The organism is Sphingobium chungbukense (genome assembly GCF_001005725.1).
Classification (GTDB): Bacteria; Pseudomonadota; Alphaproteobacteria; order Sphingomonadales; family Sphingomonadaceae; genus Sphingobium; species Sphingobium chungbukense.
On record NZ_LBIC01000001.1, the window covers coordinates 450,393 to 505,884 of the forward strand.

A 55,492-nucleotide genomic window follows, 5' to 3' on the forward strand; every position below is an offset into this window, starting at 1 on the left:
TACCGCTTCCTGCTGGGCGGCGTGGCGATGGCGGCCTTTGCCAGGGCGCGCGGCGTATCGCTCCGCATCGGCGGCAGGGGGATGGTCTTTGCTGCCTTGCTGGGCGTGGCGCAGTTCGTGATGAACTTCAACTTCGTCTATCGCGCGGAGCATTATCTGACATCGGGCGTGGTCGCGGTGGTCTATGCGATGCTGCTGATCCCCAACAGCATCCTGGCCTTCCTCTTCCACCGCCAACCGGTGAGCCGGGCCTTCGTGCTGGGATCGGTGGTCGCGGTGACGGGCATAGCCCTGATGCTCGCCCATGAATATCGTGCCGCGAGCGTGCGGCCCGACATGGTGTTGCTGGGCGCAGCGCTCTCGGTTGGCGGGTTGCTGAGCGCATCGGCGGCCAATGTCATGCAGGGCATGGAGATTGCGCGGCGGCTGCCGATGGTGGCGGTGCTGGCCTGGGCGATGCTGATCGGATCGGGCCTGGATGCACTGTTTGCGTGGGTAACGACCGGACCGCCGGCCTTCGAGGCGCGGCTGGGCTATATATTGGGGATAGGCTGGCTGGGGCTGGCGGGATCGGTCATCACCTTCCCGCTGTACTTCCGGCTGATCCAGCGCATGGGCGCGGGACGCGCGGCCTATACCAGCGTGCTGATCCCGGTGATCGCGATGCTGATCTCCACGTTGGTGGAGGGCTATCGCTGGACGACATTGGCCGGTGTCGGCGCGCTGCTGGCGATTGCCGGAATGGTGGTCGCGTTACGGACGAAAGCGGCTTAACGGCGGACGCCCGGCTGGTAGAGGCGCTTGGCCGCATTCACCCTGTCGATCAGGCTGGTCAGCGGGACCGGAGCCGGGGCCGTGCGTTCCGGCATGGACAGGCCGTTGATGCGCTGGCCGAGGGCGGTGAAGGCGTTGTCGAAACGGTCCATGATCCTGTCCTTGCGTGGTGACAGCTCTTCCATCGGGCCGGGATGGTTAAGAAGGCGTTAGGGATGCGGACGCTTTGCGACGGGGCGATTCACAGACAGGCGGCAAGGCCTTCGCGATAGGTCGGATAGCGTGGCGACCAGCCCAGCAGGCGCTTGGCCCGGCCGTTCGCGACGCGGCGGTTTTCCGCGTAGAAGGATTGCGCCGTCGGAGACAGTTGCGCCTCTTCCAGCGTCAGCAGGGGCGGGACGGGTTGGCCAAGCAGTTCGCAGGCTGCTTCGATCAACCAGTTCTGGGCACAGGGCAGGTCATCGGACAGATTGTAGATGCCCGGCGGCCCGGCATGGATCGAGGCGATCACCCCCGCGACGATGTCGTCGACATGGGCGCGGCTGAACACCTGGTCAGGCAGGTCGATGCGATGCGCGCGCCCTTCCCTGACGCGATCGAATGCCGAGCGGCCGGGGCCGTAGATACCGGGCAGGCGGAAGCGGCGCATGTCGGGACGGAGGGCACCCCAATCCGCGTCGGCCCGTGTGCGGGCGGCGCGGCGGCCGAAGCCGACCGGGCTGGATTCGTCGACCCATGCCCCTGCCGCGTCGCCATAGACGCCGGTGGAAGAGAGATAGCCTGTCCAGATGGCGGGAGCTAAGGCGATGTCGGGGCCATAGCGGGCCAGGACGGGATCGGCGTCGCCCTGGGGCGGGACGGAGGACAGAATGTGGCTGGCCCGTGCCATGGCGGCGCGAACGGCGCCTTCGTCATCGAAGGCGAGTGCTTCGGCATCGGCGGTCCGGCGGACCCCGGTGATATGCCAGCCGTCTGCGCGCAGGCGGGTGGCGAGGCGCGATGTGGTATAGCCCAGCCCCAGTATCAGCATATGGGGCATGGCAGCGTCGCTCAGACCGTGAAGCTCTCGCCGCAGCCGCAGCTACCCTTGGCATTGGGGTTGTTGAAGACGAAGCCGGCGGTGAAATCGTCCTCCACCCAGTCCATGGTCGAGCCGACAAGATAGAGTACCGAGGCGCCGTCGATGTAGAAGGTGCCGCCAGGAGTCTCGATCTTCTCGTCGAACTTGGCTTCCTCGCTCACATAGTCGACCGAATAGGCAAGGCCCGAACAGCCCCGGCGCGGGGTCGACAGCTTGACGCCGACCGTGCCTTCGGGGGCATCGGCCAGCAGGTCCGCGATGCGCTGCTCCGCGGCGGGCGTCAGGATGATGGCGGCGGGGCGGGCGCGGATTTTCGTCTCGCCGTTGGGAGGTGGGGTCATCATAGCATTCCCAGTTCGAGCTTGGCCTCGTCCGACATCTTCTGCGGGTCCCATGGGGGGTCCCAGACGAGGTTCACCTGCGCATCGCCAACGCCCGGCACGGCGCCGACGCGCAGTTCGACTTCGCCCGGCATGGATTCGGCCACCGGGCAGTGCGGCGTGGTCAGCGTCATGGTGACGACGGCATGGCCGTCCTGCGTCACGTCGACGCCGTAGACGAGGCCGAGATCATAGATATTGACCGGGATTTCGGGATCGTAGATTTCCTTGAGCGCATCGATGATCGCGTCATAGAGGCTGCCGCCCGGTTCGCCCTTGGGCGCTTCCGCCGGCTTCTGGGCAAGGAAACCGTCGAGATAATCCCGCTGACGCGTTTCATCCTCGACCCGCGCCTTGGGCGGGGTTTCCACCGTCTCGACCTCTTCCACCAATATCTTCCGTTCCTCGGTCATCCGAAGATTTTCCTCACTCTTTCAAGCCCCAAGACCAGCGCATCGACATCGCTGTCGTCGCTGTAGATGCCGAAGCTGGCCCGCGCCGTCGCCTCTACGCCCAGATGGCGCATCAGCGGCTGCGCGCAATGATGCCCCGCCCTTATGGCGACACCCGTTTCGTCCAATATGGTGCCGACATCATGCGGATGAACCCCCTCGACCTCGAAGGAGAGGATTCCCGCGCTGTCCTCCGGTCCGAAGACACGCGCGCTATTGAGGCTTTGCAACGCGGCGCGGGCCTTGCCGACCAGCGCGCATTCATGGGCATGGATCGCGTCGAGGCCGATCGCCTGCACATAGTCGATCGCCGCCGACAGGCCGACGACGCCGGTGATATGCGGCGTCCCCGCCTCGAACCGGGTCGGTGCGGGGGCGTAAGTGGTCTTTTCGAACGTCACCTTGTCGATCATCGACCCGCCGCCCTGATAGGGCGGCATGGCGTCGAGCAGTTCCTTGCGGCCCCACAGCGCGCCGATGCCGGTCGGGCCGTAGAGCTTGTGCGCGGAAAAGACGTAGAAATCGCAGTCCAGCGCCTGCACATCGACAGCCAGGCGAGGCACCGCCTGGCAACCGTCGATCAATATCCTCGCGCCGACGCCATGCGCAATGTCGGCGGCGCGGCGGACGTCGAGCACGCTGCCGAGCACGTTCGACACATGGGCCAGCGCGACCATCTTGTGCGCGGGCGTGATCATCGCCTGCATGGCGTCGAGATCGATCTTGCCGTCCGCCGTCAGCGGCACGACGTCGATCTGCGCCCCGACTTTTTCGGCCACGATCTGCCAGGGAACGATATTGCTGTGATGCTCCAGCATCGAGAGCAGGATGCGGTCGCCTGCCTTCAACTGCGAGCCTGCCCAGCTTTGCGCGACGAGGTTGATGCCTTCGGTCGCGCCGCGGACATAGACGATCTCGCCGTCCGACGCCGCGCCGATGAAGCTCGCTACCTTGCGGCGGGCAGCCTCATAGGCGAGCGTCATGTTGGCCGAGCGCTCATAGACGCCGCGATGGACCGTCGCATAATCCGGGCCGTAAGCGCGGGCGATGGCGTCGATCACGGCGTTCGGCTTCTGCGCGGTGGCGGCGCTGTCGAGATAGTGCCAGTCACCCACACCCGGAAAGTCATGGCGCAGGTCGAGCCGGTCGAAGGCGTTGACGGTCATACCAGCGTCTCCAGCTTGGCAAGCGCTGCGGCTTCGAGTCGGTCCTTGACCGCTTCGTCCGCCACATCATCGAACACACCTGCCACGAAGGCCTTGAGCAGCAATGTCTTGGCCATTGCCGGGTCCATGCCGCGGCTGGCCATGTAGAACAGCGCCTGCTTGTCGAGTTCGCCCACGGTCGCGCCATGGGCGCATTTCACGTCGTCGGCGTAGATTTCCAGCTCAGGCTTCGCATTGGCCGTGGCGGTGCGGTCGAGCAGCATCGCCTTGACCGACTGGAAGGCGTCGGTGCGCTGCGCGTCGCGCGCCACGTTGATCGAGCCAAGATAGCTGCCGGTGGCATGCTGACCCAGGATCGAGCGGATCGTCTGGCCGCTGGTGGCATCCGGCTGCGCATGGGTGACGGCGGTGATGATCTCCAGCACCTGATCGCCGCCGCCGATGATCGCGCCGTTCAATTCGAAATGTGCGCCCTTGCCCAGCGTGACGTCGAAGGTCACACGGCCGAATTTGCCGCCGATGTTGAGGAGGTGGAAATCGCAGCGTGCGCCATCCGCGATGCTGATCGCATAATCATGCACCGCCGCAGCGCCGTCGGCCGCGTCCTGCAACAGATGATGGCGCGCGCTTTCCCCGGCGGCGACATCGATGCGCGTCGGCGCGGGCGTCGGCCAGATGGTCGCCAGCGCGTCGAGATCGCTGTAGCGCCATTCTTCAGCCCTTCGTGTGGGCAAGGGGCGCGTGGGAAGGGTGAGCGTGGTCACGCCGCAACCACCTCCGCCCCGACCACATCGGCATAGCCCTCGCGCTCCAGCTCCAGCGCCAGTTCGGGACCGCCCGATTTCACGATCCGGCCAGCGGCGAGAACATGCACGAAGTCCGGCTTCACATAGTCGAGCAGGCGCTGATAGTGGGTGATGAGCAGCACCGCCTTGTCGGGCTTGCGCATGATGGCGTTGATGCCCGCGCCCACGATCTTGAGCGCGTCGATGTCGAGGCCGGAATCGGTCTCGTCCAGGATCGCCAGCCTGGGGTCGAGGATGCCCATCTGCACCATTTCGGCGCGCTTCTTCTCGCCGCCGGAAAAGCCGACGTTCACCGGGCGCTTCAGCATCTCCATGTCGAGACCCAGCAAACCCGCTTTCTCCTTGGCGAGCTTGATGAACTCGCCGCCCGACAGCGGTTCTTCTCCGCGCGCCTTGCGCTGGCTGTTCAGGCTCTCGCGCAGGAATTGCAGGTTGGAGACCCCGGGGATTTCGACCGGATATTGGAAGCCGAGGAACAGGCCTGCGGCGGCGCGCTCATGCGGCTCCAAGCTGAACAAGTTCACACCGTTGAAAGAGGCTTCGCCTCCGGTGACTTCATAGCCGGGGCGGCCGCCCAGCGTATAGGCCAGCGTCGACTTGCCCGCGCCGTTGGGACCCATGATCGCGTGGATCTCGCCCGCCTTGATGGAGAGCGACAGGCCCTTCAGGATCGCCTTGCCGTCGATTGCGTTGGTGAGATTGTCGATGGTCAGCATGCTTCAACCCTTATGCGCGCGCTGGAGCGTCCGCGCGGTCCAGAAGGCCATGTCCCGCACATCGCCCGGCGCAGGGAACAGCGTGTCGATATGGCGCTTGATCGGCATATAGGGCCACCAGTCGGCGCAGGGTTCGGGTGCACCCTTTTCCAATATGCCGGTCACGAATTCGGTCACAGGCCCCATCCGGGCGAGATTGGGCGCCTTGGCCTTGTGGAAGGCCTTGTCGGATTTCAGCTTCTCGGTGAAGGCGGCGTCGCCCTTGTCCAACGCCTCGCGGCATTCGGCCTGATAGGCGTCGAGGTCACCGAAATCCTTGGCGGCGCGGGCTGCAAGTTCGCCCTCTTCCAGCTCATAATCTTCCGTCAGAATGCGAATCGCGGCGGTCCATGCCTGGCCATTGCCGACATCCTCCGCGAAATCGGCAAGGGCATCTTGAATATCGTCTTCGTCGCTCAAGTCACTTCATCCTCATTAAGCCCCTCCCCTTCAGGGGAGGGGTTGGGGTGGGGGCTGTGCCAGCGATCCGGCGCGGCGTTCAAGACCGCCAGCAACCGTTCGCACACGCCTTCCAAATTCGTCATCACATCATGATTGGTAAAACGGACGACCTGATAGCCAAGGTCCACCAGCCTCCGAGCACGCATAGCATCCGATCCATCGGCATGGGTATCGCCGTCAATCTCCACGACCAGCGCCTTTTGCGGGCAGAGGAAATCCGCAATGTTCGCGCCAATAACGGCCTGCCGCCGGAACTTGTGACCGCCTAGCTTTGCACCCGACAGCACCCGCCACAGCCGTTTTTCCGGTTCGGTTGGTTCAAGGCGCATGGCGCTGGCGCGCTGCCGCATCGTCGCAAGCTGCCGCACGGACAGCCCCCACCCCCGGCCCCTCCCCTGAAGGGGAGGGGAGTTCAAGGGTTGGCCCCTGTCGATCAACCGACGCTTCCTTCCAGTGAAATGCCGAGCAGCTTCTGCGCCTCGACGGCGAACTCCATCGGGAGCTGTTGCAGCACTTCGCGGGCAAAGCCGTTGACGATCAGGCTGACCGCCGCCTCCTGATCCAGTCCGCGCTGCGTCGCGTAGAAAAGCTGGTCGTCGCTGATCTTGCTGGTGGTCGCTTCATGCTCGATCTGCGCGCTTGGGTTGCGCACCTCGATATAGGGGACGGTGTGCGCGCCGCACTGGTCGCCCAGCAACAGGCTGTCGCACTGGGTGAAGTTGCGCACGCCCTCCGCGCCGGGCGCCACGCGCACCAGCCCGCGATAGGTGTTGTTGCTGCGCCCCGCCGAGATCCCCTTGGACACGATGGTCGAGCGCGACCCCTTGCCATTATGGATCATCTTGGTGCCGGTGTCGGCCTGTTGCAGATTGTTGGTCAGCGCCACCGAATAGAACTCGCCCACGCTGTTCTCGCCGTTCAGCACGCAGCTGGGATATTTCCAGGTGATGGCGGAGCCGGTTTCGACCTGGGTCCAACTGACCTTGCTGTTGCGGCCTTGGCAGAGCGCGCGCTTGGTCACGAAATTATAGATGCCGCCCTTGCCGTTCTCATCGCCCGGATACCAGTTCTGGACGGTGCTGTACTTGATCTCCGCATCGTCCAGCGCGACCAGCTCGACCACTGCGGCGTGAAGCTGGTTCTCGTCGCGCATCGGCGCGGTGCAGCCTTCGAGATAGGAGACGTAAGACCCCTCGTCCGCGACGATCAGCGTGCGTTCGAACTGCCCAGTATTCTCCGCATTGATGCGGAAATAGGTGCTGAGTTCCATCGGGCAGCGCACGCCCTTGGGGATGTAGACGAAGGTGCCGTCGGAAAAGACCGCGCAGTTCAAGGTGGCGAAATAATTGTCGTGCATCGGCACGACCTTGCCCAGCCACTTCTTCACCAGATCGGGATATTCGCGCACCGCCTCGCTGATGGAGCGGAAGATGACGCCCGCTTCCTCCAGCTCCTTGCGGAAGGTGGTGGCGACCGAGACGCTGTCGAACACCGCATCGACCGCGACCTTGCGGCTGCCCTTCACCCCGGCCAGCACTTCCTGCTCGGCAATGGGAATGCCCAGCTTCTGATAGGTCGCCAATATCTCCGGATCGACCTCATCCAGCGAATTCAGCTCCGCCTTCTTCTTCGGCTCGGCATAATAATAGGCGTCCTGATAGTCGATCGGCGGGATGTTGAGCTTGGCCCACTCCGGCGCTTCCATCTTCTGCCACATGGCGAAGGCCTTCAGCCGCCATTCGAGCAGCCATTCCGGCTCCTTCTTCTTGGCCGAAATGAAGCGGACCGTGTCCTCGTTCAGGCCCTTGGGCGCGAAGTCCTGCTCGATGGCGGAGGACCAGCCATGCTCGTAGGTGGAGGCACGCTCGGCGGCCTCATGCGCTTCGAGATTACGGACAGTCGTAGCTTCTTCGGTCATGCCATTTCTCGGGTAAGACTAGCGATGGTGACGCCCGCGAGCGCCTGCCGGATCGCGTTGTTCGCGACATTCATATGCGGGCGCACGCGGCATTCCTGCTCCAGCGAGCAGTCATGCGCGCCCATTTCGGTGCAGGCCGTCATGGCGATGGGGCCTTCCACCGCCTCCACCACATCGGCCAGCGTAATCGTTGCGGGCGGACGGCTGAGGCGGACGCCACCCCCGGTTCCCCGGCTCGATTCGAGCAGGCCGGCGGCGGACAGGCGGCTCACCAGCTTCTGTGCGGTGGGCAGGGGGATGCCGGTTTCCGCCGACAGGGTGGTCGCATTCATCTTCGCCGCACCGCAATGGCGGGCGGCGGCGGACATCAGCACCACGGCATAATCTGCGAAACTCGAAAGCCTCATGCGCTACGTCTTTGCGAACCATTCTCAAATCGGATCGAATCAATCCGATTGCGCATGTGGTCCCGCACGGCTGCTGAATCAAGGCATTTTTATTCGGTGACGTGGCCGGGTTGCCGGCGCTCAACTGAAACGGTTGATGACCGCCACATCCCCGCCCAGTGAGCGGCGCAGCAAGGTAAGCTGGGCCACGGCGGTCGGTTCGGTCTGCAACTGGTGCGGAGTCAGCCCGATGAAATGCTTGATCTCCCGGATGAAATGCGACTGGTCGTAAAAACGCCCATCCTCGCACAGGGCCTGCCAGCTTTCATGGTCGAGGGCGATCCGCGCGCTGCACCGGAGCGCCCGATATTTGCGCGCCAGCAGCTTGGGCGGGCAGCCATAATATTTGTTGGTCAGGCGCGCGAGTTGACGCGGCGAGAGGTCCGTGAGGTCGGCCAGGGTTTCGATTCGGGGAGACCCCTCCCCCATCAGCCAGCCGTCGACCGCCTCCAGCAACCGCCACGTCGATTCGGGCAGCGCAACCAGCCGTTCCGCGAGAAAATCCCAGCACAGGGCGGCCATGGCCTCCGCATCTTCGGCCGCGCGCAGCCTTTCAAGCAGTTCGCGATAGCCCGGCTGATGGCCCATATCCTGCACGCGATCGGTGAGGCCGCTGGCATCGCCCCCATGCAGAGCGATCCATCCCGCGGGCAGCAGGGAAATGCCGACCACGCGGCCCGGACTGTTCAGTTCGAACCGGGTTGCGCCCAGCGTCGGCCCCAGCAGGCATATCTCGGGAGTGGGCGCCGTCGTTCCGTCATGGAAATGATAATGGCCGCTGCCGTCCAGCATGAAGCGAAGTTGCGGAACATCCGCCCGTGTCACATCCGAATAATGATCGGCCGTTTCGCTAAACACATAGAAGGAGCCAAAATAGGCGTTCAATTGTTCAGGCAGCGCAAAATATCGCAACCGGACCGGTCCCTGCGCCGCATCGACGGTATAAGACAACGGCAGTTGATCGTCTCTTGCCCTGATATTCGGCGTCCCCCCGGACGCTGCGCCATCATGCGACCGCATATTTCACCCCGAGCCGCACTATGCGCCATTATAGCCACGGCGCAAGCGCTATACTTAACGGAATATCGCTTTCCGGGCGGTTCGGGAGGACGAACCAAAAAAATGACCCGGCGATTTTCACCACCGGGTCAGTAAAAGGTCTCGTCGGCCATGGGCCTAGAGCCTTCGGGTCGCAGGACTCTCTTACGTCCGAATCGGGGAAATTTTATTGGATGGATCGGACATTAGCCGGACCAAAACGGGACGAATCCCAATGAATCTTGTTAAGAAATGTCGATCCTTATCTACTGTTGCCGCGGCGCAACAGTGACTCGACGCCGGCCGCCGGCACTGGCATAGCGCCGCCATGCCATACCGCCTTATCCGACCACTTTTCTTCGCGCTGGAAGCCGAACGGGCCCATCATCTGTCGATCAGGCTGCTCCGGCTGATGCCGACTCCCGCGCCGCTCGCACCCGATTCGGCGCTGGCGCAGACGGTGGCGGGAATCGCCTTTCCCAATCCGGTGGGGCTGGCGGCGGGCTATGACAAGGAAGGGCTGGTCGCGCACAAGATGCACGGGCTGGGCTTCGGCTTTTCCGAGTTGGGGACGCTGACCCCCTTGCCGCAGCCGGGAAATGCCCTGCCCCGTCTGTTCCGGCTGGTGGAAGATCGCGCGGTCATCAACCGCATGGGCTTCAACAATGGCGGCCAGGCCGCCGCGGCGGAACGGATCGCCAAGCGGAAGCGCCCCGGCGGCCCGATCATCGGCATCAATATCGGCGCGAACAAGGACGCGGCGGACCGAATCGCGGATTACGCCACGGGCGTCACCTGCATGGCACCGCTGGCCGATTATCTGACGGTCAACATCTCCTCCCCCAATACGCCGGGCCTGCGCGCCTTGCAGGACCGGGCTGCGCTCGACCAGTTGCTGGGCGCGGTGATGGCGGCGCGGGGGAGCGGCAAGACGCCGATTTTCCTGAAGGTGGCGCCGGACCTGGAACCGGCCGATGTCGAGGATATCGCGGCGGCCTGCATCGACCATCGGATCGACGCGCTGATCGTCTCCAACACCACCATTTCCCGGCCCTCGCTGCATTCGCCCCACGCCGGCGAGGCGGGCGGCCTGTCGGGCGCGCCGCTGCACGACATGGCACTGCAACGGCTGCGCGACTTCCGCCGGGCGCTGGGCACGCGCCTGCCGTTGATCGGGGTGGGCGGGATCGCCAATGCGGAACAGGCCTATGCCCGCATCCGCGCGGGAGCGAGCCTGATCCAGCTCTACAGCGCGCTGGTCTATGAGGGGCCTTATCTTGCCAAGCGAATCAATGCGGGGCTGAAGATGCTGATGGCGCGCGACGGGGTGAAGAATATCGGCGAGATAGTGGGTATCGACGCCTGATCCGTCCTATGGGTTGCAGGACGCAACGCAGCGATTAGGGTGCCGGACATGATTTCTCGCCTTTCCGGCCTGCTGGCTGCCTTCGCCCTTTGCCCTCTCCTCCCCACCCCGCTCGCCGCGCGGGAACCGGTGTCGGTCAACGCCACGGTTTCGGCCGCCGATCCCCGCGCCGCCGAAGCGGGGCAGGAAATCTTGCGCAAGGGCGGCAGCGCCACCGACGCCGCCATCGCCATGATGCTGACGCTCAACGTCGTCGAGCCGCATAATAGCGGCATAGGCGGCGGTGGCTTCCTGATGCACCATGACGGGCAGACCGGCGTGCTGGAGTCGATCGATGGACGCGAAACCGCTCCCGCAGCGGCACGGCCGGATCGCTTCATGGGGGCGGACGGCCAGCCCCTCCCCTTCCTCAAGGCTTGGCCGGGCGGCTATTCGGTCGGCGTGCCCGGCAATCTGCGGCTGGCCTGGGAGGCCCATCGCAAATGGGGCAAGCTGCCCTGGGCCGAGTTGTTCCAGCCCGCCATCCGCTTTGCCGAACAGGGGTTCGAGGTGCGCCAGCGGCTCGACACGGCGATGAAGGCGCTGGAGCCGATCTGGGCCGATTTTCCCGAAATCCGGCAATATTTCTGGATCGACGGCAAGCCCGCGCCGATGGGAACGATCCTCAAGAATCCGCCGCTGGCCGCATTGTTCAAGCGAATCGCGGCGGAGGGGCCGGACGCCTTCTATCGGGGCGAAAACGCCAGGATCATCGCCGAAACCGTCACCCAAGCCCCGAAGAACCCGGTGCCGATGACGGAGGCCGATCTTGCCGGCTACCAGGCCAAGGCGCGCAAGCCGGTCTGCGGCCCTTATCGCATCTATACGGTCTGCGGCATGGGACCGGCTTCGGCAGGCGGGATCACCGTTTTGCAAGTGCTGGGCATGGTCGAACGCTTCCCGCTGGCGCAATGGGGCAAGGATGATCCCCGGTCCTGGCACGTCATCGGGGAGGCGATGCGCCTCGCCTATGCGGATCGCGAAACCTATCTGGGCGACCCCGAGTTCGTCGCCGTGCCGATCGCCGGGATGATCGATCCCGCTTATCTGAAGCGGCGGTCGGCACTGATCAGCATGGGCAAGGCACTCAACGACTACCGGCCCGGCACACCCCCGGCGCGGCAAAGCGGACCGCCGCCCTGCCCCAGCCGGAATCGGGCACCAGCCATTTCGTCGCGGTGGACCGCCATGGCGACATCGCCGCCTGGACATCCACCATCGAAAGCTTCTTCGGCAGCCAGCTTATCGCCAACGGCGTGATCCTGAACAATGAACTGACCGATTTCAGCTTCACCCCCGAAAAGGACGGCGCGCCGGTCGCCAACCGGGTCGAGCCCGGCAAGCGGCCGCTGTCGTCCATGTCGCCCACCATCGTCTATGACGCGGCGGGGACTCCGATCTTCACCGTCGGCGCGGCGGGGGGGAAGACCATCATCATGCAGGTCGCCAAGGCACTGATCGCGCATTTCGACTGGGGTCTGTCGGCGCAGGATTCGATCGCGCTGGGGTTCGAATTCTTCGACAAGGACGGGCTGGTGCTGGAACAGGGCACGTCATTGGAGGCGATGAAGGCGCCGCTGGAAAAACTCGGCCATAAGGTGTCGATCAGCCGTTTCGGGCTGAAGGCCAATGCGGCCGAACGGCAGGCGGACGGCCATTGGGTCGGCGGCGCCGATCCGCGCAGCCCGGGCGTGTCCTTGCAGGAATGAAGGATATGACCGTCATGCCAGCTTACGCCGGGATGACGGTTCAGCTCTTCAGATCCAGTCCCGCGACGTTGAACTGGAACGGAAAGCTCTTGTCCTTCGGTCCCACCACCAGATTCACCTTGATGGTCTTATTGTCCTTGATCGCATCATAGGCCTTGGCCGCGGGCAGCAGTTCGATGCCGTCCTTATTGTCGGTCATCCGCCCTTTCCATTCATGGGTCTTGCCGTCCTGCGTCGTTGCGGTGACGCGGCAGTCGGACAGGTCGCAGGTGAAGGGGGCACCCACCAGCTTCACCGTGACGTCGGCCTGGCCCTTTTCCATAGGCTGGACCAGCAGCACGGCGAAAGTGTCGCCCGCCGTCATGGTCTGGACCGTGTTGGCGCTGCCGATATAGGCGACCTTCGCCTTTGCGCCCGTTCCGCCTTCATATTTCCAGACCTGCCCGATCTGGTCGCGCTGGGTCGGCGCCTTGTCCTCCGGCGAGGAGCAGGCAACGATCAGCCCTACGGCAGCCAGTGCCCAAAGGGTTCGCATCTCTTCTCTCCTGTCCCGTCATCATTACGGGAAGAGAACGCGCCAGCGCGGGCCTGTTTCCCTTGGCTCAGCGGTAACGTGCGGCGGTTTCCCGGATCAGCGCGATCATGTTGGGAATGCCCTGCGTCCGGTTGGAGCTGAGCTGGTTGCGCAGATCGAAGGGCGCAAGCGCGGCTTCAATGTCGGTCGCGGCGATCGCGGCGGGCGCCCGGTCTTGCACCGTCAGCAGAACCAGCGCGATGATTCCCTTGGTGATCGCCGCATTGCTGTCCGCCAGGAAATGGAGCTTCGGCCCAGCGTGAGACTGAGCTTCCAGCACCATGGGATAGACCCACACCGCCGCGGAACAGCCCCGCACCAGCGTCGCATCGGTCTTGAGCGCGTCGGGCATCGGTTCCAGCGCCCGGCCCAGATCGATCAGCAACCGATAGCGGTCGTCGGCATCGAGAAATTCATATTCCTCGTAAAGATCGGCAAGGGCGGCATGATCGGTCATAGCCGCCATATAGGAGGAAAAGCGGCAGACGAAAGCCGCTTTTCCTCCTGAAAAGCATTACAGATCGACGCCCGCGGCGATCGCCTCCAGCTTGCGGATGCGTTCCTTGAGGTCCGCGACCTCGATCCGCGTCGCGGCCGATGGCGGCGCGGCTTCGTCCGTCCGCCGCGCCAGTTCCGCGCGCTTCAGGTCCAGCCAGCCGTTCCAGCCACGCAGGGCGGTCATGGCGACGATGACGAGTCCCGACAAACCCACCACCGCCAATGTCAGAGTGATAAGGGGGTCCTGCATATTGTCCTCCCTAAGGCATGTTTCCTTCAGGCCGCGTCAGTCGCGGTCCCTGAGCTTGTCGAATTCCCGTTCCAGCGCGGTGGAACTGTCGGTCGCCAGCCGTTCCAGCACGGCGACGCGATCCTTGAGCGCCTTCACCTCCGCCCGCAGCCGTTCCGCTTCCGGATCGGGACCGCGCTGGATGAAGTCCTCGCCCTTGTGCCGGCGTACGACGCCATATTTGGCACGCACGACGCTGGCGATGGCGGTGATCGCGACGATGGCGACGACCATTTCGAACGGATTCATCTGTCTGTCTCCCTTGCTCCGTCTCGGCACGCCCAGGGTGGCAACCCTGGGGCGACAACCGATCCGGCGCCTTTCAGCTTTTCGTTTTCATGAAAGCGCGCAGCCTGGTTTCGACCGGCGCCGCTATCGGTTCGATGAACGGCGTTCCCCTTGCCGCTCAGCGCAGGCTGTCGATCTCGTCGGCCAGGCGGGTGTTGCGGCTGGTATAATAGGTTTCGATGTCGGCCAGGCGGCGGTCGATGTCACGGAACTTCGACCGGACATCGCGGGTGGAGCGCGCCGGATTGGTGCGCACGCCCTGCCAGAATTTCTCGTCATCGCGGTCGGCATAGAGGCCCACCGGCTTGTTCTCGGCAAAATAGGCAACCACGAAATAGGCGATCAGCGTCCAGGGGAAGGCCCCCATCAGCGTCACCAGCACGGCACCGACCCGGACCCACAGCACGTCGATCCCCGTATAGTCGGCAATACCGGCGCATACGCCCATCCATTTGCCGTTCTGCTTGTCGAGATAGAATTTGGTGCGACGGGCAGCCATCTCAGTTTCTCCGGTCAAAATCATAACCATCGTCCTGCGACGGACGGGCGGGGCGGAAATCGGGATTGTCGGCGGCGACGATCCGTTCGACCGTCTGAAGCCGCTCCTCCAGCCGCCGGGCGAGCAAATGCAGTTCGTCCAGCAGCCGCTCATCCTCATCGGTGATCTTGGGGGCCTGTTTCCACTTGGTGACATAGTGGAAGATCAGCCAGGGCATGCCGATGAACAGCATGCCGCAGATCATGATGGGCAGGAACACGTCCTCCATGCGTCATTCTCCCTTCTGCATGCTGGCCCCGCCCATTTGGGCCTTGAGGGCGGCGAGTTCGGCATCGACCTTGTCGCTGCTCCGCAGCTCGGCAATCTCTTCCTCCAGCGTCTTGGGCTGCTGGCCAAGGCCGGCGGCATCGGCGCGGCCTTCGGCCATGTCGACGCGGCGCTCCAGCATCTCGAAGCGGGCGAAGGCGTCGTTCACCTTCTCGCCGGCATAGGCTTCACGGACGCGGAGGCGATTCTGGGCGCTTTCCATCCGGGTCACAAGGCTGTTCTGGCGGGCACGGGCCTCGCGCAGCTTGGCCTGGAGCTTGGCGATATCCTCTTCCGAGGCGCGCAGCGATTCATCCAGCACTTCGATCTCATGGGAAAGCTGCTCCGCCATGTCGGCCGCCTTCTGCTTTTCGAGCAAAGCGGCCTTGGCCAGATCCTCACGCTCCTTGCTGAGTGCGAGCTGGGCCTTTTCGGTCCAGCTATCCTGCAAGCCCTGAAGCTTGGCGATGTGACGCCGCATTTCCTTCTGGTCGGCGATGGTGCGGGCGGCGGACGCGCGCACCTCTACCAGAGTCTCCTCCATTTCGAGGATGATCATGCGGATCATCTTCGCCGGGTCTTCCGCCCGATCGAGCAGGTCGGTGACATTGGCGGCGATGATGTCGCGGGTGCGGGAGAAAATACCCATTTGAACTTCACTCCTGGTACGAACTGTGAGGCGGCCTTACGCCAGATAATGCTGGACCGCGGGGCAATCATGGTTCGCGAGCATGGGCCCTTCGCTGGCACGGGCCGGGCCGACCGCCGAAAGGATCAAGGTCGATCCGAACAGGACGGAGACGATGGCGACGGACAGGAACTGGCCGATTTCGCGAACGCTGCTGCTTTGCTTTTCCATGTTATACTCCTGAACCCTGGCCTTCAAATATGTGCCGCTTGATCTGTCAGCGGCTTCGCCATCCGACCTTGCAGAAGCCGTGCCAATTTCAGGAAATGGCGGAATTTCGAGGTTTTTTACACGCGTCCAAGAATAACGCTTGCCGAAAGGTGGGAAATTTCACCATAAGTTGGCGAATGGAGAAAAATACCCAGTTCGTCGGTCAATCGCTGGCCTTTCTGGACGCGGTCGAACAGGCGGGGCGGGCCGCCGAGCTGAACCGACCGGTCCTGGTGATCGGGGAACGCGGGACGGGCAAGGAACTGATCGCCGAACGCCTCCACCGCCTGTCGCCGCGCTGGGACGGTCCGCTGATCATCATGAATTGCGCGGCGCTGCCGGAAACGCTGATCGAGGCGGAATTGTTCGGCCATGAGCAGGGTGCCTTCACCGGGGCGGCACGGGCGAGGGCCGGGCGGTTCGAGGAGGCGGATGGCGGCACGCTGTTCCTGGACGAGCTGGGCACATTATCCATGGCCGCGCAGGAACGGCTGCTCCGCGTGATCGAATATGGCGAGGTGACGCGGATCGGCGCGTCGAAGCCGATCATGGTGGACGTCCGGATCGTCGCGGCCACCAATGAGGATCTGCCTGCCGCCGCCGATGCCGGACGGTTCCGGCCCGACCTGCTCGACCGGCTGAGTTTCGAGGTCATCACCCTGCCGCCGCTGCGAGCGCGGGAAGGGGATGTCCCGGTGCTTGCCGACCATTTCGGGCGGCGTATGGGAGCGGAGATCGGCTGGCCGCAATGGCCGGGCTTTTCGGCCGCCTGCATGGCCGAACTGGAAGCGCATGACTGGCCCGGCAATGTGCGCGAACTGCGCAATGTGGTGGAGCGGGCCGTCTATCGCTGGAACGAACCGGCGCGGCCGATCGCCGCGATCATGTTCGATCCCTTCGCCTCGCCTTGGAAACCCAGGCCGTTGATGGCGACCGCGCCTGTCGCAGGAATGGCAAGCGCGCCACCCGCCGCTGCGCCCGCCATCAGTTTCGAGATCATCAGCGACCTCAAATCCGCCGTCGACGCGCATGAGGCGGCGATCGTGCGGGCCGCGCTGGAGCGCTATCGCTACAACCAGCGCGCAACCGCCAAGGGATTGGGGCTAAGCTATGACCAGCTTCGCCACTGCATGAAGAAGCATGGATTGAGTGCGGGGTAAGGCCCCGATCCCATCCCACCTCCGCCACCCCGGACTTGATCCGGGGCGCAGAGGGAGAGCGTCTCCCCTCCTATCGCGTCGGAACCGGCTCCGCGCCCGAATAGTCGTAGAAGCCCTTGCCGGTCTTGCGGCCCAGCCAGCCCGCCTCGACATATTTGACCAGCAGCGGCGCGGGGCGATATTTCGGATCGCCGGTCGTCCCCTGAAGCACCTTGCAGATTTCCAGGCAGGTATCGAGACCCACGAAATCCGCCAGGGTCAGCGGGCCCATGGGATGGTTGAGGCCCAGCATCACGCCCTTGTCGATGTCGACGACGCTGCCCACGCCCTCACCCAGGGCGAAGATCGCCTCGTTGAGCATCGGCAGCAGGATACGGTTCACCACGAAGCCCGGCGCGTCGAAGGCATGCACCACCTGCTTGCCGAGGCTGGCGGCGAAGGCTTCGACCGCGCTCACCGTTTCCGCGCTGGTGGCGAGGCCGCGAATGACCTCGACCAGCGCCATCACCGGCACCGGATTGAAGAAATGCACGCCCACGAAGCGGCTGGCATCGGGCGCCGCCTGCGCCAGCCGAGTGATCGGGATGGAGGAGGTGTTCGACGCCAGGATCGCGTCCTGCCCCAGCAAGGCGCCGACATTGGCGAAAATGGCGCGCTTGATCTCTTCCCGCTCGGTCGCGGCTTCGATCACCAACTGGCAGGCGGCCAGCGGCGCGACTTCGCCCACCGGCGTGATCCGGGCGATGGCGGCGTCGGCGTCGGCCTGTGCCAGCTTGCCCTTTTCCACCGCCTTGGCCAGCAGGCGGATGATGCCGTCGCGGCCCTTTTGCGCGCGCGGCAGGTCGACGTCGGACAGGATCACCTCATAGCCTGCCTGCGCCGCCACCTGCGCGATGCCCGCGCCCATCTGGCCTGCGCCGATCACTCCCACCGTTCGGATATCTGTCATTCCTCGAACCTTTCTGCACTGAATCGGCCTTTGTCGGTCTTGCCAGTCCCCGTAACGCCATGACAGGCAGGCCGCCAGAGCTTCCAGACGGATGAAAGCGGACGGAAAGCCCCGGACGGTCGGCGGAGTGCTGATCTTTCCGTAATTTCCGGCTTTGCGCCGTGCCTGCTTGATGGTTAAAAGCCCCGGCATGTCCGTTTCAGACCTGCTGCCCGCGCCGGCGACCGGAAGGTTCATCGCCGCCGTGCATCATTTCCCGCTGCGCGTCTATTTCGAGGATACCGATCTGTCCGGCCTCGTCTACCACGCCAATTATCTGCGCTATATGGAGCGGGCGCGGTCGGACATGCTGCGCGTCGCGGGGATCGACCAGCGCGGCAATCTGGAGGACGGCGAGGGCGTCTATGCCGTCACCGACCTCCAGCTCCATTATAGCCGCCCCGCTCGGCTGGATGATGACCTGATGGTGGTGAGCCGCGTCACGAAAGTCGGCGCCGCTTCATGTTCCATTCATCAGACGGTCATGCGCGATGGGGAAATACTGACGCAGGGCGATGTTTCCGTCGCCTTTCTGACACCCCAGGGCCGCCCGCGCCGGCAACCAAAGCCCTGGATCGACATTTTCAGCCGCTTGATGAGAGGGGAAGACATCAACCCATGAGCCTTTCGATGCCCGACGTTGGCCTTGCAGTCGGCAATGCCGCGCAAGCCGCCACCATTTCGCCGCTGGCCCTGTTTCTTCAGGCCGACATCGTCGTGAAGGTGGTGATGCTGGGCCTGCTGCTGGCCAGCATCTGGACCTGGGCGATGATCATCGGTTTCAGCTTCACGCTGCGCAAGGCGAGCCGGCAGAGCCGCGCCTTCGAACAGGATTTCTGGAAGGCGGAGGATATCGACCGCTTCTACGAAGCGCGCGGCAAGGCGGAATTCCCCGCCGCCAAGGTGATGGCCGCAGGCGTCACCGAATGGCGCCGCTCGACCGCGCAGAAGGTGATCGACCGCGACGGAACGCGCGACCGCCTGTCCACCGCCATGACCAGCACCATCGGCGCGGAGGTCGACCGGCTGTCGGACCGGCTGAACATCCTGGCCACCATCGGATCGGTCGCGCCGTTCGTCGGGCTGTTCGGCACGGTTTGGGGGATCATGCGGGCCTTCACCAGCATCGCAGCGGAGCAGAACAGCTCGCTCGCGGTCGTGGCGCCGGGCATTGCCGAGGCATTGTTCGCCACCGCCATCGGCCTGTTCGCGGCGATCCCGGCGGTGATTGCCTATAACCGCTTCAGCCATGGCATCAATCGCATGGAATCCGGGCTGACGCGCTTTGCCGACGGTTTCTATTCGACGCTGAGCCGGGAGTTGGAGGCGCAGCGGTGACGATGTTGTCCCACAACATCGTCATCCCAGCGGAAGCTGGGATCTCGTGCCTCAAGCGCAGCCCTATCCGGCCTGAGATCCCAGCTTCCGCTGGGATGACGGAGGGGCGGTTATAATGGCCATGTCCGGACCGCCCTCCAGCCGCCGGGGCCGTCATCGCGCGCCCATGGCGGACATCAATGTCACGCCGCTGGTCGACGTCATGCTGGTGCTGCTGATCATCTTCATGGTGACGGCGCCGCTGCTGGTGACGGGTGTGCCGGTGAACCTGCCCGAAACCCGCGCCAAGGGGCTGGACCAGGACCAGAAGCCGACGGTGGTTTCGATCGACCGTGATGGCGGCGTCTTCATCGACGATGCGCAGATCAGCGATGCCGAGCTGCCCGGCCGCCTGGCAGAGATCATGTCCGCCCATGCCGGCAAGGAAGAACCGCCGCAGATCTTCCTGCGCGCCGACAAGGGGCTCGACTATGGGCGGGTGATGCTGGTCATGGGTGAGCTGAACCGGGCGGGCCTGAACAAGGTCGCGCTGGTCAGCACCGGCACCGAAGACGGCGGCGCAAGCCGCGGTTCAGAATAGGGACCATAGGTCTTGGCTATGGATCGTGCGGAGAAAATCGGCCTGGGGGTGGCAACGGCGGGACATGTCCTGCTGTTCGGCCTGCTGTCGTCCGGTTTCCTCGCCACCCCCAATCCGTTGAAACTCAACTCCCCGCCGATGGACGTCAGCCTGGTGGACGAGGTGGCGTTGAAATCCATGGCGCCGCAGGTTTCGAACCAACCTCCGCCGCCCAGCGTCGCGCCGGACCAAGGCCCGACCGAGGATGCGGCGCCCGCGCCTGAGCCCGAACCGGCGCCCCGGCCCGAGCCCACCCCGGCACCGCCCGCGCCCAAAGCCGCGCCGCCCAAGCCGGTGGCAAAGCCTGCGCCGCCCAAAGCGGCCCCCGCACCGCCGAAGAAGGACGTGCCGGCCGCCAAACCGAAGCCGCAACCGGCGGCTGAAAAGCCGGCCCCCGCCAAGCCCAAAGCGGCCCCGGAAAAACCCCGCCCCGACGCCGCCGCTCCGGCCAAGGCATCGCAAAAGCCCGCGACCAGGCCGCAGCCCGCCGCCCCGCCCGCGCGTCGGGCCAGGGCAAGGCCGAAAAGCCGAAAGGCTCGCTGCTCGGCAGGGATTTCCTCAAGGGCATCAACACGGAGGACGACGCGCCGCGCAAGCCCGCGCCGCCGCCCGCCGCCGCCATGGGTCCGGCGCAGAAGGCCGCGCTGGACGCGGAAATCCGCCGTCAGCTCAAACCCTATTGGAAATCGCCCAGCGGGGCGGACATCGAGCAGCTCCGCACCTTCGTCGACGTGCAGCTTTCCCGCGACGGCTCGCTCGCGGGGCAACCGCAGGTCGTCAACACCACCGGCATCACCGCCAGCAACCGGACGCAGGTGACGCTGCACCAGGAACTCGCGGTCAAGGCGATCCGCCTGGCCGCGCCCTTCAAGCTTCCACCCGATCTCTATGACGGCTGGAAATCCCTCCGCATCTCCTTCGACAAGAGGCTATCGCAATGACCCGACCCTTCAGGACAGGAAAACTGGGGGCTGCGCTGGGGGCGCTGCTGCTGCTGGCGTTCGCGCCCACCTCACTGGCGCAGCTCAGCGTCGATGTGACGGACGAATCCTCCTCCAACCTCAAGATCGTCGTTCCGGCGCTTCCGGCACAGGCCGAGGTATCCACTCCGGCCGGTTCCTCGAGCGAACTGGGGCGCAAGATCGCCGAGGTGATCGCCGCCGACCTCAAGGGGTCGGGCCTGTTCGATCCCTCCGGCCCCAGCGGCATCCCGACCATCGCCTTTCCCGAAGTCACCAGCCCGGCCTATGACAAATGGGGCGCCTATCAGGCGCTGGTGCAGGGCTTCGTGCGCACGACCGGGGGCGAAGCGGATATCACCGTCGGCTGCTATCTCTACGACGTGGCGCTGAAGCAGGAATTGACGCGGCAGGGCTATGTCGTCGCCCCGCGCGACTGGCGCCGGGCCGCGCATAAATGCGCCGACGCCATCTATGCGCGCCTGTCGGGCGAAAGCCCCTTCTTCGACAGCCGCATCGCCTATATCGCGGAAAGCGGCCCCAAGGGGAACCGTACGAAGCGCCTGGCCATCATGGATTCGGATGGCGCCAACCACCGCTTCATCACCAACGGCCAGTCGATCGCGCTGACCCCGCGTTTCTCGCCGGATTACAAGTCGATCGTCTATGTGAGCTACCTGAACAACCGGGTGCGCATCTATATCTACGACATCGGCACCGGACGGCAGCGGCTGGTGACGGAAAGCAGCAACCCGACCTTCGCACCGCGCTGGTCGCCCGATGGCCGCAACATCCTCTTCTCCATGGCGATCGCGGGCAATACCGATATCTATCGCGTAGCGGCCGACGGCGGCGCGCCGGTCCGCCTGACCACCGCGCCGGGCATCGACGTGGGCGGCAGCTATTCGCCCGACGGCCGCCAGATCGTGTTCGAAAGCGACCGGTCGGGCAGCCAGCAAATCTATGTGATGAACGCCGATGGATCGGGCCAGCGCCGGATCAGCCATGGTGGCGGCCGCTATGCGACGCCCGAATGGAGCCCGCGCGGCGACCTGATCGCCTTCACCAAGATTTCGGGCGATTTCAAGATCGCGGTGATGACGCCCACGGGCGACAATGAGCGCATCCTGACCAATGGCTGGCAGGACGAGCAGCCGAGTTGGTCGCCCAATGGCCGCGTGCTGCAATATTTCCGCACCACGCCGGGCCGCGACGGCAACAGCCAGGTGTGGCAGGTCGACCTGACCGGCGTGAACGAGCGGCGGATCCCGACGCCGCTCAGCGGTTCCGATCCGGCCTGGGGTCCATTATTGCCCTGATCTACATTGTATCGGAACCGAATCGTCCCGATTACGTAACGACTTTAGAACATGTGTTGAGGAGCAACCCGATGAAACTTTCCCGTACCCTGCTGGTGGCTACCGCCATTGTGGCGCTTGCCGCCTGCTCCAAGAAGGCGCCGAAGGAATTGCCGCCGCCGCCCGCCGACACCTCCACGCAGACCACGGGTCCGGCCACGCCTTCCGGCCCGGTCAAGGGCAGCCAGGAAGATTTCGTCGCTTCGGTCTCGTCTGACCGCATCCTGTTCGGCACCGACCAATATGATGTCGACGCGCAGGACCAGCAGATCCTGCAAAGCCAGGCCGCCTGGTTGCAGCAGAACCCCAATGTCCGCGTGACCATCGAAGGCCATTGCGACGAGCGCGGCACCCGCGACTACAACATCGCGCTGGGTGAGCGTCGCGCCAATGCCGCGAAAAACTATCTCGCCTCGCTGGGCATAGACGCCGCCCGCATCACCACCGTCAGCTATGGCAAGGAACGCCCGGCTGCCCTGGGGTCCGACGAATCGGCCTGGGCGCAGAACCGCCGCGCGGTGACGGTCACGGTCCAATATTGATCATGTGAAGCTTTTGGGTCGCACCAACTTCACGCCCGCCGGTCTCCAGGGACCGGCGGGCTTTTCTTTTCAGGACCAGCCGCCCCCAAGCGCGAGGAAGATGGCGATCTGATCCTGCACCAGTTGCACCCGCGCCGCCGCCGCCGAGGCCTCCGCGCCGGCGAGCGACCGCTGCGCATCCAGCAAGGACAGGAAATCGCCGCGCCCGAAGCGGAACAGCTTGCCCGCCTGCCCCGCCGACACGCCCGCGCTGTCCCGCGCCCGGTCGAGTGCAGCCGCCTGTTCGGCATGGCGGCGATAGATCTCCAGCGCCGTCTCCGTTTGCCGCAACGCCTCCAGCACGGTTCCGTCGAAATGCGCCAGATCGGCCTGCACCTGCGCATCGGCCTGGGCGATCCGCGCCTTCACGACCGGCCGGTTCGGGAAGCTCCAGCTCAGAAGCGGCCCCAGGCTCATGCCGAAGCTGGTTCCGGACCCGAAGCTCTTGAGCGGCCCGCCAAGCCCCAGCGATCCACCGATGCTGATCTGCGGATAGAGATCCGCCGTCGCCACGCCGACGCGGGCCGTATCGGCCGCGATGCTGCGTTCCGCCTGCCTGATGTCGGGGCGCCGCCGGATCAGCGCCGCGCCATCGCCCGCCGGCAGAGGCGCGTGCAGCACGGGCAGGATCGCGCAATCCTCCACTTCTTTCGGATAATCAGCGGGCGGGCGGCCGAGCAGAGTCGCCAGCAGATATAGCCCGTTCTGCCGCTGCGCCTCGAAAGCGGGCAGGCTCGCCGCGCTGGCGTCGACCGCCGCCCGCGCCCGACTGACGTCGAAAGCCGTGCCGCGCCCGCCCTTGAACAGCCGCTGCGTCGCATCGAGCGTCTCGCGCTGTAGGGCCACCACCCGGCGGTTGACGGTCAGCGAATAATTGGCGGCACAGACCTGGGCATAGGCCCGGGCCGTCGCCGCTGCGACACCGACGCGGACATAGTCGCGCGCCGCCACCACCGTTTCCAGATCGGCGGTGCTCGCCTCGATCGCGCGCTTGATCCGGCCGTTGAGGTCGAGCGGATAAGAGGCGCTGAGGCCGAGATCGTAGCCGACCACGCCCGGCAGGTTCTCGCCCGTGCCCGAAGGCCGCGCCAGCGTCACGCCGCCGCCGACCGCCGTGCCGATGGTGCGTCCTGCCTCCGCCTCGCGCAGCACGGCTTCCGCCGCCGCCAGATTGGCGTCGGCCACGCGCAGGTCGGTATTGGCCGCCAGCGCCTGCTCGACCAGCATATCCAGCCGGGAATCATCATAGAGCCGCCACCAATGGTCGGGCAGTTCGGCATTGCTGAAGCCCGCGCCCTGAGCCGAGAGGAAAGCCCCCCGCGCCTCCGGAGCCGTGGCCGCCGACTTTTCCGGTGGCCGGTAGTCCGGCCCCGCCGTCGCACAGGCGGCCAGAACCAACGCCAACACAGGCGTCCCGACCGTCTTACGCATGGCGGCAGGCCCCCGGCTTCGCGCCCTTCCTCGCCGGTTCGATCGTCACCGTGGCGGTGCGCCCGGCGATCAGCTTCACCTCCGGGGGCACCTTGGTCAGCTTGACCCGTACCGGAATGCGTTGGGCCAGGCGCACCCAGGAAAAGGTCGGCTCGACCGTCGGCAGCAGGTTGCCGCTGTCGCTCCGGCTCGAATCATTGATGCCGTAGGCGATGCTGTCGACCCGCCCGTGCAGGTCCTGCTCCTCGCCCATCAACCGCACCGTCACCGGTGCGCCGATGCACACGATCGGCAGCTTGGTTTCCTCGAAATAGCCCTCGATCCGCAGGCTGTCGCGGTCGACCAGCGCCATGGCCTGCTGCCCGGCCGCGACGAAATCGCCCGGATGCAGGTCCAGGTTCGTGACCACACCGTTGACCGACGCCACCACCTGGGTCCGCTTGAGGTTGAGCCCGGCGGCGTCCCGCGCGCTCATCGCCTCGGCCAGCGCGGCCTCCGCCGTCGCGACGCGCGCGACATTCTGCTCATGGGCTTCCTTCGCCACCAGATCGCCCAGCGCGACGTCGCGTGTCGCCTCGCGCCGCGCCTGACCCAACGTCGCCTTCGCGCTGGCGATCCGCGCCTCCGCCTGCTCCAGCGCCAGCGCATAGCGAGGCCGGTCGATCACGAACAGCAGGTCGCCCGCCTTCACCGCCTGATTGTCATGCACCGCAACGGAGGTGACGAGCCCGCCGATATCCGGGGTCACCCGAACCACATCGGCGCGCACGCGTCCGTCACGAGTCCAGGGGCTGCGTTCATAATGGTTCCACATCCACACCGCCACCAGCACGGCGGCAATGACGATGACGATGGTGGCAGCACTCCTGATCAGCATGGCGGTAAGGCGGTTCATAGACGGATTCCAAGGGAGGGAACGAGGATGGCGAGCGCACCCAGCATCAGCACGAAAATGCTGAGGTCGACCGCCGCCCGATAGGCAAGGAAACGATAGAGGCCGAGGGCGCCGATCAGCCGGGTTATGCCCCAGCTCAAGATCAGCGCGACCAGTGCCAGCAGCAACAGGGTCGGTACATAGACGCCCCCCAACGCAATTTCTCCGGTCATGCAGCGACCCTCCGATAGCCTTCGCTGTCGGGGAACAGGTTGCGGCGCAGGCTGACCAGCGCGAGGACCGCCTCCCGCCGGATCAGGCCGCTGGGATTGCGCGAGAGGTCGCCGATCGCCCGGTCGATGGCGTCCAGCAGGGCGGGCGGCGCGGGCTGGGGGGCGTGGGGATCCAGCCCGCGATAATGCATGCCCACGCCCGTCAGCACCTCGGCCAGCGGCGTCGCTTCCCCCACGGGCAGGTCCAGCCGCAATTGCCGCAGTTCGCCGATGGCGACACCGGTTCGCAGGTCGCGCAGCGCATCGTAAAGCGGCCGCCCGCTGTCCGACCGCGTAGCGGCCAGCCGTGGCGCGAGCAACGCAATGCGGTCCAGCATCCGGTTTATCCAGCCGCGCACGTCGGGCGGGGTCATCAGCGTGGCGCGATTGGCGATATCGTTCCAACCCGCGCGCATCGTCCGCCGGACCGCACCTTCGACGCCTGCCGACTGCAACAGCCCGGTCATGATGATCGCGAACCAGAGGCCGACCAATTGCGCCACGGTGCCGTTCGCGTAAAGCGCAAAGGCATCCCTGTAGCGATCCGACAGCAGCACCGGGCTGCCCAGCCCGAGTAATGTGGGCACAGCGATGCCGGCCCAGCGCGGCGACGCGATCATCGTCCCCAGCAGCAGCAGCATTGGCGCGTAGGCCGCCGCCAGCAGGGCAAATCCGTCGAGCCGGGGCATGATCGCATAGCCGTAGATCGCGCCCAGCAATGAAGCGGCGATGGTACCGATCATGAAGCCCTTGAGCGGCGCCAGTGGATTGTCGGACGCGGCGAAAAGCGAGAGGAACACGCCCGCCAGCATCACCGCCGTGCCGCCGTCCCGCCAGCCGCTGCCGATCCACAGGGCGCATCCCAGGGCGAGGGTGACGAAGGCGCCGAAGGCACCGCGCGCCGCCCTGGCATAATCCTTGTGCAGTTCGCGGCTGCGACGCCCCTCCAGCAATTCGCCGACGCGGGGGCTGACAGCTTCGCGCCTGTGTGTCACCATCTGGTCGTAAAGATCACGGCAATCGCGATGCGCCGCGATCAGGGCGGCCAGCCGCGCGAGCATGCTAAGACGCATCATGTCGGCCCAGCCCATTTCCGCCTGGGCCGCCGGCTCCAGGGCCGCGCAACGCGCGATCAAGGCGTCCGCCGCAACGGTGCGGGCCGCAATCTCATGGCCGGGGTTCACGATCCAGGTGCGCGCATCGCCGATCAGCCCGGCGACCTTCGGCGGCACGATGCCGTCATTCGCGGCCTTGAGCATCGCCAGCCGGTCTTCCACCGCGGCCCCCAATGGCAGCAACAGGGAAAGCTGGTCCTGCATCGCACGCACCGTGCGGACGCGCGGCGCGAGGCGGGAAATGTCGAAGGGCAAATGCACCGACATCTGATGCAGTTCGGTAATGTCCTGCGCCAGACGACGACGCTCCTGCGCCAGTCCTTCCACCGGTTCGAGCGCAATGGCGTCATGCGACCAGCGTTCGGCGTCGCGCAGCATCGCCTCCACCCGCGCCAGCAGCAAATTGGTGATGGAACCGGGGAAAACGACACCATGGACAAGGCTGCCGCACAATATGCCGATGGTGATTTCCTGGACGCGCAGCGTGGCCACGGTGAAGATGGTCTGCGGCGTGTCGACGTCGGGAAAGACGATCAGGCAGGCGCTGTAGCCCGCCAGCACGAACATATAGGAGCGCGGCGTGCGGTCGAGCAGGGAGACGAACACGCAGACGGCCAGCCACAACGCCATGGCGAGCGACAGCATTTCCGGCGCGTTGACCAGCGGCGGGACGACCGCCACCGAAAAGATCGCGCCGACCATCGTGCCGATGATGCGGAACACCGCCTTGGAAATCACCGCCCCGGCAAGCGGCTGGGCCACGATATAGCTGGTGAGGAACGCCCAATAGGGCCGCTCCAGCCCAATGCTGAGCGCGACGAAGAGCGCCAGCATCGCCGCGGCGAAGCATTTCAGGGAAAAGAGCGCGGCGGGCCAGCCGATACGCTCGCCAAAGGCGATCATCTCGGCGCTCGCATCATCATGGCGCTCATATCGGACCAGCCATCAGGACTGTCCTCTCCGTTCCCCCATACGCCGTTCCAGCAGGCTCAGCATGTTGACGGCAATCTCGATCGCGGCGTCGGGGACGCCGTCGAGCAGCTCGCGCCGCAGATTATCCAGCCTGGCTTCGATCTGTCCCACGAGTTCCTGCCCCTCCGGCGTGAAGGCGACTCGGTTCGAACGGCGATCATCCGGGTTGGGCACGCGCTCGACAAGTCCCGCGGCCTGCAACTGGTCCAGCGTCCGCACCAGCGAAGGCTGGGCGATGCCCAGTTCTTCCGCCAGATCCGCCTGCCGCATATCCGGACCCAGCCGGTCGAGATAGATCAGACACCATCCCGCGCTGTTCGACACGCCCAGTTCGGCAAGCGCAAGATCGGCAAGCTGCCGCCACTGACGCGCCACCTGCGGCATTTTATGTGCCAGCGCGCGTTTCAATTCCGAAGGGGACATTTTTCTTAGATAGCTAACTAATATCTTGGGTCAACAGATTCGTTTCGATCCGCGCCCAATTCCCATCCCGACCGCATCAGACCGGTTTTCGATGGCACGAAAAAGGGCCGGGAACTTCGCGGTTCCCGGCCCGTTTAAACTTCGCCGTCCATTCAGTTCCGGCGCGTACCCGAAAAACCCGCGGCACCGAATGCGCCGAGCTGCATCGTCCCGGTGATGCTGTCCCCGCTGACCTCGGCCTCGCATTCGAGGGTCATCGGCATGGGGATGGTCATGTTCATCTTCCAGCTCAGCTTGTTGCCGTCGACCTTGCCCTCGGCCACGTCGAGCGAACCCATCATGCCGGCAAAAGTGCCATGGAAGCTGTCGCCCGAACTGATGACGGTCAACACACCGTTCTGGTCGCCCATCGGCGTCTTCGCCACGCAATCATAGGCACCGTCCACTGCCGCCATAGCACTTCTCCTTTACGTAATCGTCAATCGGCCAATGTGCCCATTTCCACCGGAAGGCCAACGACGTCAAGCTGTGGTTTCACGAGTTTCGCGTCGCCCACGACGACCCAGATCAGCCGGTCGGGATTGATCGCCTCCCGGGCCGCCTTGTCGAGATCGGCGGCGGTCATCGCGCGGTAGACGCCCGGCAGGCTGGCATAATAATCGTCCGGCCGCCCCAGCATCCGGTTGCGCATCATCGCGCCCAGCAGGTCGGAGGAGGTTTCGAAGCTGCCGGGCAGCGACAATATCTGGCTGTTGATCGTCTGGTTGCGTTCCGCCTCGGTCGTGCCCTTGGCGGTCAGGAAGTCGCTGATATCCTTGCGCGCGGCGACGATGGATTCGCCGGTCTTGTCGGTCTGCACCGGGGCATAGACCAGCAGCGGGATCGTTTCCTTGACGCCCGGCAACCCGGTTCCGGCATAATAGGCCCAGCCCTTGCTCTCGCGCAGGTCCATGATGAGGCGCGAGGTCGAGCTGCCGCCCAATACTTCATTGGCGGTGATCAGAGTCACGGGATTGTCGGTGCCCGCCTTGTTGGTGAGCAGGCCGGCGAGGATCATCGACTGCGGGCTTTGCGGCTTGTCGACCAGGATGATCCGCGACGGCCGCATCATGCGGTCCATGCGGAACAGCTTGGTGCCCTTGGCGACCTTCGGCGCTTTCCAGTCGCCGAAACGCTTTTCGAGCAGCGGCATCACGTCGGCCAGGGTGGTGTCGCCGGTCACGAAGATGGTCGCATTGTCGGGCCGCAGCCATTTGTCATGGAAGGCGACCAGATCAGCCCGCGTCACGGCCTTGACCCCGCTTTCCGTGCCGGAACCGGTGAAGGGAATGCCATAGGGATGCGCCTGACCATAGAGCAGCGGCGGCAGCAGGCGCTGCGCGATCGGCATGGGTTCGGTCTTTTCCGCCTTGATGCGGGTGAGCACCTGCCCGCGCAGGCGCTCCACCTCGGTCGGCGCGAAGGCGGGATTACGGATCACGTCGGCCAGCAGGCCCAGCGACGCATCCAGATTGGGCTTCAGCGCATAGAGCCCCACATTGGTGGCATCCATGCCGTTGCCCGCGCTGATCGAGGCGCCCAGCCGTTCCTGTTCTTCGGCGATCTGGACCGAACTGCGGGTGGTCGTGCCTTCGTCCAGCAGTGCGGTCGTCAGTCCCGCCGTGCCCAGCTTCGCCTTGTCGTCGGCGGCATTGCCGGCATCGAAGGACACCGACACCCGCACCACCGGCACCGTCGCCCGGCGCGCGAAGACGACGGGAATGCCGTTCTTGAGCGTCGCATGCTCGACGGCCGGGAATTCCAGATCCTTGACCGGCTCGATCCCCGGTTCGGCGATCTTGGTGGGCGGCGGCGGGGTCACCGCAACCGGCGCGGGCTTCTTGGGATCGCGGAAATAGGCCGGATGATGGGTCGCATTGCCCGCCAGCGCATTATCCTCGGCCGACCGTTCGCCCGGCGCCACGGTCAGGCGGAACACCGGCCGCGACAGCCATTTGCGCGCCGCCTCGCTCACCGACTGCGGTGTGGCGGCGGCGGCGGCCTCCAAGTCCTGCTTATATTTCGCCGGATCATTGGAATAGACCGCCCCCTCGGCCAGCGTCACCGCCTTGCCGCTGAAACCGCCCACCTTCTCCAGACCGCCGATCGTGCCGGAAAGCTGCTGCGTCGCGGCGCGCTGTACCTCGTCCGCGCTCGGTCCCTTGGCGAGATAATCGGCAAGCAGCTGGTCCAGCCGCTTGCCGACGGCCACCGGGTCCTGCCCTGGCTTCACATCGACCGTGATCTCGGCGATGGAGAGCTTCTCGAAGGGCTGGATGCTGGCCTTCACCCCCACGGCGACCTTCTCGTCCCGCACGAGGATATTGTCGAGCCGCGAGGATTTGAGGCCGCCAAATACCGCCATCGCGAGATTGAGTTGCGTCAGATCGTCGGAATTGACGCCCGGCACGATCCAGTTGCGATAGAGCCGGGTGGCCGCCACATTGTCGTGCATCACCTTTTCGACATCCTGCCCCAGCGTCGGGACCGTCGCATCCACATCCTTGGGTGCGGGGCCGGCAGGGATGTTGCCGAACCACTTTTCCACCTTCGCCTTCGCCGTCGGCACGTCGATGTCGCCCGCCAGCACCAGCACCGCGTTGTTAGGGCCGTAATGCGTCTTGAACCAGGTCTGCACGTCGGCCAGGCTGGCCGCGTTGAGGTCCGCCATCGAACCGATGGTCGAATGGCGATAGGGATGCCCCTCCGGCAGCATCGCGGCGAGCTGCGCATATTCGACCAGGCCATAGGGCTCATTCTCGCCCATGCGCTTTTCGTTCTGGACGACGCCGCGCTGGGTATCGAGCTTGGTCTGGGTGACCGCGCCCAGCAGATGGCCCATACGGTCGGATTCCAGGAACAGCGCCCGGTCGAGCGCGCCGGTCGGCACCGTTTCGAAATAATTGGTGCGATCGAACCAGGTCGTGCCGTTCCAGTCGGTCGCGCCGATATCCTCCAGCCGCCCGAAAAACGGCCCGTCGGCATTTTCCGAACCATAGAACATCAGATGTTCGAAGAGATGGGCGAACCCGGTCTTGCCCGCCGGTTCGAAGCGCGATCCGACATGATACCAGATCGATACGCCGACGACCGGCGCCTTGCGGTCGGTGTGAACGATGACGCGCAGGCCGTTTTTCAGCGTGAATTCCTCGTAGGGAATGTTCACCGCCGCCACCAGGCTGGAGAGCGGCGCGGGCGCGGCCACGCCGGTTGCCGCGGGCGCCTTCGGCGCCGCCACCGCCGGCATGGTCGGCAGGAGAGTGAGCGAGGACAGGCCCAACATCAGGGCTACCCGGCAGGAAAATGGGGAAAAGGTCATGAGCGCCTCATGAAGGACAATAGATCGGCGGGCAGCATAGCGAGGCGTTTTAGACGCGCAACACGCATATGGGGCAAGACATGGGCTGGACAGGCGAAACCGGCACGTTAGGCTCCCCATTCGACCATAAAAGAGAGGTTTCGCACCCGATGCGCCTTCGCTCCTTCGCCTTCGCTTCCTCCCTCGCCCTTGCGCTTGCCACCCCCAGCCTCGCCTCTGCCGAAACCGGCCCCGCCATCACGGGGGAAGCCATCCGTGCCGATATCGGCTTCCTGGCCGACGATCTGCTCGAAGGCCGCGATGCCGGGACGCGCGGCTATGACATCGCCGCGCGCTATGTCGCAGCGCGGTTCGAAACATTGGGCCTGCAACAGGCCGTACCCAATAGCTGGTATCAACCGGTGACGCTCGCCGTCGCACAGCTCGACAAAGCGTCCCCGCCTTCGCTCACCATCGGGGACAGGCGCTTCGCCAATGGCGAAGACGTCGCGATCGCCGCGTTCGGCCGCGAACTACGCCAGAGCATCGGAGCGCAGGCGGTGTTCGTGGGATACGGCCTGAAATCCGATCGGGAGAAGATCGACGACTATGCGGGCCTTGATCTCAAGGGCAAGTTCGCGGTCGCACTTTCCGGTTCGCCGATCGGCATGCCGAGCGAGATCGGCGCGCATCTCGCCTCCGAAAAGGCACTGGCCGCGCAGCAGGCGGGCGCGATCGGCCTGATCACCATCCCCACCGCCAGCTATCTCAACCGCACGGCCTGGGAGAAGCTGCGCGAGCGGGCGCAGAGCCCGACAGTGAGCTGGCTCGACGCATCGGGCCAACCCTATGTCCGCACCCCGGCCATTCGCGGCACCGGGACCGTGACCGGGGCGGCGGCCGAGGCGCTGCTCGCCGGGTCGGGCAAGACCCTGGCCATGATCCGCGCGCAGGCGGAGAAGAAGGGCGCGCGGCCAAGGGGCTTCGCGCTCAAGCCCAGCGTCCGGATCGACCGGACCAGCACCGTCGAGACGGCGCCCAGCCGCAATGTGCTGGCGGTGCTGCCCGGTTCCGATCCGGCGCTGGCCGGGGAATATGTGCTGCTGATGGCCCATCTCGACCATCTGGGAGTCAAGGAAAGCGCCCAGGGGCCGGACAAGATCTATAATGGCGCGATGGACAATGCCTCCGGCGTGGCGACCATGCTGGCGGTGGCGAAGGCCTTTGCGCAAAGCGGGGAACGGCCGAAGCGCTCCATCCTGTTCGCGGCGGTGACGGCGGAAGAAGATGGACTGTTGGGGTCGCAGTTCCTGGCGAAGAATCCCGTGCTGCCGCAGGGCGCGAAGCTGGTCGGCGTGGTCAATCTGGACATGCCGATCCTGACCTATGATTTCCAGGATGTGGTGGCGTTCGGCGCGGAGCATTCAACCCTTGGCCCGATCGTGGAGAAGGCCGCCAGGGCGGAGGGCGTCTCGCTATCGCCCGATCCGTTGCCCGCCGAGGGGCTGTTCACCCGGTCCGACCATTATCGCTTCGTGCAGGAAGGGGTGCCGGCGGTGTTCCTGATGACCGGATTCGCCGGGCCGGGACGGGAAGCGTTCGAACATTTCCTCAAGACCGACTATCACCAGCCCTCCGACCAGATGAGCCTGCCCTTCCACTGGGAGGCGGCGGCCAAGTTCGCCAAGGTCAACTATGCCATCGCCCGCGAGATTGCCGATGAGCCGGAGGCACCGCGCTGGTACAAGGGGGATTTCTTCGGAGATGCCTTTGCGCCGGGTGTGCCCAAGGCGGTGAAACCATGAACCTCGTCGCGAATTGAACACGGTTAGGGATATTTGCGTAGCGCCCCTTGTGTTGCTTTTATGCAACATTACATCGTGACCAGTTTCACGAAGGGCCAAATTCGCAAGGGGACGTTATGAACCTCGAAAAATTCACTGACCGCGCCAAGGGCTTTCTCCAGTCGGCGCAGACCGTCGCGATCCGGATGAGCCACCAGCGCATCAGCCCGGAGCATTTGTTGAAGGCGCTGCTGGAGGACCAGCAGGGCATGGCGTCCGGCCTGATCAAGGCGGCGGGCGGCGACGCTGGCGTGGCGCTGCGCGAAACCGATGCGGCGCTGGCCAAGGTGCCGTCCGTTTCGGGCAGCGGCGCGCAGCAGACGCCCGGCCTCGACAATGATGCCGTGCGGGTGCTTGATTCCGCCGAGCAGGTGGCGGCCAAGGCGGGCGACAGCTTCGTCACGGTCGAGCGGCTGTTGCTGGCGCTGACCCTGGCCACCACCACGACGGCAGGCAAGGCGCTGGCCGCGGCGGGGGTGAAGGCGGAAGGGCTCAACAGCGCGATCAACGCCCTGCGCGGCGGGCGCACCGCCGATACGGCGGGGGCGGAGGATCGCTATGACGCGCTCAAGAAATTCGCCCGCGACCTCACCGAAGCGGCGCGCATGGGCAAACTCGATCCCGTGATCGGCCGCGACGAGGAAATCCGGCGGACGATCCAGATCCTGGCGCGGCGGACCAAGAACAACCCCGTGCTGATCGGCGATCCCGGCGTCGGCAAGACCGCCATCGCCGAGGGGCTGGCGCTGCGCATCGCCAATGGCGACGTGCCCGATACGCTGAAGGACCGCACGCTCATGGCGCTCGACATGGGGTCGCTGATCGCGGGCGCCAAATATCGCGGCGAATTCGAGGAGCGCCTCAAGGGCGTGCTGGACGAGGTGAAGGGCGCGGAAGGACAGGTCGTCCTGTTCATCGACGAGATGCACACGCTGATCGGCGCGGGCAAGTCCGAAGGTGCGATGGATGCGGGCAATCTGCTGAAGCCTGCGCTGGCGCGGGGCGAACTGCACTGCATCGGCGCGACGACGCTCGACGAATATCGCAAATATGTCGAGAAGGACCCCGCGCTCCAGCGGCGGTTCCAGCCGGTCTTCGTGGGCGAGCCGACGGTGGAGGACACCATCTCCATCCTGCGCGGGCTCAAGGAGAAATATGAGCTGCACCATGGCGTGCGGATCACCGACGGCGCGATCGTGTCCGCGGCGACGCTTTCCAACCGCTACATCACCGACCGTTTCCTGCCGGACAAGGCCATCGACCTGATGGACGAAGCGGCTTCGCGGCTGCGTATGGAGGTGGAGTCCAAGCCCGAGGAGATCGAGACGCTCGACCGCCGCATCATCCAGCTCAAGATCGAGCGGGAGGCGCTGAAGAAGGAGACCGACAAGGCTTCGCAGGACCGTCTGGCAGCGCTGGAGGAGGACCTTGCCAATCTGGAGCAGCAGTCGGCCGAACTCACCCAGCGCTGGCAGGCGGAGAAGGACAAGATCGCGGGCGAGAGCAAGCTCAAGGAACAGTTGGACGCCGCTCGCGTCGAACTGGACCAGGCGCAGCGCGCCGGTGATCTCGCCAAGGCGGGCGAGCTGGCTTATGGCCGCATCCCCGAACTGGAGCGCAAACTGGAAGAGGCGCAGAACGTCACCCAGGGTGCGATGCTGCGCGAGGAAGTGACGCCGGAGGACATCGCCTCCGTCGTCAGCCGCTGGACCGGCATCCCCGTCGACAAGATGATGGAGGGGGAGCGCGAGAAGCTGCTCGCCATGGAAGCCGAACTGGGCCGGCGCGTCATCGGGCAGGCCGATGCGGTGAAGGCCGTGTCGACCGCCGTGCGCCGTTCGCGGGCGGGCTTGCAGGACCCGAACCGGCCGCTGGGGTCGTTCCTGTTCCTCGGCCCCACGGGCGTCGGCAAGACGGAGCTGACCAAGGCGCTGGCGGGATTCCTGTTCGACGACGACAGCGCGATGGTGCGCATCGACATGAGCGAGTTCATGGAGAAGCACTCGGTCGCGCGGTTGATCGGCGCGCCTCCGGGCTATGTCGGTTATGAGGAGGGCGGCGTGCTGACCGAGGCCGTCCGCCGCCGCCCTTATCAGGTGGTGCTGTTCGACGAGGTCGAAAAGGCGCATGGCGACGTGTTCAACGTGCTGTTGCAGGTGCTGGACGATGGCCGCCTGACCGATGGACAGGGCCGCACGGTGGACTTCACCAACACGATCATCGTGCTGACGTCCAATCTGGGCAGCCAGTTCATCGCCTCCCTCGCCGACGACGAGCCGGTGGAGAAGGTCGAGGATCAGGTGATGGACATCGTCCGGGCGCATTTCCGGCCGGAATTCCTGAACCGGCTGGATGAGGTGATCCTGTTCCATCGGCTGGGCGCCGCCCACATGGCACCGATAGTCGACATTCAGGTGGCGCGGATCGGCAAGCTGTTGAAGGACCGCAAGGTGACGTTGGACCTGACGGATGGGGCGCGGGCCTGGCTGGGACGGGTCGGGTACGATCCGGTCTATGGTGCGCGGCCGTTGAAGCGGGCTGTGCAACGTTATTTGCAGGACCCGCTGGCCGATCTGATCCTGCGCGGCGAGGTGCCGGACGGGTCGACGGTGCGGGTCGATGAAGGGGATGGAGCGTTGAAGTTGAGCTTGGCGTGACCGTCCCTCGCTTCCCATAGAAAAAGGGGGCGCTTCCGATGGGAAGCGCCCCCTTTTTTATCAGGATCGTAGACGATCGATCAGTAATCGACCTTCACGCCGACACGGAACCAGCGGCCGGTGAAGCCAGCGCCTTCCCAGGCCACATTGTAATTGTAGCCCAGGCTGTAGGTCTGGCCCGGATTGAAGTCCGGCTTGCTGTCGAGCAGGTTCATGACGTTGGCGTACAGGGTGAACTGGTCGTTGACCTTCACGCTGGCGGTCATGTCGACGTCGATCCAGCGCTTGGCGCGGCACTTGAACGGCGTGCCATCGCGATAGGTGTAGACCGAAGCGCCCAGGCTGGCGTCGCAGTCGCCCTTCACGCCACCATAGTCGATCGAGGCCATGTCATAGCCCGACGTGTAGTAAGCGGTCAGGTTGATGAACGCCTTGTCGTTGAAGTCCAGCGTGTTGCTCCAGGTGCCGCGCCACTTCGGCGCACCCGAGCAGGAGGTCACGTCGCAGGGGCTGAGCGTACCGTCATAGCGCTGGACAACGCCGCCGACCGTCTTTTGCAGCTTCATCAGATAGGAAGCGTTGACGCTGCTGGTCAGGCGGATGTTGCTGCCCAGATCGAAACGACCCGTCGCCGAGAAGTCCAGGCCAGAAGCAAGCTGCGAATCCGAGTTCACGAACGAATATTCGATGAAGCCCAGGACCGGCAACGCGCTGGGGTGATCCGGATCGGGAATGCCCGGCTTCACCACGATGCCCGGCACGTTCACGACGCCATTATTCTGATAATAGGCGTCGACGATGCTGGAATAATCGGGGCTTCCGATCAGACCCTTGATCTTGATGTGCCAATAATCGGCGGTGAAGGAGAAGCGCGACGACGGTTCGAACACGGCACCCAGCGTGTAGGAGGTCGACTTTTCAGGCTTCAGATCCGGGTTGCCGGTCGCCGTCAGACCATAGGAATAGGGCAGCGATGCATAGGCATTGCCACCATGGGCAGCGATGAAGGCCGCGCCTTCCGGTGTCTTCGGATCGATCGTGGTCGTGATGTAGCCGGTGGTCGGCAGACCATAGGCTTCGTTGAAGCTGGGGATGCGGAAGCCCTTCGAGAAGGTGCCGCGCAGCTTCACTTGCTTGATCGGAGTGAACACCGCCGTGAACTTCGGCGAGAAGTTTTGCTGGCCGGAAGAATATTTGTCGTACCGACCCTGTGCTTCCAGTTGCAACTGGTCGAACGCCGGAACGTCAAGCGCGAAGAAGGCGGACTTCACGTTGCGGCTGCCGATCGCGCCCACGGCGTTGATGCTGTAATAGCGTTCCGACGGGTTGGCGTTGTCCGGCGGGTTGGCGCTGGGATTGTCGATCGATTCGTGGCGATAGGCCGCGCCGACGGCCAGCTTCATCGCGCCGCCGGGAAGCTGGAACAGTTCCTTCGACAGCGTTCCCTGGACCTGCCAGAGTTCCGACGACGACTTGTTGACGTTGACCGGCGCGATATAGTTGCGCAGATCTTCCGAATTGGCGTTCGGATTGATGAAGTTCCACGAACCGTCGTTGATCACGTCGACCAGATGCTGGGCGAAGAGGAAGTTCTTGTTCGTGACCTTCAGGTCGACGCGCGACCAGGTGAAGTTGGCGTCATAATCCCAGCCCGTGCCGAAGGAGCCGTTGATGCCCGCAGCCGCGCGATAGGTCTTGGCATCGCTGAACGTCTCACGCGGACGGTCGTAGCGATAGTTGACGCGGGCAAGCTGACCCGATGAGGCAAAGGGGTTGTTGGGGTTCAACGTGCCGTTCGCCGCGGTGCAGGTCACGGTGCCCTGCGGGCAGACATAGACCGGCAGCAGGACCGGGCTGAGCACGAAGGTGTCGCCGCCTGCGGCGGTCTGGCCAGCGAAGGTCAGCGGCGTCAGCGAGGACGCCGTCTTCACATTGTAGAAGTTGAACATCGCATAGGCCTGGGCGCTGCTGCCCACATTGACCGTGGCGTGCAGTGCGCCGCCGATGCGTTCGATCGTCGGCTGCGCCTGAAGATAATCCTTCACATTGTCCTGCTGGCACTGCTGCGCGGTCGCGCCGAGCGCCGCCTGCTGCGCCGGGGTCAGCGTGATCGCCGTCAGGTCGCGGCAGCCGGCGGCCGGATTGGCAAGCACCCAATTGCCGCTCGGCGTCACCGTGGTCGGGTCATAGGGGCGCATGACCGGCACGCGGGTCGAACCGATGCTGAGGATCGCGCCGTTGCTCTGGACGCCGTTGACGACGTTATTGGCCAGACAACTGCCCGAATCATTGCAGTAGGAGCTGAGATCGGCGCTGTTCCAGGGGAAACCACGATCGCGGGCGAAGAGCGGGTCGCTCTTCTGATATTCGCCGTTGATATAGATGTTGAAGCCGTCTTCATTCAGCTTGCCATAGCCGTAAGTAGCGTCGATCCGGCGTTCGCCGGCATCGCCGCGCTGCGAAAGACCGGCGGACGCATTGGCGTGCAGACCGACGATTTCCTTCTTGACGATGACGTTGACCACGCCCGCGACGGCGTCAGCGCCGTAGGTGGCCGATGCGCCGTCCTGCAACACGTCGATGCGCTCGACGATGGCGTTCGGCATCGCGTTCAGGTCGACGAAGTTGCGGTGACCGTCGTCCGCCAGCGGATAGGGCGCGCTGCGCAGGCCGTCGAACAGGGTCAGCGTATTGCCGCTGCCCAGGCCGCGCAGCGACACGGCGGTCGCGCCGGTCGCGAAGTTGAAGCTGTTCCAGCTCTTGCTCATCGAGCCCGCATTGTTGGCGGAAATCGATTGCACGGCATCGGAAATGGTGTTGACGCCACGCTTGGTCAGTTCCTCCGAGCTCAGCACCGTCAACGGGGCAGCGGTCGCCGTCGACGGATTGCGGAAGATGGAGCCGGTGACGACGATGGTGTCATTGCCCTCATCCGACGCAGCCTGTGTACCGGCAGCCTGAGGCGCCTGGGCGAAAGCGGGTGCGGAGAAGGCCGCGAGGCCGGCGCCGACGAGAGTCAACGCCTGAAGAGCCGCGCCACCGCGCAGCCCGATCTTGGTTATGGTCTTCACTATCCAGTCCCTTGCTCTGGAGGCTCGCGGATTGCCCCGCGTGCTTTTTTGACGCGTGAAGAGAGCGAAAGGAGCCCGACAGCAAACCCTCTTCACACGTACTACCACCTACTGTGAGCAGTCGTTTTATGAGTGTAAAGCAGGCTCTAGCGTCGGAAATCGCATTTGATCGAAACTGTAGCAATTATGCCACAATCGCGCCAAATGGTGATTGAACGGCCGTATAACAACATTGTTGCATGCCTGTGTTTACGGGAAAAACTTTTGCATGCGACGCGCGTAAACGAACAAAGAAAATTATAGTTCCGTGAAATATTGCTTCAATTTCCGGGCATGGGCCCGGCGAGCAGAAGCGGGTCGATGCGCACATCATTCCACTTCATCCCCCAATGGAGATGGGGTCCGGTGGCCCGGCCGGTCGCGCCGACCGCACCGATGCGCTGTCCCTGAAGCACATGTTGGCCGAGAATCACGTCGATCCGCGAGAGGTGCAGGAAGGCGCTGTTGAGGCCATGGCCATGGTCGATCATCAGCAGATTGCCCTCCAGCGTGAAGGGGTGGCCGGCGGCCAGTATCACCACGCCGTCGGCCGGGGCGACGACAGGATCGCCCGGGGCACCCGCGACGTCGACGCCGCCATGATAGGCGCCCGGCTGCCCCTGATAGATGCGCTGCGATCCGAACAGGCCCGAGATGCGGCCGGTGCGCGGCCAGATGAAGCGCTGGCGCCAGCCGGTCGCATCGGTCACGATGGCGCGGGCGGCGGCGATCTGTTCCAGTTCGGGCTTGCGGAGGGCGAGAAAGGCCTCGCTGTTCTTCGTTGGACGCAGTGGAACGTCGACATGCTCGATCCGCCAGGCGCGCGGCGCTACGGTCAGCGCCTGGTCGAGCGTGCGGCCATCGGCCAGGCGCGCGGACAGGCTGGCCTGCGGTGCGGCATCGCGGTCGAAGGCGATGAGGAAGCGGCCGTCGGCGTCGACCGGCACCGGCTGGCCGTCGAAGCGCAGGTCGACGGTTCCAGCCGGCGCGATGCCGATCAGCGTGCCGCCCTGGATCGGCGTGCCGGTGAGGGCGATGCGGGTGGCGGGAGGAGGGCTGGCCGAAGGGGCTGCCGACGACGCAGCCGTCACGCCGGCCAGCGCCAGCGCAACGGCGGCGATCCGGTTCCTCATTTAAAGGCCGCGCGCCTTCAGTTCGGCCTGGGCGGAGATTTCGGCGCTGGCATAGGGTTCCTGCCGGGCGATGCTCCAGTAGCGCAGATCGTCCAGCGGGATCTTTCGCCCGCTGACGGCGCAGACGACATGATCGCCGGTCTGGAGCACACGGAAGCTGTAAGCCATATAATGCAGCCGGGCCGGGCGATCGCGGTTGGACATCAGCATGGGATCACTCGGCCTTTCTTGTGCGGCGACGGCATCAGGAGAACAGGTCCTGCTGTCCGCTTTCCTGCCCTTCGCGCGATTTGCGGGGAGGGCGGGATGGAGACGATATAGCCTCGACGGGCGGCTTCTCAAGAGGCGTGCCGCCTTCGATCGTCGCGCCGACAGCGCCGTCGCGGAAGTGCAGGCTGACGGCACCCGCCGCCTGCGCATCCGCCACCGATCTGACCAGCCGGTCGCCCGCCATCACCCGCGCGAACCCGCGTGCCAACGGCAGATCCGGATCGACCGAGGTGAACAGGCGCGAGACGCGGTCGAAGGCGGTCGCGCGGTCCTGGTAGACGCGCGCCAGATAGTCGGGGCGCAGTTGCAGGCGGGCGACACGCTCTGCCGCGCGGCTGACATATTGGCGCAGCAGCGCGGGACGCAAGGCGCCGCCCGCCTGCCCCAGATGGGCGCGGGCATCGGCGACGCGGTGGCGCAGGCCGCTGGCGAGGCCGTCGGAAAGCTGGTCCAGCCGCTGGCGCTGGGGCGCGAGCAGCGTGTCGGGCGTGGGCATCAGCCGCATCTGCATGTCCAGCCGCTCGCGGGCCTGCGCGGCGCCACGCCGCACCGCCCGATCGATGCGGAGGCCCTGCTCGGTCAGCATGGCCAGCAATTCGGCCCGCACGGGCACCGCCATTTCAGCGGCGGCGGTCGGTGTTGGCGCGCGCATGTCGGCGGCATAGTCGCACAGCGTCGTGTCGGTTTCATGCCCCACGGCGGAGATGACCGGGATCGAGCATTCGGCCACCGCGCGGACGACGATTTCCTCGTTGAAGCTCCACAGATCCTCGATCGAGCCGCCGCCGCGCGCGACGATCACCAGGTCGGGCCGAGGCAAGGGACCGCCGGGCTGCATCGCGCTGAAACCCCGCACGGCCCGCGCCACCTGTTCCGCCGCGCCCTGCCCCTGCACCAGTACCGGCCAGAGCAGCACCTGGGTCGGGCAGCGGTCCTCGAGACGGTGGAGAATGTCCCGGATGACCGCGCCGGTGGGCGAGGTCACGACGCCGATGACGCGCGGCATGAAAGGCAGGCGGCGCTTGCGTGTCGCCTCGAACAGGCCTTCTGCCGCCAGCTTCTGCTTGAGCTTTTCCAGCAGCGCCATCAGCGCGCCTTCGCCCGCCAGTTCCATCCGATCGATCACGATCTGATATTTGGAGCGGCCGGGATAGGTGGTGAGCTTGCCGGTGGCGATCACCTCCACCCCGTCCTGCGGCGCGAAGGGCAGGCGCGCCGCCCCGCCCTTCCACATCACGCCGTCGATCACGGCGCTGTCATCCTTGAGCGCCAGATAGATGTGGCCCGACGCCGCCCGCTTGAAGCCGGAAATCTCGCCCCGGATGCGGACATGGCCGAAACGGTCCTCGACCGTGCGCTTCAGCAGGGCCGACAATTCGCTCACCGAAAGCGGCGGCGCGTTGTCCCCTGCGCGTTCCTCGGCTAACAGGCGGCCCGAGACATCGAAACCAGCTTCATATTCCGGGGACATGGGCGAAATGAACATCCTTCTGTTGGGCGGCGGCGGCCGCGAACATGCGCTGGCGTGGAAGCTGGCGCAATCGCCTGCCCTTAGCACCCTTTATGCCGCGCCGGGCAACCCCGGCATAGCCCAGCATGCGACTTTGGTCGACCTGGATGCCACGGATCATCGCGCGGTCGTCGATTTCTGCCTGCGCCACAGCATCGGGCTGGTGGTGATCGGGCCGGAAGCGCCGCTGGTCGACGGCCTGGCCGACAATCTGCGGGTGAAGGGCTATCCGGTCTTCGGTCCGGGCAAGAAGGCGGCGCAGTTGGAAGGGTCCAAGGGTTTCACCAAGGACCTGTGCAAGCGCGCCCATATCCCGACCGCCGCCTATGAGCGGCTTTCCAGCAAGGACGGCGCGCTGGCCGCGCTCGACGATTTCGGCCTGCCGGTGGTGATCAAGGCAGATGGCCTGGCGGCGGGCAAGGGCGTCATCATCGCGGAAACGCGCGAACAGGCGGTCGAGGCGATCGAGGACATGTTCTCCGGCGCGTTCGGCGCGGCGGGCGCGGAAGTGGTGCTGGAAGAGTTCATGGTCGGGGAGGAAGCGAGCTTCTTCGCGCTGACCGACGGCAGCGCCATCCTGCCCTTCGGATCGGCGCAGGATCACAAGCGTGTCGGGGACGGCGATACCGGCCCCAACACGGGCGGCATGGGCGCCTACAGCCCGGCCCGCGTGTTGACGCCCGAACTGGAAGCGGAAGTGATCGAGAAGATCGTCCGCCCGACCGTCGATACGCTGGCCGCCGAGGGCATGCCCTATAGCGGCGTGCTTTATGCGGGGCTGATGCTGACCGCCGAGGGGCCGAAGCTGATCGAATATAATGCGCGTTTCGGCGATCCGGAATGCCAGGTGCTGATGATGCGCTTCGACGGCGATCTGGTGGAATTGCTGCTTGCGGTGGCGCAGGGCAGGCTAGCCGAACAGGGGCCGGTGCAATTGGCCGATCGCACCGCGCTGACCGTCGTCATGGCCGCGAACGGCTATCCAGGGACGCCGGAGAAGGGCGGGGTCATCACCGGCATCGACGCCGCCGAGGCGACCGGCGCGCGGGTCTTCCATGCAGGAACGGCGGACAGGGACGGGGCGATCATTGCCCAGGGCGGCCGCGTGTTGAACGTCACGGCGACCGGCGGCACGGTGAAGGCGGCGCAGCAGGCGGCTTATGAGGCGGTCGATGCGATCGGCTTTCCCACCGGCTTTTGCCGCCGCGATATTGGCTGGCGGGAAGTCGCGCGTGAGGAAGGGGGGCGCTGATCCCCTTGCCCTGCCCGTGCAAGCATCCTTAAATAGGGCAAAGTCAGACAGGGAGGGACGAGCGATGCAATTTTTCACGGACTATGGCCTTTGGCTGCTGATCGCGCTGCTGGTCATCATCGGCATCGTCTTCCTGCTGTCGGGGCGCAGCAAAACGCCCGAGCCGCCGGTTGTGGAGGTGAAGCATCCTGTCGCTCCGGCGGTTTCGGCGCCTGCGCCGGAGCCGGCCGAAGTCGTCCCGGTCCGGTCCGCTGCGGCCGAGCCGGTCGCGGTCGCGCCGGTCGAGCCCGCCCCCCGCCCGTCGCCGCCGCGCCCGAACCGATTCCGGTCTCTCCGGCCGTGACCGCTGCGGTGGATGGCGCGGTGGATGGCACGGACGATCTGTTGAAGCTGAAAGGCATAGGCCCCAAGCTCAACACGCTGCTGATCGAGCTGGGCGTCACCCGCTATGCGCAGATCGCCGGGTGGACCGAGACGGATATCGCCGCGATCGACGCGAAGCTGGGCAATTTCAAGGGCCGCCCCGTGCGCGACCAGTGGGTCGATCAGGCGAAATATCTCGCCGCCGGCGATGTGGCCGGGTTCGAAGCCAAATATGGCAAGATCTGACGCCTCAGGCCGGTAGCGGCGCGGCGGGCAGCGCAGGCGGAGCGCTCTGCCGTTCCGGCACGCTGCCGAACAGAAGCGGCAGCAGCGTCCCGCGCGCCGTCAGCCGGTTGGCGAAGGCCAGCAGCAGGATCGACAGGGCCAGCGTCGCCACGGGCCCCACGCCGGTCATCATCATTCCCCCCATGATCAGCGGGTGCCAGAGATAGAAGAACAGACTGTCGCGCCCGATCGCGTTGACCGGCGCGCATTCGAGCCGCAGCGCCGAGAGCATCGGCAACAGGGCGATGAGGCCGAGGCACATCAGCAGCCTTGCCGGGACGAAGGCCAGTTCATTGTCGCCGTCGTAAAGCCCGGACCACCAGAGGAGGCCCAGCACGGCGACCATCAGCGCGATCGGCAGATAGCGCATGGAAATGCGTCGTTCCGCCATCAGCATGCCGAAGAAGAAATAAATGGGATAGCGCAGGAAACGGCTGTCGAGCGAAAGCAGGCCGTCGCCGACCGGCCCGTGACCGAGGCCGAAACCATACATGACGGCGAGGCTGACCGGCGTGCCGATGGCGAGCAGCACCAGCGGCGAAAAAGGCAGCAGCCGCGTCAACATGATCAGGAAGAACAGCGCGGGCACGTACCAGAGATGGAAGGGCGGCCGGAACAGCAGGTCGAAGGGCAGGGTCCAGTGCAGCGCCTCCCCCCCGGCCAGCATGTAGACGATGCCGGCAAAGGCCCACGGCAGCAGCATCCGCCGGCCATAGCGCGAGAACAGGGTGGAAGCGGAATCGCTGCGCGTCCGGTTGATGTTGAGCAGATAGCCTGAAATGCCGACCATCATCGGCATGCGGAAACCCGACCCGACCCACAGCACCAGGTCATGGCCGCCGGTCAGTTCCATCACATGCCCGCCCATGACGAGCAGGATCAACACGCCTTTCAGCAAGTCAATCGTCGGATTCTTGGCCACGATATTGCCCTAACGCCCCGAATTGGAACGATAACGTCACAACCGTTGCCACATCGTTAACGATGCGTACCAAAGACTGCTTTCCAGCCGGAAAAAAGGCGTTACATATATCCTTCGATGAAGACGCCGCTGCTGCAACGCCTCGACGCCTCGCCTGTTGCCAAGATGGGGATGGCAATATTGATCTTCTGCCTGATCGTCGGCGGGTGGCTGGCGCTTCAGCATCATCGGGAGGCGACCGCCACGCTGCCGGACGACGAACAGCGGCAGGGCGACTGTTCGCTCTGGTTCGTGGGCAGTTCGTCCATGCACCGCTGGACCAGCCTCAACCGCGACATGGCGCCGTGGATCGCGCATAATCGCGGCATCAACGACGCGACCTATGCCAGCATATTGCCGCGCTTCGCCAATAGCGCAGAGGATGGACAGCCGGTCGCCATCATCCTCTATGCCGGGGAAAACGACATCGCCAATGGCGTGGCGGTTCGCACGGTGGTCCGCGACCTCGCCCGGTTCCTGGAGCTGCGCGACCGTACCATGCGCGACGTGCCGGTGTTGATATTGTCGATGAAGCCCAGCCCCACGCGCCGGGCGAACTTCCAGGACCAGCAATTGTTCAACGCCGCGGCGCAGCGGCTCATCCCCCATGCGCGGCTTGCCTATTATGCCGACATCACCACGCCGCTGTTGAAGGACGGGCGAACGGGCGACAATTACCAGCCCGACGGCGTGCACATGAACCCGGCGGGATACCGGATCTGGGCCAAGGTAGTCCGCCAGCGGCTGAAGGAGACATTACCGCCGGAAACGTTGCGGCGCTGCGTGCCTTGATGATGGAGCGGGTCCGCTCGGCACATTCCGCGACCGACCAAATCCGGCAACCGATCGAACGATACTATCCGCGCCCCAATATCTCCCGCGCCCGCGGGGCCAGCCGTTCCGCCGCAGCGCCGTGAATGCCCGGCGCGGCGCAAAGCAGGCCGAAGGCGGTCGGTTGCGGCCGGTTGAAGGAGAAGGGATCGCCCAATGCATCGGTGACGATCGCCCCAGCCTCCTGCGCGATCAGCGCGGCGGCGGCGACATCCCATTCATTGCCCCAACGCACGGTGGCGACCAGATCCGCCTCGTCGGCGGCGACCATCGCCATGCGCAGCGCGATGCTGTTGGGCTTGTCCACGGTGACGAGATCGCGGTCGTGGCGGGGAAGCTGGTCGGCGGGAACGCGGGCACCCGGCAGCATCGTGCGGGGACCTGCCTGCAAAATCCGGCCGTTGCGGGTCGCCCCCGCGCCCGCCTGGGCGATCCACAATTCGTTGCGGGCGGGCGCGGCCAATATACCCACGCGCACCGCGCCATGTTCCACCAGCGCCACCGACACCGCCCAGCCGGGCTTGCCGCGCAGATAATCGCGCGTACCGTCGATCGGATCGACCACCCAGACGCGCGGCAGATCGAGGCGATGCACGGTGTCGGCGGTTTCCTCCGACAGCCAACCCGCCGACGGATCGAGCGCATAAAGCCGATCGCGCAGCATCGCGTCCAGTTCCAGGTCGGCCTCGCAGACCGGGTGACCGGGCACCTTTTCCCACTGGCGCACGCGCGTTTTCCCGCCTGCCCAGAGAGTCAGGGCGCGGTCGGCCGCATCCGACACGACCGCCACCAGATCGCGCAGGGGAAACTCAGCCGCCGGCAATGGTCATCCCGTCGATGCGCAGGGTCGGCACGTTCATGCCGTAGCGGAAGAGAAGATCATTGGCCGGCACCAATGCGCGGAACATATCCTTCAGATTGCCGGCGATGGTGATTTCCGACACCGCCTGCGCCACCGCGCCATTTTCGATGAGGAAGCCCGCGGCGCCCCGGCTGTAATCGCCGGTGACGCCATTGACGCCCATGCCGATCAGTTCGGTGACATAGAGACCGCGCTTCACGTCCGCCATCAGTTCGCCGGGGGAAAGCGTGCCCGGTTCCATATGGACGTTGGTGACGCCCGCGCCCGGCGCGCCGCTGCCGCCCCGGCTCGCGTGGCCCGTGGGTTCGAGGCCGAGCTGCCGCGCCGAGGCGCTGTCCATCAGCCAGCCGGTGAGCACGCCCGCGTCGATCAGCGCCCGGCGTTCGACCGGCAGCCCTTCCCCGTCAAAGGGTCGCGAGCGCAGTCCGCGCGGGCGCAGCGGATCGTCGATGATGGTGATGGGGGCGTCGAACAGCTTTTCACCCAGCGACTCCAGCAGGAAGCTCGACCGGCGCGCGATCGCCGGGCCGACCATGCCGCCGATCAGATGTCCGACCAGGCTGGCGCCGATGCGCGGGTCGAAGATCACCGGCATGACGCCGCTTTCCACCTTCACCGGATGGAGCCGCGCCACCGCCCGGTGTCCGGCACGGGTGCCGACCGTTTCGGCGTCATCCAGATCCGCGATGTGGCGGACGCTATGACTGGCATGGTCGCGCTGCATGTCGGCGCCAGTTCCGGCCAGCACGCTGACCCAGGTCGAATGGCTCGTCCCGGCGTAGGCCCCGGCAAAGCCATGGCTGGTGGCAAGCGCCATCTGGCTGCGGCCCGTCGCCGCACCGCCGCCTTCGCTATTGGTCACACCCGGCACCGCGCGCGCGGCCTCCTCCGCGATCATGGCGCGCTCCCGCAGGTCCGCCGGCTCCGGTTCGAAGGGATCGGTCAGGTCGAGCGCGGGCAGCTTCCTGCGCAACAGCCGGTCCTCCGGTGCCAGACCCGCATAGGGGTCCTCCGGCGCCTCCCGCGCCATGGCGATGCAGCGGTCCACCAGCGTCGCCAGCGTCGCGGGATTCATGTCCGAGGCGGAGATGCTGGCCGAACGCTGGCCGACGAAGACGCGCAGGCCGATCTCCTCCCCCTCGGATCGCTCCACATCCTCCAGCGCGCCGAGGCGCACCGACACATTGGTCGAGGCGTTGCAGGCATAGATGGCATCCGCCGCATCCGCCCCCGCCCGGCGCGCCGCCGCGACCAGATCCACCGCGCGAGACTGGGCTTCTTCGAGGCTGAGCATGGATCTATCGGATTCCTCTAGGGGGGCAGGAGCATGCGGCCTTACGCGCTTGGGGTGCGGCCCGCAACCTGCCCATCCAGCCAATGACGCAGCAGATGCCAGGCGACGGCCAATGGCGGCGGGGCGAGGAAAGGCGCGCCTTCCTCCTCGTCCATCGCCGCGCGCACCCCTTCGGCATCGCACCAGAAGGCATGTTCGATCTCGGTCTCGTCGATCTTGAGCGCATCGTCGTCGGCCAGCGCCGTGCACGCGATCATCAGCGACGAAGGGAAAGGCCAGGGTTGGCTCATGACGTAGCGGACCGAATGGACGGCGACGCCCGCCTCTTCCTTGATCTCCCGCGCCACGGCCTCCTCCAGCGTCTCGCCCGGCTCGACGAAGCCGGCGAGCGCGGAATAGCGCCCCTGCGGCCAGCCATGCTGGCGGCCCAGCAGCACCCGTCCGCGATGCTCGGCCAGCATGATGACCACCGGATCGACGCGGGGGAAATGTTCCGCCTCGCACGAGCCGCAGCGGCGCGACCAGCCCGCCTTGGCCGGGGCGCTGCGTTGCCCGCAGACGGAGCAGAAGCGATGCCGCGCATGCCAGGACAGCAGGCTGCGCGCCGTGCCGTAGAGAGCGGCCTCATGCCCCGGCACCTCGCTCACCAGCGAACGGCTGCGTGCCGAGGGCATCACATTGTCCGGGGTATCCGCCAGCAGTTCCGCGAAGATGGGCCGTTGCCCCTCATCCACGCCCAGCAGCACATGATGCTCGATCCAGGCATCGGCAGGCAGGGGTTCCATCGCCAGATGACCGCCCTCCACGACCGGCTCCAGCCCCTCCAGCACGACTCGCCGGGCGAGCGGCGAGGCAAAGGCCTGCGCCAGCAGATCGGAATTGGTGCGGATATGGTCGACCCGGTCCAGCCGCCCCCCGGCATAACCCAAAAGCTGTGTTTCGGGGGCGTTAGAGCCGTGCATCTTTCTTTCCCTCCTTCATCGCGGCTTCGGCCGCGCGGGCGAACAGGGTCGGCAGGCCGGCCCTTCCGATCTCGGCCACCGGCCACCATTCGCCATCGCCGGGCGGCGTCACGTCCTGCCCGACATGGGCATGATGCACCGTCAATGCGAGGGAGAAATGCGTAAAAACATGGGCCACCGGTTCCGCGACGCGTCGCCAGCGCGCGACCAGGGGCGGTGTCCCGTCGGGCGCGTCGTTCCATTCGGAGGAAGGCAGCGCCCGCATGCCGCCCAGCATCCCCTTGTCCGGCCGCCGCACCAGCCAGACATGGCCGTCGGGCCGTTCGATCCACCAGCCATGGCCCAGTCGGTGGGGCTTGGCCTTTTTCGCGGCCTTGATCGGGAAAGCGGCAGGGTCGGCGGTCAGGACGGCCGCGCAATCGTCCCGCAAGGGGCAGATGCCACAGGCCGGATTGCGCGCCGTGCAGATGGTCGCGCCCAGATCCATCATCGCCTGCGCGAAGTCCCCGGCGCGCAGATCGGGCGTGATGACGTCGGTCGCCGACCGGATTTCCGGGCGCGCCGCGGGCAAGGGCGTGGCAATGGCAAAGAGCCGCGCCACCACCCGCTCGACATTGGCGTCGACCACCACGGCGCGGCGTCCGAAGGCGATCGCCGCCACCGCCGCTGCGGTATAGGCGCCCACCCCCGGCAAGGCGCGCAGTCCTTCCTCCGTATCGGGGAAGGTCCCGCCATGCGCATCCGCCACGGCCCGCGCGCAGGCCAGCAGATTGCGGGCGCGGGCATAATAGCCAAGGCCGGCCCAGGCGGCCATGACCTCCGCATCCTCCTCCGCGGCCAGAGCCGCCACATCGGGCCAGCGCTTCGTGAACTTCGCGAAATAGGGGCCTACCGCCGCCACGGTCGTTTGCTGGAGCATGACCTCCGACAGCCATATGCGATAGGGGTCGGCGGCATTGGCGCCCGGCGGCGCGCGCCAGGGCAGCTTTCGCGCATGGACGTCGTAATAAGCGAGCAGGTCTGCCGCTATTTTCTTGATGTTATCCTCGACGCGCATGGTGGCCCTATGCCATGATGACGGCGATGACGGAACGCCCCGCAACACCCAAAATGAAAAGCCGCAAGGCGCCAGCGGAGGACCGCCCGCGCATCGGCGCGCCGCGCCAGATCGCGGACCTGATGCCGGCCATCGGCGCCGCGGCCTTCCGCAAATTCGGCTTCGTGCAATCGAGCATCGTCACGCGCTGGGCGGAAATCGTCGGCGCCCATTATGCGGCGATCAGTGAACCCGAATCGATCCGCTTCCCGGCCGGCAAGAAAGCGGGCGGCACGCTGCAACTCACCGTGATGAGCGGCCATGCGCCGATGATCCAGCATGTGTTGCCCGACATCGTCGACCGGGTGAACCGCTTCTTCGGCTATGCCGCCGTCGCCAAGGTGGCGATGAAGCAGGGCATGGTGAGCCAGGCCGAACCCGAGCGCCGCCCGCCGCCGCGCAACCTGAAACCGATTCCGCTGGAGCTGGGCGATTCGCTGCGCGATATCGGCGATCCGGAATTGCGCGCGGTACTGGAATCGCTTGCGCAGGGGCTTGCCAATTCATCCGGTTTGCCCAAGATCAGCTGAAATTTCCCGCCGCCGCGCAGGGGCGGCGCTTCATTGGACCATCGCATGACCGCAATCCGTCTGCTTCTGCTTGCCCTGCTCGCCCTTCCGGCGAGCGCCCCAGCCGCTGCCCCGGCGCCCGATTGGGTGGCCCAGGTGACATTGTCGCCGACCGGCGGCCATGTGCTGGGCAATCCCGCCGCGCCGAACAAGCTGGTCGAATATATCAGCTATACCTGCCCCCATTGCGCGCATTTCGTGGGCGAGGCGAGCGCGCCGCTCAAGGCCAATTATGTGCGGACCGGCAAAGTCAGCGTCGAGGTGCGCAACGCCGTACGCGACAAATATGACCTGACCGTCGCCCTGCTCGCCCGCTGCGGTGGCCCCAAACGCTTCTTCGGCAACCACGAGGCGCTGTTCGCCAATCAGGAAGGCTGGATGGAGAAGGTCGTCGCCTATGACAAGGACGGGGCCAAGCCGACCGAGCAGAAGGCGGCGCTGCGCGATATCGGGCAGAAGACGGGTCTCTACGCCTTCATGGCCAAGCGCGGATACAAGCCGGCCCAGCTCGACGCCTGCGTCAACGATCCCAACGCGATGAAGCAGGTGCTGGCCATGACCGACGAGGCGTGGAACAAGGTGCAGATTTCCGGCACGCCCGGCTTCACCCTGAACGGGACGTTGATCCGCGGTTCGGACTGGACCCATGTTCAGGCCGCATTGCCCGACGTCTCCCAGTAATCTAAACCATCCCCATTCTCGCCCGACAACGGAGCCAAAGACACGTGAAAGCCCTGTCCGGACTTGCCCTTATCGCCCTTTCCCTGACGCTCGCCTCCTGCGGCAAGAGCGACAGCGGCAACAGCCAGCCCACCGGCGAACCGATCGCCGCCGTCGCCGCACCCGCGGGCACGAGCTGGTCCACCACCTTCAACACGACCCCCGAGGGGCAGTTCGTGATGGGCAATCCCAATGCCAAGGTGAAGCTGGTCGAATATGGCAGCTACACCTGCTCGCACTGCCGCGATTTCTCCGCCGAAGCGTCGGAGGAGATCAGGCAGATGGTCGACACCGGCAAGATGAGCTACGAATATCGCAACTATGTGCGCGATCCGATCGACATCTCGACCGCGCTGCTGGCGCGTTGCGGCGGCAAGGATATCTATTATCCGCTGTCGGAACAATTCTTCACCAACCAGAACGCGATGTTCGAAAAGGCGCAGGCCCTGGGCGACGCCCGGTACCAGACGCTGATGAGCGCGCCTCCGGCGCAGCGCTTCGGCCAGTTGGCCGCGGCCGTCGGCCTGATCGACTTCGCCAAGCAGCGCGGCATTTCGGAGGATCAGGCGAAACAGTGCCTGGCCGACACCGCCGCTGCCGAGAAGCTGGCCAAGGGGGTGGAAGCCGCCAATCAGCAGTACAAGATCGAAGGCACGCCGACCTTCATCCTGAACGGCGTGATGGTCGAGAACACCGCCGCCTGGTCGGCGCTGAAACCCAAGCTCAAGCAGGCGGGACTCTAAAGGTCAGGGATCGGGATTGGAGCAAAGGGGGCTGACATCATCGATCCGGCTTCCCGCGGAAGGCGGGGCGGCTTTGCGCTGCCCTGACCGGCCCCTTGCCGACGCACGGGGCTCTCTCCCATGCAGATAAAGCGCCTCAAGCTTTCCGGCTTCAAGAGCTTCGTCGACCAGACGGAGCTGCGCATCGAACCCGGCCTGACCGGCATTGTCGGGCCGAACGGCTGCGGCAAGTCGAACCTGCTGGAGGCGATACGCTGGGTCATGGGCGAATCCAGCGCCAAGTCGATGCGTGGCGGCGGCATGGAGGATGTGATCTTCGCGGGCACATCCACGCGGCCCCAGAGGGATTTCGCCGAAGTCTCGCTGCTGACCATCCAGGAACAGGGCGAACTGTTCAACGCGGTCGAGGTCGGGACCGACGGCGAGCTGGAAGTCACCCGCCGGATCGAGCGCGGCGCGGGCAGCGCCTACAGGGCCAATGGCCGCGACGTGCGGGCCAAGGACGTATCGTTGATCTTCGCGGATGCCGCCACCGGGCCACATAGTCCAGCGCTGGTCAGCCAGGGTCGCATCGCCGCCGTCATCGCCGCCCGCCCGCAGGAACGCCGCGCCATGCTCGAAGAGGCAGCGGGCATTTCCGGCCTTCACGTCCGCCGCAAGGATGCCGAGCAGAAGCTGCGCGCCGCCGAGGCGAACCTGATGCGGCTGGACGAGATCCTGTCGGACATGGACGCGCGCGCCAGCAGCCTGCGCCGCCAGGCCAAGGCGGCGGAACGCTATATCCGCCTGTCCGAGCAGATTCGCATCGCCGAGGCGCGGGTGATCTTCGCGCGCTGGCGCGAGGCCGCCGCCGCTGCCGAGGCCGCGCGCGCAGAGGCCAGGCAGGCCGAAAGCGCCGTGATCGCGGCGCAGGAAGCGCAGCAAGCCGCCGCCGTCCATGCCAACGCCGCCGTCGAGACGCTTGCGCAGAAACGCGCCGCCGCCCAGGCCGCCCGCGACGCCGCCAGCGAGGCGGGACACAGGCTTGCCGTGTTGCGTACCGAGCGCGACGGAGTGGTGCGCCGCCTGCATGATCTGGCGCAGCAGGCCGACCGGCTGGAGGAAGACCGGGAGCGCGAAGGCACGCTCGCCAATGACGCGGCGGAGGCGATTGCCCGCCTGACCGACGAAATCGCCGCGCTGAAAAACCGCATCGCCGAAACCGAAGCCATGCGTCCCGATTTCGCGGGCCGCATCGCCCGTGCCGAGGGTGCAGCCCGGGACGCCGAACTCGACCTTGCCAAGGCCATGGCCAGGCAGGCGGGCGAGCAGGCCGAGTTGCGCGTGGCCGAAGCCGCGCTGGCCGCCGCGCAAAGCCGTCTAGACCGTGCCGCCCGAGAAACCCAACGCCTGGAAGCCGAAGCCGCCGCCTTGCCCGACGCCGCTCCGCTCGAAGCCAGGCGCACCGAAGCGCTGACCGCGCAACAACAGGCGAGCGTCGACCGCGACGCGGCCGAAGCCGCGATCCGCTCCGCCGAAAACATCCGTGCCGAAGCCGCCGAAGCCCGCGCCAACGCCGAAGCCGCGCTGGCCTCCGCCCGCGCCGGGCTGGCCGCGCTGGACAGCGAAGCCGCCGCCCTCAAGCGCGCGGTCGACAGCGGCACCGGCAACCGCAGCCGGGCGCTCGACCAGTTGAAGGCCGCGCCCGGCTATGAACGAGCGCTGGCCGCTGCCCTGGGCGATGATCTGGAAGCGCCGATCGCCGCGGAGGGCAAGCGCCGCTGGGCAGGCGCCTTGCCGCTGGATAACGACCCCGCGCTGCCCATCGGCTGCATCCCACTGTCCGCCCATGTCACCGCTCCGGCCGAACTGGATCGGCGTTTGGCGCAGGTCGCGGTGGCGGACAAGGATGACGGCCAGCCCCTCGCCGTGGGCCAGCGGCTCGTGACAAGGGACGGTCAACTCCGCCGCTGGGACGGTTATGTCGCGCTCGAAGGTGGCGCTGCCGCGGCCGAACGGCTGATCCGTCTCAACCGCCTGGAGGCCATCGCCGCCGCCCGGCCCGCGGCAGAGGCCGAAGTCGAAGGCGCCCGCACCGCACAGGACGCCGCGTCCATATGCGAACGCGACGCCGCGCAGGCCCTCGCCACCGGGCGCACGCAGCTTGCCAATGCCGACCAGCGCCTGCGCACCGCCCTGCGCGCCGCCGATGAGGCCGCGACCGCGCTCGAACGACTGGCCGGCCGGCGCGAGGCGATCGAGGAACGGCTGAACGAAGCGCGTGCCGATCTGAGCGCCGCGCAGGGCGAGCATGACAAGGCGCAGGCCAGCCGTGCCGCCATGCCCGACGGCGAGGAAACCCGCACCCTCGTCGCCACCCTGCAACAGGCGAGCGAAAAGGCCCGGCTGGCCGTCAGTCAGCTACAGGCCGATCAGGCGCTGGCCGACCGCGCCCTGACCAACGACCGCGAACGCATGACCGCCGCCGACGCCGAAGCCAGGGGCTGGCGCGCCCGTGCAGGGGAGGCCGCCAAACGCATCGCCGCCATGGTCGAGCGGGGCGAGGCGATCGCCAGGGAACGCGCCGAAATCGCGGACCAGCCGGACAGCCTGGCCACGACCATCTCCGTTCTCAGCGCACAGGGCGACAGCCTCACCCAGGCCGCCGATGCCGCCCGCCGCGAGGAAAATGAGGCGGAAGCCGCGCTGCGCACCGCCGAACAGCGCGCCGCCCAGGCCGGGGAAAGCCTGGCCGAGTGCCGGGAAGCCCGCGCCACCGCCGTCGCCCGCGCCGAAGCCGCTGATGAAAAGCGCATCGAGACGAACCGACTGTCGGGCGAACGCTTCGAATGCCCGCCACCGGTCCTGCCGGAGAAACTGGGCTTCGCCAGTGCCGACATCCGCATCGCCCAGAACGAACAGGCCGAGCATGACCGCCTTTCCACCGAGCGCGAGCGGATCGGGCCGGTCAATCTGGTCGCCGCGCAGGAGCTGGAGGAACTGGAGACGACCCAGGCCAACAGCCGCGCCGAGAGCGAGGAACTGACGCAGGCGATCAACCGCCTGCGCGGATCGATCGGCAGCCTCAATCGCGAGGGGCGGCAACGGCTGCTCGCGGCGTTCGAGGCGGTGGACGGGCATTTCCGGCGGCTCTTCACCACCCTGTTCAACGGCGGGCAGGCGCATCTGGAACTGATCGACAGCGATGATCCGCTGGAGGCGGGGCTGGAGATCATGGCGCAACCGCCGGGCAAGAAGCTGGCGGCGCTGACCCTGCTGTCGGGGGGCGAGCAGGCGCTGACCGCCGTGGCGCTGATCTTCGGGCTGTTCCTGACCAATCCCGCGCCGATCTGCGTGCTGGACGAAGTCGACGCGCCGCTGGACGACGCCAATGTGGAACGTTTCTGCGATCTGCTCGACGTGATGGTGGGACAGACGGAGACCCGTTACCTGATCGTCAGCCACAATGCGGTGACGATGGCGCGCATGCACCGCCTGTTCGGCGTGACGATGGTGGAGCGCGGGGTCAGCCGCCTCGTCTCGGTCAATCTGGGCGGTGCGGAGGCGTTGCTGGCGGCGGAATAGACTGGCCTCGTTCCATCCATCCCCGCATCCGGCGGAACAGCCCGCGCTCGGTAACCGGTTCGAGCATTTCGCCCGGTCCTTCCGGATCGAGCACCTCATTGTCCGCCAGCCATGCCTGCACATCGTTGAGGTCCGGCGTCGCATAGGGGCGCAGGGTCCGTCCCGCCTTGTCGCGCAACTGCTCGATCGCCGCGATCAGGCCGCGTTCGGCGATGACGGCCGCCACCCGTTCGACCGGCAGGTCGAGATGTTCCGCGATGAGGTCGTCGCGAATGCCCCGGATGACGTTCCCATG

General features: G+C 65.7%; 54 protein-coding genes and 3 pseudogenes (2 of these 57 only partly in view). 19 read left to right on the top strand and 38 right to left on the bottom strand.

Translation table 11 applies throughout. The annotated features are described in order from the left end of the window. Positions 1 to 774: the 3' portion of a DMT family transporter gene (locus YP76_RS02235; protein WP_046761971.1), read on the top strand. The gene continues 120 nt to the left of window position 1, outside the view; the window shows 774 of its 894 coding nt (coding positions 121–894); its start codon lies off the left edge, out of view; its stop codon occupies positions 772 to 774. On the opposite strand, the gene YP76_RS28105 is transcribed toward YP76_RS02235, so the two are convergent. From YP76_RS28105 to YP76_RS02290, 12 genes are all read right to left on the bottom strand, one after another. Then, the gene (locus YP76_RS28105; protein WP_198147409.1) at positions 771 to 926 is read right to left on the bottom strand and encodes a hypothetical protein; all 156 of its coding nucleotides are present in this window, start codon (positions 924 to 926) and stop codon (positions 771 to 773) included. The genes YP76_RS02235 and YP76_RS28105 overlap by 4 nt on opposite strands. A gap of 89 nt (positions 927 to 1,015) precedes the next feature. Beyond that, positions 1,016 to 1,813: a Rossmann-fold NAD(P)-binding domain-containing protein gene (locus tag YP76_RS02240; protein WP_046761972.1), complete on the bottom strand. Its 798-nt coding sequence runs from the start codon at positions 1,811 to 1,813 to the stop codon at positions 1,016 to 1,018. Positions 1,814 to 1,824: 11 nt separating this feature from the next. Further along, positions 1,825 to 2,196, bottom strand: a complete 372-nt coding sequence (locus YP76_RS02245) for a HesB/IscA family protein (RefSeq protein WP_046761973.1) — start codon at positions 2,194 to 2,196, stop codon at positions 1,825 to 1,827. Beyond that, the gene (locus YP76_RS02250) at positions 2,196 to 2,648 is read right to left on the bottom strand and encodes an SUF system Fe-S cluster assembly protein (RefSeq protein ID WP_046761974.1); all 453 of its coding nucleotides are present in this window, start codon (positions 2,646 to 2,648) and stop codon (positions 2,196 to 2,198) included. The genes YP76_RS02245 and YP76_RS02250 overlap by 1 nt, the downstream gene beginning before the upstream one ends. After that, positions 2,645 to 3,853 carry a cysteine desulfurase gene (locus tag YP76_RS02255; protein WP_046761975.1) on the bottom strand — a complete coding sequence of 403 codons (1,209 nt, stop codon included), beginning with the start codon at positions 3,851 to 3,853 and terminating at the stop codon, positions 2,645 to 2,647. The genes YP76_RS02250 and YP76_RS02255 overlap by 4 nt, the downstream gene beginning before the upstream one ends. Next, positions 3,850 to 4,617, bottom strand: a complete 768-nt coding sequence (locus YP76_RS02260) for a SufD family Fe-S cluster assembly protein (protein ID WP_046761976.1) — start codon at positions 4,615 to 4,617, stop codon at positions 3,850 to 3,852. Before YP76_RS02260 ends, YP76_RS02255 begins: the two co-directional genes overlap by 4 nt. Further along, a complete protein-coding gene (gene sufC / locus YP76_RS02265; protein ID WP_046761977.1) occupies positions 4,614 to 5,375 on the bottom strand; it encodes a Fe-S cluster assembly ATPase SufC in 762 nt (253 codons plus the stop codon). Before sufC ends, YP76_RS02260 begins: the two co-directional genes overlap by 4 nt. Before the next feature lie 3 nt (positions 5,376 to 5,378). Next, positions 5,379 to 5,834, bottom strand: a complete 456-nt coding sequence (locus tag YP76_RS02270; RefSeq protein ID WP_046761978.1) for a hypothetical protein — start codon at positions 5,832 to 5,834, stop codon at positions 5,379 to 5,381. Continuing rightward, positions 5,831 to 6,226 (bottom strand): endonuclease domain-containing protein, encoded by a 396-nt coding sequence (locus YP76_RS02275; protein ID WP_084733044.1) that lies wholly within the window; start codon positions 6,224 to 6,226, stop codon positions 5,831 to 5,833. Before YP76_RS02275 ends, YP76_RS02270 begins: the two co-directional genes overlap by 4 nt. A gap of 83 nt (positions 6,227 to 6,309) precedes the next feature. Beyond that, positions 6,310 to 7,794: a Fe-S cluster assembly protein SufB gene (gene sufB, locus YP76_RS02280; protein WP_046761979.1), complete on the bottom strand. Its 1,485-nt coding sequence runs from the start codon at positions 7,792 to 7,794 to the stop codon at positions 6,310 to 6,312. Then, positions 7,791 to 8,201 (bottom strand): RrF2 family transcriptional regulator, encoded by a 411-nt coding sequence (locus YP76_RS02285; RefSeq protein ID WP_046761980.1) that lies wholly within the window; start codon positions 8,199 to 8,201, stop codon positions 7,791 to 7,793. Before YP76_RS02285 ends, sufB begins: the two co-directional genes overlap by 4 nt. Positions 8,202 to 8,321: 120 nt before the next feature. Continuing rightward, positions 8,322 to 9,152, bottom strand: coding sequence for a helix-turn-helix domain-containing protein (locus YP76_RS02290; RefSeq protein WP_084733045.1), 831 nt, complete (start codon positions 9,150 to 9,152; stop codon positions 8,322 to 8,324). A gap of 454 nt (positions 9,153 to 9,606) precedes the next feature. On the opposite strand from YP76_RS02290, the gene YP76_RS02295 reads away from it, so the two are divergent. Beyond that, positions 9,607 to 10,644 (top strand): quinone-dependent dihydroorotate dehydrogenase, encoded by a 1,038-nt coding sequence (locus YP76_RS02295; RefSeq protein WP_046761982.1) that lies wholly within the window; start codon positions 9,607 to 9,609, stop codon positions 10,642 to 10,644. A 48-nt stretch (positions 10,645 to 10,692) separates the two neighbouring features. Continuing rightward, positions 10,693 to 12,392, top strand: a pseudogene (gene ggt, locus YP76_RS02300) (gamma-glutamyltransferase). Positions 12,393 to 12,432: 40 nt separating this feature from the next. Here ggt and YP76_RS02305 read toward each other — a convergent pair. From YP76_RS02305 to YP76_RS28110, 8 genes are all read right to left on the bottom strand, one after another. Continuing rightward, positions 12,433 to 12,927: a hypothetical protein gene (locus YP76_RS02305; protein ID WP_046761983.1), complete on the bottom strand. Its 495-nt coding sequence runs from the start codon at positions 12,925 to 12,927 to the stop codon at positions 12,433 to 12,435. Positions 12,928 to 12,994: 67 nt separating this feature from the next. Beyond that, positions 12,995 to 13,432, bottom strand: a complete 438-nt coding sequence (locus tag YP76_RS02310; protein WP_046761984.1) for a SufE family protein — start codon at positions 13,430 to 13,432, stop codon at positions 12,995 to 12,997. 48 nt (positions 13,433 to 13,480) lie between these two features. Next, on the bottom strand, positions 13,481 to 13,714 hold the full coding sequence (locus tag YP76_RS02315) for a hypothetical protein (RefSeq protein ID WP_046761985.1): 234 nt from the start codon (positions 13,712 to 13,714) through the stop codon (positions 13,481 to 13,483). Positions 13,715 to 13,750: 36 nt separating this feature from the next. Continuing rightward, positions 13,751 to 14,002: a hypothetical protein gene (locus YP76_RS02320; protein ID WP_046761986.1), complete on the bottom strand. Its 252-nt coding sequence runs from the start codon at positions 14,000 to 14,002 to the stop codon at positions 13,751 to 13,753. Between the two features lie 157 nt (positions 14,003 to 14,159). Further along, the gene (pspC, locus tag YP76_RS02325) at positions 14,160 to 14,540 is read right to left on the bottom strand and encodes an envelope stress response membrane protein PspC (RefSeq protein WP_046761987.1); all 381 of its coding nucleotides are present in this window, start codon (positions 14,538 to 14,540) and stop codon (positions 14,160 to 14,162) included. Position 14,541: 1 nt separating this feature from the next. Continuing rightward, positions 14,542 to 14,808 (bottom strand): envelope stress response membrane protein PspB, encoded by a 267-nt coding sequence (gene pspB, locus YP76_RS02330; RefSeq protein ID WP_046761988.1) that lies wholly within the window; start codon positions 14,806 to 14,808, stop codon positions 14,542 to 14,544. 3 nt (positions 14,809 to 14,811) lie between these two features. Further along, the gene (pspA, locus tag YP76_RS02335) at positions 14,812 to 15,495 is read right to left on the bottom strand and encodes a phage shock protein PspA (RefSeq protein ID WP_046761989.1); all 684 of its coding nucleotides are present in this window, start codon (positions 15,493 to 15,495) and stop codon (positions 14,812 to 14,814) included. Between the two features lie 36 nt (positions 15,496 to 15,531). Then, positions 15,532 to 15,705, bottom strand: coding sequence for a hypothetical protein (locus YP76_RS28110; protein WP_197707377.1), 174 nt, complete (start codon positions 15,703 to 15,705; stop codon positions 15,532 to 15,534). A 176-nt stretch (positions 15,706 to 15,881) separates the two neighbouring features. Between YP76_RS28110 and pspF the strand changes: the two genes are divergently transcribed. Beyond that, on the top strand, positions 15,882 to 16,904 hold the full coding sequence (gene pspF / locus YP76_RS02340; protein WP_046761990.1) for a phage shock protein operon transcriptional activator: 1,023 nt from the start codon (positions 15,882 to 15,884) through the stop codon (positions 16,902 to 16,904). A 70-nt stretch (positions 16,905 to 16,974) separates the two neighbouring features. Here pspF and YP76_RS02345 read toward each other — a convergent pair whose 3' ends face one another. Beyond that, entirely contained in the window at positions 16,975 to 17,853 is an 879-nt protein-coding gene (locus YP76_RS02345) for a 3-hydroxybutyryl-CoA dehydrogenase (protein ID WP_046761991.1), read from the bottom strand. Between the two features lie 190 nt (positions 17,854 to 18,043). Between YP76_RS02345 and YP76_RS02350 the strand changes: the two genes are divergently transcribed. From YP76_RS02350 to pal, 6 genes and pseudogenes are all read left to right on the top strand, one after another. Further along, positions 18,044 to 18,514 (top strand): YbgC/FadM family acyl-CoA thioesterase, encoded by a 471-nt coding sequence (locus YP76_RS02350; protein WP_046761992.1) that lies wholly within the window; start codon positions 18,044 to 18,046, stop codon positions 18,512 to 18,514. Then, a complete protein-coding gene (gene tolQ / locus YP76_RS02355; protein ID WP_046761993.1) occupies positions 18,511 to 19,230 on the top strand; it encodes a protein TolQ in 720 nt (239 codons plus the stop codon). The genes YP76_RS02350 and tolQ overlap by 4 nt, the downstream gene beginning before the upstream one ends. Before the next feature lie 115 nt (positions 19,231 to 19,345). Beyond that, positions 19,346 to 19,810, top strand: coding sequence for a protein TolR (gene tolR, locus YP76_RS02360; protein WP_046761994.1), 465 nt, complete (start codon positions 19,346 to 19,348; stop codon positions 19,808 to 19,810). Between the two features lie 18 nt (positions 19,811 to 19,828). Next, positions 19,829 to 20,790 (top strand): annotated as a pseudogene (locus YP76_RS02365) (cell envelope biogenesis protein TolA). Beyond that, positions 20,787 to 22,127 (top strand): Tol-Pal system beta propeller repeat protein TolB, encoded by a 1,341-nt coding sequence (tolB, locus tag YP76_RS02370; RefSeq protein WP_046761995.1) that lies wholly within the window; start codon positions 20,787 to 20,789, stop codon positions 22,125 to 22,127. Before YP76_RS02365 ends, tolB begins: the two are co-directional and overlap by 4 nt. A 71-nt stretch (positions 22,128 to 22,198) precedes the next feature. After that, on the top strand, positions 22,199 to 22,708 hold the full coding sequence (gene pal, locus YP76_RS02375; RefSeq protein ID WP_046761996.1) for a peptidoglycan-associated lipoprotein Pal: 510 nt from the start codon (positions 22,199 to 22,201) through the stop codon (positions 22,706 to 22,708). A gap of 69 nt (positions 22,709 to 22,777) precedes the next feature. Here pal and YP76_RS02380 read toward each other — a convergent pair whose 3' ends face one another. The 7 genes from YP76_RS02380 to YP76_RS02410 form a co-directional block, all read right to left on the bottom strand. After that, positions 22,778 to 24,178, bottom strand: coding sequence for an efflux transporter outer membrane subunit (locus tag YP76_RS02380; RefSeq protein WP_046761997.1), 1,401 nt, complete (start codon positions 24,176 to 24,178; stop codon positions 22,778 to 22,780). Beyond that, positions 24,171 to 25,073, bottom strand: coding sequence for an efflux RND transporter periplasmic adaptor subunit (locus tag YP76_RS02385; RefSeq protein WP_046761998.1), 903 nt, complete (start codon positions 25,071 to 25,073; stop codon positions 24,171 to 24,173). The genes YP76_RS02380 and YP76_RS02385 overlap by 8 nt, the downstream gene beginning before the upstream one ends. Then, positions 25,070 to 25,285 carry a DUF1656 domain-containing protein gene (locus tag YP76_RS02390; protein WP_046761999.1) on the bottom strand — a complete coding sequence of 72 codons (216 nt, stop codon included), beginning with the start codon at positions 25,283 to 25,285 and terminating at the stop codon, positions 25,070 to 25,072. The genes YP76_RS02385 and YP76_RS02390 overlap by 4 nt, the downstream gene beginning before the upstream one ends. Next, entirely contained in the window at positions 25,282 to 27,342 is a 2,061-nt protein-coding gene (locus YP76_RS02395) for an FUSC family protein (RefSeq protein WP_046762000.1), read from the bottom strand. Before YP76_RS02395 ends, YP76_RS02390 begins: the two co-directional genes overlap by 4 nt. Positions 27,343 to 27,384: 42 nt before the next feature. Beyond that, positions 27,385 to 27,834 (bottom strand): MarR family winged helix-turn-helix transcriptional regulator, encoded by a 450-nt coding sequence (locus YP76_RS02400; RefSeq protein ID WP_046762001.1) that lies wholly within the window; start codon positions 27,832 to 27,834, stop codon positions 27,385 to 27,387. Positions 27,835 to 27,986: 152 nt separating this feature from the next. After that, positions 27,987 to 28,289 (bottom strand): hypothetical protein, encoded by a 303-nt coding sequence (locus YP76_RS02405; protein ID WP_046762002.1) that lies wholly within the window; start codon positions 28,287 to 28,289, stop codon positions 27,987 to 27,989. Between the two features lie 23 nt (positions 28,290 to 28,312). Beyond that, positions 28,313 to 31,192, bottom strand: a complete 2,880-nt coding sequence (locus YP76_RS02410) for a M16 family metallopeptidase (protein WP_046762003.1) — start codon at positions 31,190 to 31,192, stop codon at positions 28,313 to 28,315. A gap of 149 nt (positions 31,193 to 31,341) precedes the next feature. On the opposite strand from YP76_RS02410, the gene YP76_RS02415 reads away from it, so the two are divergent. Both YP76_RS02415 and clpB read left to right on the top strand, forming a co-directional pair. Then, on the top strand, positions 31,342 to 32,976 hold the full coding sequence (locus YP76_RS02415) for a M28 family metallopeptidase (protein ID WP_046762004.1): 1,635 nt from the start codon (positions 31,342 to 31,344) through the stop codon (positions 32,974 to 32,976). Positions 32,977 to 33,092: 116 nt separating this feature from the next. Beyond that, complete coding sequence (clpB, locus tag YP76_RS02420; protein WP_046762005.1) at positions 33,093 to 35,672, top strand: ATP-dependent chaperone ClpB; 2,580 nt, start codon at positions 33,093 to 33,095, stop codon at positions 35,670 to 35,672. An 80-nt stretch (positions 35,673 to 35,752) separates the two neighbouring features. Here clpB and YP76_RS02425 read toward each other — a convergent pair whose 3' ends face one another. From YP76_RS02425 to xseA, 4 genes are all read right to left on the bottom strand, one after another. Further along, complete coding sequence (locus YP76_RS02425) at positions 35,753 to 38,743, bottom strand: TonB-dependent receptor plug domain-containing protein (RefSeq protein ID WP_046762006.1); 2,991 nt, start codon at positions 38,741 to 38,743, stop codon at positions 35,753 to 35,755. Positions 38,744 to 39,063: 320 nt separating this feature from the next. After that, positions 39,064 to 39,915 carry a M23 family metallopeptidase gene (locus YP76_RS02430; RefSeq protein WP_046762007.1) on the bottom strand — a complete coding sequence of 284 codons (852 nt, stop codon included), beginning with the start codon at positions 39,913 to 39,915 and terminating at the stop codon, positions 39,064 to 39,066. Then, complete coding sequence (locus YP76_RS02435; RefSeq protein WP_013848005.1) at positions 39,916 to 40,125, bottom strand: DUF2093 domain-containing protein; 210 nt, start codon at positions 40,123 to 40,125, stop codon at positions 39,916 to 39,918. A gap of 34 nt (positions 40,126 to 40,159) precedes the next feature. After that, a complete protein-coding gene (gene xseA, locus YP76_RS02440; protein WP_046762008.1) occupies positions 40,160 to 41,656 on the bottom strand; it encodes an exodeoxyribonuclease VII large subunit in 1,497 nt (498 codons plus the stop codon). 7 nt (positions 41,657 to 41,663) lie between these two features. Here xseA and purD point away from each other — a divergent pair, with 7 nt between their 5' ends. Beyond that, positions 41,664 to 42,947: a phosphoribosylamine--glycine ligase gene (gene purD / locus YP76_RS02445; RefSeq protein ID WP_046762578.1), complete on the top strand. Its 1,284-nt coding sequence runs from the start codon at positions 41,664 to 41,666 to the stop codon at positions 42,945 to 42,947. A gap of 64 nt (positions 42,948 to 43,011) precedes the next feature. After that, positions 43,012 to 43,556 (top strand): annotated as a pseudogene (locus YP76_RS02450) (hypothetical protein). 4 nt (positions 43,557 to 43,560) lie between these two features. Here YP76_RS02450 and YP76_RS02455 read toward each other — a convergent pair. Continuing rightward, positions 43,561 to 44,517: an acyltransferase family protein gene (locus YP76_RS02455; protein ID WP_046762009.1), complete on the bottom strand. Its 957-nt coding sequence runs from the start codon at positions 44,515 to 44,517 to the stop codon at positions 43,561 to 43,563. Positions 44,518 to 44,634: 117 nt separating this feature from the next. Between YP76_RS02455 and YP76_RS02460 the strand changes: the two genes are divergently transcribed. Continuing rightward, positions 44,635 to 45,348, top strand: a complete 714-nt coding sequence (locus YP76_RS02460) for a GDSL-type esterase/lipase family protein (RefSeq protein WP_046762010.1) — start codon at positions 44,635 to 44,637, stop codon at positions 45,346 to 45,348. Positions 45,349 to 45,412: 64 nt separating this feature from the next. Here the strand turns inward: YP76_RS02460 and YP76_RS02465 are convergent, their stop codons facing one another. The 4 genes from YP76_RS02465 to YP76_RS02480 are packed head-to-tail and all read right to left on the bottom strand — an operon-like array spanning position 45,413 to position 49,562. Next, positions 45,413 to 46,210, bottom strand: coding sequence for an inositol monophosphatase family protein (locus YP76_RS02465; protein WP_046762011.1), 798 nt, complete (start codon positions 46,208 to 46,210; stop codon positions 45,413 to 45,415). Beyond that, entirely contained in the window at positions 46,197 to 47,543 is a 1,347-nt protein-coding gene (locus YP76_RS02470; RefSeq protein WP_046762012.1) for a TldD/PmbA family protein, read from the bottom strand. Before YP76_RS02470 ends, YP76_RS02465 begins: the two co-directional genes overlap by 14 nt. A 41-nt stretch (positions 47,544 to 47,584) precedes the next feature. Then, entirely contained in the window at positions 47,585 to 48,505 is a 921-nt protein-coding gene (nudC, locus tag YP76_RS02475) for an NAD(+) diphosphatase (RefSeq protein WP_046762013.1), read from the bottom strand. Further along, a complete protein-coding gene (locus tag YP76_RS02480; protein ID WP_046762014.1) occupies positions 48,492 to 49,562 on the bottom strand; it encodes an A/G-specific adenine glycosylase in 1,071 nt (356 codons plus the stop codon). Before YP76_RS02480 ends, nudC begins: the two co-directional genes overlap by 14 nt. A 26-nt stretch (positions 49,563 to 49,588) precedes the next feature. On the opposite strand from YP76_RS02480, the gene YP76_RS02485 reads away from it, so the two are divergent. The 4 genes from YP76_RS02485 to YP76_RS02500 all read left to right on the top strand — a co-directional run bounded on the left by YP76_RS02485 (position 49,589) and on the right by YP76_RS02500 (position 55,197). After that, a complete protein-coding gene (locus YP76_RS02485) occupies positions 49,589 to 50,131 on the top strand; it encodes a DUF721 domain-containing protein (RefSeq protein WP_046762579.1) in 543 nt (180 codons plus the stop codon). 45 nt (positions 50,132 to 50,176) lie between these two features. Then, complete coding sequence (locus YP76_RS02490; RefSeq protein ID WP_046762580.1) at positions 50,177 to 50,851, top strand: thioredoxin domain-containing protein; 675 nt, start codon at positions 50,177 to 50,179, stop codon at positions 50,849 to 50,851. Positions 50,852 to 50,895: 44 nt separating this feature from the next. Further along, positions 50,896 to 51,633, top strand: a complete 738-nt coding sequence (locus tag YP76_RS02495) for a thioredoxin domain-containing protein (RefSeq protein WP_046762015.1) — start codon at positions 50,896 to 50,898, stop codon at positions 51,631 to 51,633. 120 nt (positions 51,634 to 51,753) lie between these two features. Next, positions 51,754 to 55,197, top strand: coding sequence for a chromosome segregation SMC family protein (locus tag YP76_RS02500; protein ID WP_046762016.1), 3,444 nt, complete (start codon positions 51,754 to 51,756; stop codon positions 55,195 to 55,197). Here the strand turns inward: YP76_RS02500 and YP76_RS02505 are convergent. Then, positions 55,157 to 55,492: the final stretch of a phospholipase D-like domain-containing protein gene (locus tag YP76_RS02505; protein ID WP_046762017.1), read on the bottom strand. 1,164 nt of this gene lie beyond the right edge of the window; only the last 336 of its 1,500 coding nucleotides appear in the window; the start codon falls outside the window, past its right edge; its stop codon occupies positions 55,157 to 55,159. The genes YP76_RS02500 and YP76_RS02505 overlap by 41 nt on opposite strands.

What these genes read in the sequence shown, in the direction of transcription:
- YP76_RS28105 (WP_198147409.1), bottom strand. Translation starts at nt 926, where the DNA reads ATGGACCGTTTCGACAACGCCTTCACCGCCCTCGGCCAGCGCATCAAC.
- YP76_RS02240 (WP_046761972.1), bottom strand. Translation starts at nt 1,813, where the DNA reads ATGCCCCATATGCTGATACTGGGGCTGGGCTATACCACATCGCGCCTC.
- YP76_RS02245 (WP_046761973.1), bottom strand. Translation starts at nt 2,196, where the DNA reads ATGACCCCACCTCCCAACGGCGAGACGAAAATCCGCGCCCGCCCCGCC.
- YP76_RS02250 (WP_046761974.1), bottom strand. Translation starts at nt 2,648, where the DNA reads ATGACCGAGGAACGGAAGATATTGGTGGAAGAGGTCGAGACGGTGGAA.
- YP76_RS02255 (WP_046761975.1), bottom strand. Translation starts at nt 3,853, where the DNA reads ATGACCGTCAACGCCTTCGACCGGCTCGACCTGCGCCATGACTTTCCG.
- sufC (WP_046761977.1), bottom strand. Translation starts at nt 5,375, where the DNA reads ATGCTGACCATCGACAATCTCACCAACGCAATCGACGGCAAGGCGATC.
- YP76_RS02275 (WP_084733044.1), bottom strand. Translation starts at nt 6,226, where the DNA reads ATGCGGCAGCGCGCCAGCGCCATGCGCCTTGAACCAACCGAACCGGAA.
- sufB (WP_046761979.1), bottom strand. Translation starts at nt 7,794, where the DNA reads ATGACCGAAGAAGCTACGACTGTCCGTAATCTCGAAGCGCATGAGGCC.
- YP76_RS02285 (WP_046761980.1), bottom strand. Translation starts at nt 8,201, where the DNA reads ATGAGGCTTTCGAGTTTCGCAGATTATGCCGTGGTGCTGATGTCCGCC.
- YP76_RS02295 (WP_046761982.1), top strand. Translation starts at nt 9,607, where the DNA reads ATGCCATACCGCCTTATCCGACCACTTTTCTTCGCGCTGGAAGCCGAA.
- YP76_RS02305 (WP_046761983.1), bottom strand. Translation starts at nt 12,927, where the DNA reads ATGCGAACCCTTTGGGCACTGGCTGCCGTAGGGCTGATCGTTGCCTGC.
- YP76_RS02310 (WP_046761984.1), bottom strand. Translation starts at nt 13,432, where the DNA reads ATGGCGGCTATGACCGATCATGCCGCCCTTGCCGATCTTTACGAGGAA.
- YP76_RS02315 (WP_046761985.1), bottom strand. Translation starts at nt 13,714, where the DNA reads ATGCAGGACCCCCTTATCACTCTGACATTGGCGGTGGTGGGTTTGTCG.
- YP76_RS02320 (WP_046761986.1), bottom strand. Translation starts at nt 14,002, where the DNA reads ATGAATCCGTTCGAAATGGTCGTCGCCATCGTCGCGATCACCGCCATC.
- pspC (WP_046761987.1), bottom strand. Translation starts at nt 14,540, where the DNA reads ATGGCTGCCCGTCGCACCAAATTCTATCTCGACAAGCAGAACGGCAAA.
- pspB (WP_046761988.1), bottom strand. Translation starts at nt 14,808, where the DNA reads ATGGAGGACGTGTTCCTGCCCATCATGATCTGCGGCATGCTGTTCATC.
- pspA (WP_046761989.1), bottom strand. Translation starts at nt 15,495, where the DNA reads ATGGGTATTTTCTCCCGCACCCGCGACATCATCGCCGCCAATGTCACC.
- YP76_RS28110 (WP_197707377.1), bottom strand. Translation starts at nt 15,705, where the DNA reads ATGGAAAAGCAAAGCAGCAGCGTTCGCGAAATCGGCCAGTTCCTGTCC.
- pspF (WP_046761990.1), top strand. Translation starts at nt 15,882, where the DNA reads ATGGAGAAAAATACCCAGTTCGTCGGTCAATCGCTGGCCTTTCTGGAC.
- YP76_RS02345 (WP_046761991.1), bottom strand. Translation starts at nt 17,853, where the DNA reads ATGACAGATATCCGAACGGTGGGAGTGATCGGCGCAGGCCAGATGGGC.
- YP76_RS02350 (WP_046761992.1), top strand. Translation starts at nt 18,044, where the DNA reads ATGTCCGTTTCAGACCTGCTGCCCGCGCCGGCGACCGGAAGGTTCATC.
- tolQ (WP_046761993.1), top strand. Translation starts at nt 18,511, where the DNA reads ATGAGCCTTTCGATGCCCGACGTTGGCCTTGCAGTCGGCAATGCCGCG.
- tolR (WP_046761994.1), top strand. Translation starts at nt 19,346, where the DNA reads ATGGCCATGTCCGGACCGCCCTCCAGCCGCCGGGGCCGTCATCGCGCG.
- tolB (WP_046761995.1), top strand. Translation starts at nt 20,787, where the DNA reads ATGACCCGACCCTTCAGGACAGGAAAACTGGGGGCTGCGCTGGGGGCG.
- pal (WP_046761996.1), top strand. Translation starts at nt 22,199, where the DNA reads ATGAAACTTTCCCGTACCCTGCTGGTGGCTACCGCCATTGTGGCGCTT.
- YP76_RS02380 (WP_046761997.1), bottom strand. Translation starts at nt 24,178, where the DNA reads ATGCGTAAGACGGTCGGGACGCCTGTGTTGGCGTTGGTTCTGGCCGCC.
- YP76_RS02385 (WP_046761998.1), bottom strand. Translation starts at nt 25,073, where the DNA reads ATGAACCGCCTTACCGCCATGCTGATCAGGAGTGCTGCCACCATCGTC.
- YP76_RS02390 (WP_046761999.1), bottom strand. Translation starts at nt 25,285, where the DNA reads ATGACCGGAGAAATTGCGTTGGGGGGCGTCTATGTACCGACCCTGTTG.
- YP76_RS02395 (WP_046762000.1), bottom strand. Translation starts at nt 27,342, where the DNA reads ATGATCGCCTTTGGCGAGCGTATCGGCTGGCCCGCCGCGCTCTTTTCC.
- YP76_RS02400 (WP_046762001.1), bottom strand. Translation starts at nt 27,834, where the DNA reads ATGTCCCCTTCGGAATTGAAACGCGCGCTGGCACATAAAATGCCGCAG.
- YP76_RS02405 (WP_046762002.1), bottom strand. Translation starts at nt 28,289, where the DNA reads ATGGCGGCAGTGGACGGTGCCTATGATTGCGTGGCGAAGACGCCGATG.
- YP76_RS02410 (WP_046762003.1), bottom strand. Translation starts at nt 31,192, where the DNA reads ATGACCTTTTCCCCATTTTCCTGCCGGGTAGCCCTGATGTTGGGCCTG.
- YP76_RS02415 (WP_046762004.1), top strand. Translation starts at nt 31,342, where the DNA reads ATGCGCCTTCGCTCCTTCGCCTTCGCTTCCTCCCTCGCCCTTGCGCTT.
- clpB (WP_046762005.1), top strand. Translation starts at nt 33,093, where the DNA reads ATGAACCTCGAAAAATTCACTGACCGCGCCAAGGGCTTTCTCCAGTCG.
- YP76_RS02430 (WP_046762007.1), bottom strand. Translation starts at nt 39,915, where the DNA reads ATGAGGAACCGGATCGCCGCCGTTGCGCTGGCGCTGGCCGGCGTGACG.
- YP76_RS02435 (WP_013848005.1), bottom strand. Translation starts at nt 40,125, where the DNA reads ATGCTGATGTCCAACCGCGATCGCCCGGCCCGGCTGCATTATATGGCT.
- xseA (WP_046762008.1), bottom strand. Translation starts at nt 41,656, where the DNA reads ATGTCCCCGGAATATGAAGCTGGTTTCGATGTCTCGGGCCGCCTGTTA.
- purD (WP_046762578.1), top strand. Translation starts at nt 41,664, where the DNA reads ATGAACATCCTTCTGTTGGGCGGCGGCGGCCGCGAACATGCGCTGGCG.
- YP76_RS02460 (WP_046762010.1), top strand. Translation starts at nt 44,635, where the DNA reads ATGAAGACGCCGCTGCTGCAACGCCTCGACGCCTCGCCTGTTGCCAAG.
- YP76_RS02470 (WP_046762012.1), bottom strand. Translation starts at nt 47,543, where the DNA reads ATGCTCAGCCTCGAAGAAGCCCAGTCTCGCGCGGTGGATCTGGTCGCG.
- nudC (WP_046762013.1), bottom strand. Translation starts at nt 48,505, where the DNA reads ATGCACGGCTCTAACGCCCCCGAAACACAGCTTTTGGGTTATGCCGGG.
- YP76_RS02480 (WP_046762014.1), bottom strand. Translation starts at nt 49,562, where the DNA reads ATGCGCGTCGAGGATAACATCAAGAAAATAGCGGCAGACCTGCTCGCT.
- YP76_RS02485 (WP_046762579.1), top strand. Translation starts at nt 49,589, where the DNA reads ATGACGGAACGCCCCGCAACACCCAAAATGAAAAGCCGCAAGGCGCCA.
- YP76_RS02490 (WP_046762580.1), top strand. Translation starts at nt 50,177, where the DNA reads ATGACCGCAATCCGTCTGCTTCTGCTTGCCCTGCTCGCCCTTCCGGCG.
- YP76_RS02500 (WP_046762016.1), top strand. Translation starts at nt 51,754, where the DNA reads ATGCAGATAAAGCGCCTCAAGCTTTCCGGCTTCAAGAGCTTCGTCGAC.